We start from the raw sequence: 56882 nt of genomic DNA, 5'->3' as shown, positions 1-56882 counted from the left end.
CGCGATCTCCGCGTTCGCCGCGCCGCGGCCCAGCTCGACGGCGACGTCCCGCTCCCGGCCGGTGAGCGTGCCGAGCGCCGCCCGGGCGCGGTCGCGCTCGCCGCCCGCGTCCGCGACCGACGTCATGAGGCGCCGCGCGATCTCCGGAGACAGCACCGGCTCGCCCGCGGCCGCCGCGCGGACCGCCGCCACGATCCGCTCGGGCGGCATGTCCTTGAGCAGGTAGCCGGCCGCCCCGGCGTGCAGGGCCCCGACGACCTCCTCGTCGCTGTCGAACGTCGTGAGCACGACGACGGCGGGTGCTCCCGCCCGCGACCGGACCCGTCGCGTGGCCTCGATCCCGTCGACCCGCGGCATGCGCAGGTCCATGAGCACGACGTCGGTCGGGTGCGCGTCGAGAACGGTCGCGACCTCGGACCCGTCCGCGGCCTCGCCGACCACCTCGATGCCGTGGGCGCCGTCGAGCATGAGCCGCAGCCCCGCGCGGACGAGCGCGTCGTCGTCGACGATCACGAGCCGGGTCCGCGGCGCGTCCCGCGGGACTGCTCCGTCGTCGTGTCGATCGCTCGCACGCGGCCCGTCCCCGCGCCCACCCTGGTCGCTCACGCGTCCCACGGTAGCCGGACATCGAGGACGAACCCGTCGTCCCGCGCCCCGGCGTCGAGGGTCCCGCCGAGCAGGGCGACGCGCTCGCGCAGCCCGACGAGCCCGGTGCCCGTCCCCTCGGCGACGGCCCCGCCGACGGCGCCGCCGACCGCGACGAGGCGCGGACCGGCGTCGGACACCGTGACGCGCACCTCGCCCGCCTGTGCCGCGACGCGCAGGACGACGGGGCTGCCGGGCGCGTGCCGGCGGGCGTTCGTCAGCCCCTCCTGCGCGACGCGGAAGGCCGCGACCTCGACGGTCCGTGGCACGTCCGCCGAGCCCGACCGCTCGTAGGCGACGTCGCCGCCCGCCTCGCGCGCCTCGGCGACGAGGCGGTCGACGTCGTCGAGCGTGGGCTGGGGTGCGGGGGCGCCCTCGACGTCCTCGGGGTCGGCGCGCAGCACCCGGACGACGTCGCGCAGGTCGCCGAGCGCGGCGCTCACCCCGGCCCGGACCAGGCCCGCGGCGCGAGCGAGCTGCGCCGGGTCGGCGTCGGGGCGGTACTCGAGCGCGCCGGCCGTCGCGGCGAGGAGCGAGAGCCGATGGGCGAGGGTGTCGTGCATCTCGCGGGCGATCCGCGTGCGCTCCGCGACCCGTGCCTCGACGACGCGGCGCTCCTGCTCGCGCTCGGCGCGCCGGGCGCGGTCGCGCAGGGACCACATCAGCTGGGCCCGCGCCTGCCAGTACATGCCCCAGCCGAGCAGGGCGGCGTGCACCGCGAGGTCGCACAGGAGCCACCAGCCGAGCGGCAGCGCCTGCGGCCGCCACAGCGCCTGCACGGCGTGGCCGACGAACCCGGCGACTGCGACCGGGACCGCCGTGCGCGCCGGGTACCAGCGCGCGACCTGGAGGGTCGCGACGGTCGAGGCGGGGGTCGCCGCGCCGGAGTACGCCGAGAGCGACGCGAGCACCAGGGCGCCGAGCACGGGGGCGTTACGCGGGGACCGCGACCACAGGAGGGGGAGGGCCGCGAGGGCCAGCACCGCGACGGTGACGTCGATCGCGGGCTGCGCGCCGGCGTCGTCCTGGTCGACGATCCCGGCCGTCGCGAGCACGGTGAGCGCGGCGACGGCGAGCCACGCGACGGCGAACGTCCACCAGGGGACGAGCGGGCGGTTCCCGTCACGGCGGGCGGCGGCCGTCGCGAGGACGGGGCGTCCGGCGAGCGGAGGGCAGTCGGTCGGTGCGGTCATGCTCCGGACGCTAGGGGGCGGCGCGGCGGCCGACCACCGACCAAGGTCGGGGGTCGCCGTCCGCCGGGAGGGTCGGGGACCGACGGCGGTCGGGACGGGCGTCGACGTCCGGCCGGTGCGGCCGAGGCCGCGCCAGCGCGAGCGTGGGGGACGCCGGCACCCCGCCGGCCGCGGCCCCGGCCGCGTGAGCACGCGGCCCTCGTCGCGTGACGAAGGAGAAGTCCCATGCCCACGACGCCGACCACCTCGAACGGCACCTCCGACAGCACTTCGCACGGAACCTCGAACGTCCCCCGCCACCCCGCCTCGTCGGAGTCCGCCGCCCCGGGCGCGCGGCCCGGGACCGAGGTCGTCCCGGCCCGACGGCGCATCCCGCGCTGGTCCGTCCCGCTCGTCGCGGCGGTGGTCGCCGCCGTGGTGCTGCTCGTCGGGACGGCGCTCGGCGTCGACCCGGAGGTACGTACCGCGACCGGGACCCAGACCGTCGGCGTCGTGGCCGCGGTCGTCACGGCGCTCGTCGTCGGGTACGCCGCGTGGGGCGTGCGCGTCCTGCTCGGCCGGCTGTCAGCCCGTCGCCCCCGCCGGGGCGAGCGCGCCTGGCTCGTGACGTGCGCCGTCGTGCTGCTCGTCTCCCTCCTCGGCCCCCTCGGAGCGGTGACCCCCGGGGCGGTGGCGCTCCTCGCCGTCGAGCACCTCGCGGTCGGCGCGACCCTCGCACTGACCCTGCGCCGCTGACCCGCCGCCCGGCAACCCGCCGAACACGACATGGCGGTCGTTATCGCACGGATAACGACCGCCATGTCGTGCTCGACCGCGCGCCGTGCCGTGGTCGAGCGCGCGCGCATCGCGGGTCGGGTCAGAAGCCCGAGTTGCCGCTCCCCCGGTCGAGCGTGAAGCCCATGTCGTTGAGCAAGCCGCCGGAACCCGAACCCGACACCGTGGTGTTCGCGAACGACGCGCTGCCCGTCGCGTGGATCTCGATGCCGTACGTCCCCGACCCGGTGATGCTCACGCGGTCGAGGCTGACCTGCTGGATCGACTTCTGCCACGACACGAGGACGCCCGCGTAGGTGCTGTCGACGATCTCGACGTCCCGGACGACGATCGGGGCGTCGATCGCGTGCACGTCCGCGTAGATCCACAGCGCACCGAGCTCCGCGGGCCAGTTGGGCTCGCGGCTGCCGGTCCGGACGAGGGAGTTGCGCTGGACCGTCGTCGTGCCGCTGAACGGCACCCCGAAGCGCGTGCTGATCGCGATGCCCGCGGCGGCGTTCACCGTGTCCGCCACGACGTTGTCCTCGACCCGGTTGCCCGTCCCGCCGTACACCGCGAGGCCGTTGGCGAGCGCCGGGGCCTGCACGGTGTTGAACGCGAACACGCAGTTCGTCACCGGGCCGCCGTCGGACCACATGGCCAGGCTGTCGTCGCCGGTGTTGCGGAACGTCGACTGCACGACCCGCGAGTTCGACACGTTCGTGCGGAAGTTCACGCCGTCCGCGTAGGTGTCGCGCACGCGCAGCCCGACGGCGAGCACGTCCTTCGACCCCGGCCGCACCCACAGCGCGACCTTGGTGTGCTGGACCCAGACGTTCTGGATCAGCGTGTCGTTCGCGAAGTCGCCCTCGATCGCGGCCTGCGAGTTCGCGTCGTCCCGGACGGTCGCGTCCCCGAAGATCGCGAGGTCGGCGATGGTGACGCCGCCGCCCGTGCCGTAGAAGCCACCCTTCGAGCCGGTGCCCTGGAGCACCGAGTGCCACGGACCGGCGCCGAGCACGGTGACGCCCTGGACCTGGACGGCGTCGTTCACGTGGAACGTCCCCGCCGGGATCCACACGGGGACCCCGGCGCTCTTCGCCGCGACGACGGCGGCCCGGATCGCGGCGGTGTCGTCGCCACCGCCCGACGTCGCGCCGTGCGACGTGATCGACACCGCGCCCGCGGGCGCCGTGAGCGCCGCGGGGACGACCTCCGCCTCGACGAGGTCGACGTCGATGTACGGGACCGTCGCCGTGTCCTTGCGCAGCATGATCACCGTGCCGGCCGGGCGGTCGCCGATCGGGACGCGCAGCTCGTCGTAGTAGCGGTGCGGGCTGCCGAGCGAGAGGTCGTCGTGGAACGGGTACTCGCCGTAGACCCACGCGTGCTTCGAGGTGAGCGTCGCGTCGGTGACCTTGGTGCCGTTCGCGTAGACGCCGAGCGGCGACGTGAGCCCGCCGCCCGCGGGGGCGTCGGGGATCGAGTAGCGCAGCACGAGCCCGCTCGCGGGCTTCGTCAGGGTGATGCTGATGTGCTCGCCCGTCGCGTCGAGCCGCACCGCGCGGCGCCCGCTCGACTCCGCCTGGACGGTCCCGTAGGTGCGCGACGCCGCGAGCGCGGTGCCGTTCGACGAGCCTGCCTCGGCCTCGTACTGGGTGTACGGGGTCGTGGCGCCGCGTGCCGCGAGCGCGGTCTCGCCGGTCGCGACGAGGCTGTCGATCGCGACGTCGGCGCCGGACGTCGTCGCGCGGAGGGCGACGGTGTTGACGCCCGCGCGCAGCGGGACCTGGGCGTTCGCCGTGCGCCACCCGGAACCGGACGACAGGGTGATCGTCCCCTCGGACCGGCCGTTGACGACGAGCCCGAGCGTCCGCGCGGACCCCGAGGTGTTCGCGAAGCGGACGGTGAGCGTCTGCGCGCCGGCCGACGCCGCGGCGAGCGTCCGGACGACGCGCGCGCCGGTGGCCGTGAAACCGGTCGCGTACCCCGTGCCGGCGTAGCCCGCGATCGCGGTCGACGACGTCGCGCCGCCCGCGAGGTAGGCGGACTCCGCCTCTCCCGGTCCGTCGGCGGGCGGCTCCGGTTCCTCGGGGTCCGTCTCCGCCGCCGTCACGGTCAGGCTGTCGAGGTTGGCGTTGCCGTTGTCGGCGGTGCCGTAGGAGTACGAGATCGTGTGGTTCCCGGCGGCGAGGGTCACGCGCGTGGTGACCGTGCCCCACGTCGCCCAGCCCGACGTCGGAGCGAGCGTGACCTGCTGCGTCGCCCCGCCGTCGACCCGCACGGAGAACGTGCGCGGCGAGCCGGTGCCGTTCGCGTAGCCCAGGGCCAGGTCGTACGAACCGGCGGACGGCGTCGCGACGGCGAACGTCACCGTCGCCGAGCCCCGGTTCGCGTCGGTGAAGCCGCCGACGAACCCGCTCCCGGTGTACCCGGCGTGCTCGGTGGACACGACCGCGCCGCCCGCGAGCGCCGCCTGCTCCGCCTCGAACAGCGGCCCCGTCCCGGGCCCAGAGCCGGGCGAGGCCGGCGTCACGTCGAGGTGGTCGAGGTTGACGTTGCCCGAGTCGGACGAGGCGAACCGGTACGCGACGGAATGGCTCCCGGCGGTCAGCTCGACGCTCGTCGAGACCGTGCCCCAGGCGCCCCAGCCCGCCGTCGCGGGGAGCGTCACCTGCTGCGGGGCGCCCCCGTCGAGGACGAGGCTCAGGGTCTTCGGCGCGGTCGTGCCGTTGGCGTAGCGCAGCGTGAGCGTGTGGGTCCCCGCGGTGCTCGCCGTGACGGCGAACGCGGTCGCGGCGGCTCCCTTGTTGCCGTCGGTGTACCCGCCGACGAAGCCGTTGCCGGTGTACCCCGCGTGCTCGGTCGACACGACCGCTCCGCCGGACAGCGTCGCCGTCTCCGCCTCGTAGCGGGTGGTCGCGGCGCTCGCGGGCGCGACGACGGCGCCGACCAGCGTCGCGACGAGCGCGCTCGTCGTCAGCGCGGCGAGCGCACGGGCGAGGTGTCGGGGTGCTCGGCGTCGGCCGCCGTGCCCGGGAGGTGCGGTCGTGCGGGTGGTGCGCGCTCGCGGCGGATGGGGTGCAGCGTGCTCGAGGATGAGACGCACGGGTGTCTGCTTCCTGTCGGGAGCCCGCCCTCGTTGGCGGGCTCGGGGCGACGCAGGCCCTCGGGGAGCATCCGCACCGATGCCGACCGTTGAGGTTTATCGCTAAACCTGCGCCGTGGTCCTGAACCTACCACCGGATTCGACGCCGTGGCCAGTACCGAGCCGTCCGCTCTGGACCGATGAGTTCTGGCGAGCTCCACCGTCGATCCCGACATCGACCCACCATCCCGACCGGAAGGCCAACCATGACCGCGACGCTCGTGTCCACCCTGTTCCTCTCGCTCGACGGCATCGCCGAGATCGACCCGGCGTGGCACTTCCCGTACTTCGACGACAACATGGCGGCCGCCGTCGACGAGGACTACCAGGACGTCGACGCGCTGCTCCTCGGGCGGGTCACGTACGACAGCTTCGCCGGCGCATGGCCCGAGCGGGAGACGGCGGGGGGCGAGGACGCGTCGTTCGCGGCGCGCCTCGGCGACATGCGCAAGATCGTCGCGACGCGCGGCGACCAGGAGCTCGGCTGGCGGCACGTCGAGCGGGTCGACGGCGACCTCGTCGAGGCCGTGCGCGCGCTCAAGGAGGAACCGGGCCTGGGCAAGGTGCTCGTCGCGGGGTCGATCTCGGTCGTCCGCCAGCTCCTTGCCGCCGGGCTGCTCGACGAGCTGCGGCTGCTCGTCCACCCCGTCGCGGCGCGCACGGGCGAGCGGCTCTTCGACGAGGGCGAGCCGTACTACCCGCTCACGCTCCTGCGGTCGGAGACCTACCCGACCGGCGTCGTGCGCCTGGTCTACGCGCCGGCCGAGCCGCCGGCGGAGGTCACCTACGACGACGTCGCGGACAAGGTGCCGTCCGGCGACGCCTGACGCGCGACCGCCACCACGGCGACGTCGTCCTCGCGGCCGGCGTCGTCGAACGCGGCGACGAGGCGGTCGCACAGGACGGCGGGGGCGACGCCCGCGTTCTCGGAGGCGACCCGCGCCAACCGGTCGAGGGCGTCGACGAGCGACCCGCCGCGGCGCTCGACGAGCCCGTCGGTCACGAGCACCAGGAGGTCGCCCGGCCGCAGGACGTCGTGGTGGGCCGGGCGGTCGTCGGGGCTGGCCACCCCGAGGAGCCGCGAACCGGACTTCGCCCGGTCGACGGTGCCGTCGCCACGGACGAGGAACGCGGGCAGGTGCCCGGCGTCGGTGAGCTCCAGCGCACCGGAGGCCGGGTCGAGCACGCACACGCACACCGTGGCGAACTCGGGGTGGTCGTCGCGCAGCGCCGCGTTCAGCAGGTCGAGCGCCGTGGCGGCCTCGTGCCCCTCGCGCAGGTACGCGCGGAGCGTCATGCGCACCTCGGCCATCACGGTCGCGGCGCGCAGCGAGTGGCCCTGCACGTCGCCGATGACCACGGCGACGCGCCCGTCAGGGAGGTCGAAGGCGTCGTAGAAGTCGCCGCCGACGTCGAGGCGTGCGTCCGACGCCTCGTACCGCGCCGCCACCTCCACCCCGCCCCGCACGCGGAGGCCGGCCGGCAGGAACGCGCTCTGGAGCGCGAGGGCGATGCGGTGCTCCTCGGTGAACGTCCGCAGGTTCGCGAGGGCGACCGTCACCGCCTCGGCGAAGCGACCGGCGGCCTCGAGCTCCTCGTCGGCGAGCGGCTCGTCACCGACCTCGATACCGAGCCCGCCGACGAGCGCCCCGGTGCCGTCGACGAGCCAGAAGGTGAACCACGACGAGCGACCGACCCCCGCCTCGGCCAGGAGCGGCCGCCACGGAGAGGGCACCTCGTCCGGCCCGAACAGGGCGGACGTCGCGCCCGTCGGCGGCAGGACCGCCGTCGGCCCCCGACCACGGACGAGCGCGGCGCCCTCCGTCGTGCACACGGAGCGCAGCACGACGCCGGCCTCGGCGACGACCATCGAGACGACCGCACGGCCGAGGACCGCGCACGCGCCGCGCGCCGCGTGGTCGGCGACGGCCTCCGGCGACCGGGCCTCGTGGAGCGGGACGAGCGCGTCCGTGAGCGCCTCGAGCCGCCGCGCCGTGCGGCCCGCGCCGCGCTGCGCGTCCACGCGTCGGCACAGGGCGCTGATGGTCGCCAGGAACTCGTCGCGGTCGAGCGGCTCCGGCAGGTAGGCGTCCGCCCCGCCCTCGAGGCCGGCGGTGCGCGCCGCCGCGTCGACGTCGGTCGCGGACACGTGCAGGACCGGCACGTGGGCCGTCGCCGGGTCCGCCTTGAGCCGGCTGCACACCTCGCGGCCCGGGATGTCCGGGAGGTTGACGTCGAGGACGACCGCGTCGACGTGCGCCGCCGCCTGGGCCAGCGCCTCACTCCCCGTCGCGGCCTCGACGACGTCGAACCCGGCGCGGCGGAGCCAGCTCGCCATGACGTAGCGGTGCGCGTGCGTGTCGTCGACCACCAGCACGGTGCGTTCGGCGCTCATCGGGCGCTCACCTCCCGGCGCAGGGTCGCGACGAGGCGGTCACGGTCGATGCCCGACTTCGCGAGGAACGGTGCGTCACCGATTCCCGCGGGGGCAGGCGCGCTCGACATGAGCACCGTCGCCGTCGCGGGGTAGAGGCCCTGGATCGTCGACCGGAGGGTCAGCCCGTCCGTCCCCGGGAGGCACACGTCGAGGAGCGCGACGTCGGCCGCGCCGTCGTGCAGGAGCGCCAGGGCGTGCGACGCGTCGTGCGCGACGCTGACCCGCGCCGCGTCGTCGCGGAGCATCGAGGAGACGACCGAGGCGTAGGCCCGGTCGTCGTCGACGACGAGCACGTGCCCGAGGCCGCCGTCCGCCTCGTCGGGCTCGGGCCGCGCGTCCTGCGGGACCGCGTCGTCGACGGACAGCGACGGGAGCCGGAGCGTGAACACGCTCCCCTCCCCGGGGCGCGACGTCGCGACGAGCGTCCCCCCGAGCGCCTCGGAGGTCCGGCGCGCGTACGGCAGCCCGAGGCCCGTGCCCCGCACGGTCGGCTGGAGGCGGTTGGGGACCTGGACGAACTCCTCGAACACGGCGTCGAGCTGGTCCGCGGGGATGCCGAGACCGGTGTCGTGGACGTCGAACCGCACGACCTCCCCGTCGGCCTCGGCACGGAGCACGACCTCACCGTGGTCCGTGAACTTCACGGCGTTCGTGAGCAGGTTGCGCAGCACGCGGGACAGCAGCCGGCGGTCGGTGACGAGCACGAGGCCGGTTGCGGCGACGGTCCGCAGCGCGACGCCGGGGCGCACCACGGGAAGAGTCGTCCCGCGCAGCTCGTCGAGCAGCTCCGCCACGTCCACCCGGCTGGGCGCGACGTCCTCGTGCCCGGCCTCGGCGCGCGCGAGGTCGAGCAGCTCGTCGACGAGGGTGAGGAGCGTCGCCGCGCTCTCCCGGAGGAACCCCACCTGCTGGGTCTGCTCGCCGTCGAGGTGGGAGTCGACGAGCAGCGAGGTCAGCCCGAGGATCGAGTTCACGGGCGAGCGGAGCTCGTGGCTCACGTTGCGCAGGAAGCGCGTCTTCGCCTCGTTCGCGGCGGCGAGCTCGCGACCGCGCTCGTCGAGCTCGGCGTAGAGCGCGACGACGCCGGTGTTGGTCTCCTCGAGCTCCGAGGAGAGCTGGTCGTACATCGCGAGGACGCCCCGGTTCGTCTCCTCCAGCTCCACGTTGAGGCGCCGCTGCTCCTCCTGCTGGCGGGTGAGCTCGTCGAGGGTGCGGACCAGCTCCGCGTTCTGGACGCGCAGCTCGTCGACCGCGTCGGCCACGTGCGCGGCCGCGGTAGACCGCCGCACGGCCGCGAGCGTCGCCTCGTCGGTCCGCGCGGTCGCGGGGAGCGACTTGGTGAGCAGGACGCGCGTCCCGGTCGGGTCGACCTCGAGGCCACGGACGAGCCGGCGCGCCGCGGGGATGCCGCCGTCGCTCGAGTCGCCCTCGACGAGGAACGGCGTGCCGGCCACGATCTCGGCGCGCAGCGTCGCCTGGGGAAGACCGGGCAGGACCCCGACGACGACGTCCGCGGTGCCGGAGGCGACGGCGGACCGGCCGATCTCGGACAGCGCGGTCGCGACGCGCACCTGGTCCTGGGTGTCGAGCCCGAGCCGGTGGCAGATCTCCCGGCCTGCCCGGCGCAGCGCGATGACGTCGGAGTCGGAGCGGAGCTGGGTGACGAGCAGCGTCGTGCTCATGCCGCCTCCCGGCCGATCGGGAGCACCGCCACGCACGAGTCGTCCCGGCGCACCGCGTGGTCGCGCAGGACGACGCCCGCGACGACGAGCGGCGAGCGGGTCGCGAGCCCCGGGTAGTCGGCGAGCGACCACCGGGCGGTCAGCCCGTCGCTGTGCAGCACGACGACGTCCCCGGCCTCGACCGGGTAGGTGGTCTCGCGCAGCGGGCGTCCCCGGGTGCCGGCGATGCCGGGATAGCTCACGAGCCCGCGCGCCCGGTCGCCGTGGACGGCCCCGGCGATGTTGCCCAGGCCCGCGTACCGCAGCACACCGCCCCCGGCTGCCTGGGCGACGGCGACGGCGGCGCCGCGCGTGCCGCCGAGCGCCGCGTGCACGCGCTCGAGGAGGGCGACGGCCGACCCGGCCGGCGCGTCGAGGAACGCCCGCACGGCGGCGCCCGACGCCGCGGCGGCGAGCGGGCCGTGCCCCAGGCCGTCGGCGACGAGGAGGCTGGGGACGCCGTCGTCGTGGCGCACCGCGAGCGCGTCCCCGCACACCGACTGGCCCGTCATCGGCCGCGTGACGCCCGTGGGCTCGGCGAGCCCCACCACCGCCCCGTGCGCGGCGAACGTCGCCGCGATGACCGTCCCGCGGCCCGGTGACGTCCACGCGTCCCACGACGACGCGAGCCGCGGCAGCGTGCCCAGGCCGATGCCGAGCGTGCCGCGGCTCGAGACGCCGTCGCGCATGGCGGCGCCGATGTCCCGCATGCCCGGGCCGGAGTCGACCGCGAGCACCTCGAGCGCGGTGTCGTCGCCGGTGCGTCGCACGCGGACCAGCATCGAGCCGGACCCGGCGTGGCGGCACTGGTTGGTCGCGAGCTCTGAGACGACGAGCCCGATCTCGGCCGCGCGGTCGTCGTCGAGGCCGAGGCTCCGGGCCACGGTGCTCGCGCCGCGGCGCACGCTCCCGACCGCCGACGGGTGGTCGACGGTGTACCAGGTGCCGTCCTCGACGACGCTGCGGCGCTCGTCGGGACGGTCGGGGGCGGGGATCATCGGGACCAGGTCGCGATCTCGACGCGGGTGCCCGCGCCCGGTGCCGTGTCGATCGCGAAGTGCTGGACGAGCCGGCGCGAGCCCGACAGACCCAGGCCGAGCCCGCTCCCGCTGGTCCAGCCGTCCGTGAGCGCGAGGTCGAGGTCCGGGATGCCCGGGCCTTCGTCCGAGAAGACGGCGCGCACGCCGGTCCGCGCACCCTCGGTGACGAGCTGGACCTCGGCCTCGCCGCCCCCGCCGTAGACGAGCGTGTTGCGCGCGAGCTCGCTGGCCGCGGTGACGAGCTTGGTCTGGTCGACGAGCGACAGGCGTGCCTGCTGCGCGAGCGTGCGGACGAGCTGGCGGACCCGGACGACGTCGGAGTCGGTGCGCACGGGCACGCGCTCGGCCGTCGCGGCCGGCGGGGTCGTCGTCGTCATCTCTCCTCGCGCTCGGCGGCGGCGAGGAGCACGTCCTCGGCGGACCGCTCCTCGGGCGCGAGGAGCGCGAGGCCGCGCTCGACGTCGAGAGCCGTGCGGACGTCGCCGAGCGACAGCCCGAGCTCGACCATGGTGATCGCGACGGCGGGGCGCATCCCGACGACGACGGTCGTCGCGTCGAGCACGTGGGAGATGCCCGCGACGGACGCGAGCATGCGCCCGATGAAGGAGTCGACGATCTCCAGCCCGGAGATGTCGATGATCACGCCCCGCGCTCCGGTGTCCGTGATCCGCTGGGCGAGGTCCTCCTGGAGCCGCAGGGCGGTGTCGTCCTGGAGATCGACCTGGATCGAGACGAGGAGCGTGGAGCCGATCTTGAGGATGGGGACGGCGTCGGTCATGCCGGGAGCCCGGTCCGCCGGGTGTCGCGGCCGGCGCGCAGCGCGTCCACGAGCGCGTCCGCGAGGCTCGCGCGCGTGCGGATGTCGCCGAACTCGATGCCGAGCGCGACGATCGTCTGGGCGATCTGCGGGCGGATGCCGCTGATCGTGCACTCGGCGCCCATGAGGCGTGCGGCGACGACCGTCTTGAGCAGGTGCTGCGCGACCTGGGTGTCCACCGCGGGGACACCCGTGATGTCGATGATCGCGTGCTCGCTGCCCGTGTCGACGAGCGTGTTGAGCAGCTTCTCCATGACGACCTGCGTGCGCGCCGAGTCGAGCGTGCCGACGAGCGGCACCGCGACGATGCCCTCCCAGAGCTTCACGACGGGCGTCGAGAGCTCGAGGAGCTGCTCGGCCTGCTCGGCGATGATCGCCTCGCGCGCCGCGGCGAACGTCTCGAACGTGAAGAGGCCGAGCTGGTCGACCAGGCGCAGGAGCGGGGTGACGTCGGTGTCGGCGTCCGTCGCCGCGGCGAGCCGGTACAGGCCCTCCTTGAGCGCGAACACGCCGATCGCCGTCTCGCGCGGGGTGAACCCGAGGCGGGCGCGCGCGGAGGAGACGTCGGCGAGGATGCCGCGGAGCTGGTCGAACGCGGCGTCGGACAGGCTGACGCCGCCCGAGCGCAGGCCGTCGAGGAGCGCGTCGAGGATCTCGCCCTGCTCCCGCTCGAGCTCGCCGCGCGAGGTGCGGCCGTGCAGCTCGTGCGCGGCGGCCTCGAGCCAGGCGCTGCGCACGTCGTCGGCGTGCTCCGTCAGGAGGTGGGCAAGGGTCTCGGGTGTGGCGGCGTCGGCCATCGGTGTCCTTCCGGGTTGAACGACGCCGAACGGGCTCGCGGCTGTCGCGCCGTCAGTGTACGCAGGGCGCGCGCACACGCAGCACGGCCGGAGGTCCGTCGTCCCGTGGACGACGGACCTCCGGCCGTGCTCGACGGGAGGCGGGTCAGCTGCGCAGGTCGAGGTACCGGTCGATGAGGGCCGCGGTGGACGGGTCCTGCGCCGCGAGGGCGTCCTCGTCGCCCGCGACGGCCGGCGCGATCTCGAGCGCGAGCTTCTTGCCGAGCTCGACGCCCCACTGGTCGAAGCTGTCGATGCCCCACACGACGCCCTGGACGAACGTGATGTGCTCGTAGAGCGCGATGAGCTGGCCCAGGACCGACGGCGTGAGCGCGGGGGCGAGGATCGACGTCGTCGGGCGGTTGCCCGGGAAGGTGCGGGCGCTCACGAGCTCCTCCGCCGTCCCCTCCGCGCGGACCTCGTCCGCCGTCTTGCCGAAGGCGAGCGCCTTGGTCTGCGCGAAGAAGTTCGCGAGGAACAGCCCGTGGACGTCCGCGCCGGGCTGGACCGCGCCGCCGTCGCCGACGTCGTCCGTGAGCGGGTGCGCCGGGTTCGCGACCGCGATGAAGTCCGCCGGGATGAGGCGCGTGCCCTGGTGGATGAGCTGGTAGAACGCGTGCTGGCCGTTGGTGCCGGGCTCGCCCCAGAAGATCTCGCCCGTCTCGGTCGTCACGGGTGAGCCGTCCCAGCGCACGCGCTTGCCGTTGGACTCCATGGTGAGCTGCTGGAGGTAGGCCGGGAAGCGGTGCAGGTACTGCGCGTAGGGGAGCACCGCGTGCGTGTGGGCGTCGAGGAAGTTGACGTACCAGACGTTGAGCAGGCCCATGAGGACGGGCACGTTGCGCTCGAACGGCGTGCGGCGCACGTGCTCGTCGATCGCGTGGAAGCCCGCGAGCAGCTCGGCGAAGCGGTCCGGGCCGATCGCGATCGCGAGAGACGTGCCGATCGCGGAGTCGACCGAGTAGCGCCCGCCGACCCAGTCCCAGAACCCGAACGCGTTGGCCGGGTCGATGCCGAACGCGGCGACCTTGTCGAGCGCGGTCGAGACGGCCACGAAGTGCTGCGCGACGGCGGCCTGGCGAGCCTCGTCCGTGTCGTCGAGAGCGCCGACCGCGGCGAGCTCCGTCCACAGCCAGTCGCGCGCGAGGCGCGCGTTCGTCAGGGTCTCGAGCGTGCCGAAGGTCTTGGACGCGACGATGAAGAGGGTCGTGCGCGGGTCGAGGCCCGCGGTCTTCTCCGCGACGTCCGTCGGGTCGATGTTCGAGACGAACCGGACCTCGATGTCCTGGTGCTTGTACGGCAGCAGCGCCTCGTACGCCATGACGGGGCCCAGGTCGGAGCCGCCGATGCCGATGTTCACGACCGTGCGCACGCGCTCGCCCGTGACGCCCGTCCACTCGCCCGAGCGGACCTTGTCCGCGAACGCGTAGACCTTCGCGAGCTCGGCGTGCACGTCCGCGTCGACGTCCTGCCCGTCGACGACGAGGTGCTCGTCGTCACCCAGCGGGGTCGGCCGGCGCAGGGCCGTGTGCAGGACGGCGCGGTCCTCGGTGACGTTGATGTGCTCGCCCGTGAACATCGCCTCGAGGCGGTCGTCGAGGCGGACCTCCTCGGCGAGGCGCACGAGCAGCTCGAGCGTCTCCTCCGTGACGAGGTTCTTCGACAGGTCGACCGTGAGGTCGGCGGCCTGGTGCGTGAGGCGGCGCGCGCGGTCCGGGTCGGCCGCGAACCAGGTGCGCAGGTCCGGCTCCACGGTGTCGCGGTGCACGGTCAGCGCGGTCCAGGACGGCGTGGTGGTGGGGTCGATCGGCGGCGGCACGGGCTGCGAGGTCATGACCACCAAACTACTGACCGACGTCGGCGCACGCCCACCCCGACCGTCCCGCGGTCGATGGTCCGGTGGCCTGACGAACGGCCGCCGTCGGTCCCTGGACTCGGCTCCGGGCGAGCGTGGGCGCCCCGCGCGACGATGGTCGGTGTGCGCCGCGCGGCGCGCACCGGACGGCGACGGCGCCGCCGGGCCACCGACGGAACACCGGAGGAGGGGACCATGGCCGAGGTCGTGCTGTTCCACCACGTGCAGGGACTGACCGAGGGCGTGCGGACGATCGCGGAGTCGCTGCGGGGCGCGGGGAACGTCGTGCACACGCCGGACCTGTTCGAGGGGCGCACGTTCGCGACCCTCGACGAGGGGATGGCGCACGTGCAGGAGCTGGGCTTCGGCACCGTCCTGGAGCGCGGGCGCGCCGTCGCCGACGGCTACGACGCGGGCGTCGTCTACGCGGGGATCTCGCTCGGCGTGCTCCCCGCGCAGATGCTCGCCCAGACGCGCGCCGGGGCGAAGGGCGCGGTGCTGCTCGAGGCGTGCGTGCCGGTCTCGGAGTTCGGCGAGGCGTGGCCCGACGCCGTCCCCGTCCAGGTGCACGGCATGGACGCCGACCCGTCGTTCGCGGGGGAGGGCGACCTCGACGCCGCGCGCGAGCTCGTGGACTCCACGCCCGACGCCGAGCTGTTCGTCTACCCCGGCGACCGGCACCTGTTCACCGACCCGGGCCTGCCGTCGTACGAGCCGGAGGCCGCCGCGCTCGTCACCGAGCGGGTGATCCGCTTCCTCGACGGCATCCGCTGAGCGGCCGACGTCGCGGCGGCCTCCGGGGTCAGGAGGTCTCGCCGGGCTGCTGCCCGGGCGCTCCGGCGGGTGCCGCGTCGAGCACGAGCTGCCACTCGGCGTCGACGCTCGCCGGCGCGAAGCCGAGCGCGACGTTGATCGCGAGCATGTGCGCGTTCTCCTGCGCGTTCCACGTGTGCACCCGGCGCGACGACGGCCGCGCCCGCGCGAGCTCGTCGAGCACGGCGACCTTGACGAGCATGCCGAGGCTGCGGCCGCGGTGCTCCCGGAGCACGAGCGTGTCGTACTGGAGCACGACCTCCGGCCGGTCGCGCGGGTACGCCACCATCGAGAACGCCGCGAGCGTGCCCGACGCCGCGTGCTCCGCCGCGGCGATGACGTAGCCCTGGCCGCGGTCGAGGATCTCCTGGGACGTCGTCCGGACGCGCTCGGCGTCCCACGGGTCCTCCTCGAGGTCGAGCCCGCCGCTCGGGGCGTCGGTGCTCATGCGCGTCTCGAGCACCGCGAACTGGTCGATCCACTCCTCGGGGACCGCGTCCGTCCACACGTGCACGCGGTAGCCGTCGGACCGCTCCGTCGCCGCCGCGCGCAGCGGGTCGAGCACCTCGGAGGCGACCGGGAGGTCGAGCACCGAGTGGCGCATCACCTGCTCGAGCGTGAACCCACGCCGCAGCGCGAACGTCGTCCCGTCGTCGTGCGCCGGGACGCGGCCGCTGCCCGTCGGGGCCTCCAGCGCGCCCGGCCCTGGCGGCGGCTCCGGCGCGAACGACGAGTCGGACTGGACGACGCGCCGCCCCTCCGCGCGCGCGACGGCCAGCGCCGCGTCCCACAGCGCGGAGCCGACGCCGCGGCGCCGGTGCGCGGGATCGACCCCCACGTAGACGACCGCCACGTGCGTGTTGCCCTGCTGCGGGAGCGCCACCATCGACCGCCCGACGACGTCCTCGGGCCGGGGCGTCGTGCCGTCCGGGGCGTCGTCGAGCACCGCGACCCAGCGCAGCACGCGGCGGTAGCCGGGGCTCGCCACCGTGCCCGCGACGGTCGCCGCGTCCAGGGCGAGGTCCGTGTGGCCGTGGATCGCACGGTCGATCGCGTCGCCCACCCGGACCGTGCCGTGGACGGCCCAGGCGTCCGGCGCGTCGAGGCTCCCCGGGACGGGCTCGATGCGCACGCGCACGTCGCGCGGGGTGGTGGTGGTCGGTCCTGCCTGCGGTGCGGTCACACGCCGTCCTTCGGGGTCGTCCTGCGCTGCCATGCGGCCCACACGCCCGCGGGCCGGAACCCGAGCGCGACGTTGATCGCGAGCATGTGGTCGTTCTCCTGCGCGTTCCAGGTGTGGACGCGCCGGGTCGCGGGGCGCTCGCGGGCGAGCGCGTCGAGGTTGGCCACCTTGACGAGCATCCCGAGCCGGCGCCCGCGGTGCTCGCGGAGCACGAGGGTGTCCTCCTGGAACGCGAAGTCGTCGTGCTCGCGCGGGTACAGGAAGACGGTGAACGCGGCGAGCGTGCCGGTCGGCACGTGCTCCGCGGCGCTCAGGAGGAAGCCGTTCCGCTTCTCGACCTGCTCGCCCACCCAGGTGCGCACGCGCCGCGCGTCCCACGGGTCCTCGCCGTAGTCGACGCCTCCCGTCGGCGGGTCGGTGCTCATGCGGGTGAAGAGCACGGCCACCTGGTCGAGCCAGACGTCGGGGACCTCGTCGGTCCAGGTGTGCACCCGGTAGTCGGAGCCGGCGTGCTCCCGGGCGTCGGCGCGGTGCGCGTCGAGGGTCTCGGGGGCCACCGGGAGGTCGAGCACGGAGTGGCGTTCGACCTGCTCCAGGGCGTACCCGCGCGCGCTGAGGAAGCGCGGGCCGGGGGCGTCGGCGGGGACGCGGCCGGCGCCGGTCGTGGCGGCGAGCGCGCCCGGGCCCGGCGGAGGCTCCTCGCCGTGCGAGGTGTTCGAGAGGAGCACGGTGCGCCCGGCGTCCGCGCCGAGACGCTCGGCGAGCGCGAGCAGGGGAGTCCCGATGCCGCGCCGGCGCTCGGACGGCCGGACGAGCACGAAGGCCTCGCTCAGCCGCTCGTTGCTCGTGGTGGGGTGGAGCACGAACAGGTGCGCGACGACGTCGGGCACCGTGGGCGGGACGCCCTCGGCGATCAGGGCGCGGGCGGCCGCGGAGCGCACCACGACGAAGCGGCGCTTGGCCGCGTACTCCTGGTGGTCCATGCCCGAGAGCACGTCCCGGGACCGGAGCGCGAGGTCGTCGTAGCCGTGGACCTCGAGCTCGTGCTCGCGCTCGAGGTCCGCGACGGCGTGGTACGCCCACGCGGCGGGGTCGTCGAGCGACGCGGGGTGCGGGGCCTCGACGAGCGTGTACCCCTCGGGGAGGGACACCTCGGGGGCGGTGCGGGCGACGCTGCTCATGCCGTCCAGCGTCACCGCGCCGGCCGCCGATGTCCACGTCTTTTGGGACGACGACGGCCCGGGCTCCCGCAGGAACCCGGGCCGGGTGCGCCGCCGGTCGCGGCGGTCGTCGGTGCCCTACTTGTGCGCCGAGCGACGGGCGATCGCGCCCCAGATGAGCAGCACGAGCAGCGAGCCGACGAAGGCCCAGAACCAGGTGGTGAGCGAGAAGAACTCGTCGTTGGCGTCCGCGCCGAACAGCGCGCCACCGATCCATCCGCCGAGGAGGGCACCCAGCACACCCACGATCAGCGTGACGATCCAGCCCCCTGCTGCCTTGCCCGGCAGGATGGCGCGTGCGATCGCGCCCATGATGAGGCCGATGAGGATCCATCCGATGAAGCTCATCCCTGTCTCCGTTCTCTGGGGGACGAAACAGTCATAGCGGGCAACTACCCCGTATGCCTGACTTCACGGTGGCACGGCGCGAGGCGGTTCGCACGCCGGGCGCCCTCCCCGTGGTCGTTAGGCTCGGAGGATGGCGACGACCGAGGCGACGAGCGCGCGTGTCGACAGCTGGCTGTGGGCCGTCCGGGTGTTCAAGAGCCGCTCGCAGGCGACCGCGGCGGTCAAGGCCGGGCACGTGCGGGTCAACGGAGAGCGTGCGAAGCCGGCGACGGGCGTCAAGGTCGGCGACCGCGTCGTCGTGCGCGGCGGCCCCGCCGAACGGATCCTCGTCGTCGAGAAGGTGCTGGTGAAGCGCGTCTCCGCGCCGCTCGCCGCGCAGGCCGTGATCGACCAGAGCCCACCCCCGCCGCCCCGGGAGCTCGCCGTGCGCGTCGCCGTCCGCGAGCGCGGCGCCGGCCGCCCGACGAAGCGGGAGCGCCGCGACCTCGACCGCCTCCGCGGCCGCGGCTGACCCCGGTACACCGAGTGCTGCGTCTGCGCTCGAACGATGCGTTCACGGACGCAGCGCTCGAACGCAGACGCAGCACTCGACTGTCGCCCTCAGTGCAGACCGGGGCGCGCGACCTGGGGCACCGTCCTCAGGGCGGGGACCATCCGCCGGACGCGGTCGGCGACCTGCTGCTCGCTGCGCACGAGCGGAACGATGGCAGCGCCGCCGTGGCGATGCGGACGCCCTGTGGACAGAGCGGTCCTGTGGTCGGCGCAGACGACCGGAGGTGGGCCGAACCGAGCCGGGAGCGAGAGATGCGTCAGCGGCCGACGGATGCGTCCCCGGACGCATCCGTCGGCCGCTGACGCAGCGTTCGGTGGGTCAGGTCAGCAGGCGCCGAGGTCCTTCCAGACGCCCCACTGGCCGCTCTGGGCGGGGTTCTCGCCCGTCGTCCACCACTTGGCCTGGTAGTTGCGGCCGTCGTGCGAGACGTTCGCGCCGCCGAGGTACACCCCTCCTGCGGTCCACGCCGGCGCCGTGCAGTTGCCGGGCTCCGGGTCGGTGGGCTCGGGGTCCGGGTCGCCCGGGTCGGTGCCGCCGGCGCCGATCTTCAGGTCCACGCAGTTGTAGAACGCGTTCACCGTGTTCGAGACGTTCCAGCGCGCGAGGATCGTGTGGTTGCCCTCGGGCAGGCCGGTCAGCGTGTGGGAGATGTTGCTCGGAGGCTGGGCGCCGCCCTGGTTGAACGTCTTGAACAGCACGCCGTCGACGAAGTACTCCCACGTGCTCGTGTTGTGCGCCGCGGTGAGGTTCCACTGGAACGTCACCGACGTGCCGGTCTGCGTGCGCGGCCACGGCTTGCTCGTGTCGTCGAGGATGCTGAACCCGCTGCCGCCGGAACACTTCATCGAGCCCTTGGGGGCCTCGACGGACTGCGGCTCGTACTTGATGCCTCCGCAGTCGAAGGACGTGGTGCCCTTCGCGCAGTGGTCCTGCCGGCTCGGCGGGGACGTGATCCAGCCGTGCGCGCTCGCGCTGGGGGCGATCGCCACGGGGGCGATGATCGCGACCGCGCCGACGACGGCCGCCAGGAGTACCGCTCTCAGTCTTCGCATGAGTTGTCTCGCTCTCCATCCGGTGGTGCATGGGTCCTGCGGCGCGCTTCGTCGCGGGCCGCTCTCGGATCGGGCACTTTCGACGCTACGAAACGTGAGGAGTGCGGACAATTGGGCAAAGCCCGTACGTGCTTCCGCGTACCCGGCGCGCCTTCCACCCCCGGCACGCACGACGGCGGGTGCCCTCGCCCGTACGGACGAGGACACCCGCCGTCGCGGGGTTCAGCGGGTCAGCAGGCGCCGATCAGCTTCCACGGACCCCATGCCTCGGAGCCGGGGACGTTGTTCTGCGTCCACCACTTCGCCTCGTAGATGTTGCCGGCGTGCGAGATCTTCGCGCCGCCCGTGTAGACGGAGGTCGACGACCACGCCGGGTCGGTGCAGGTGCCCGGCTGGCCACCACCGGGGTTCTCACCCTCGCCGCCGCCGGGGTTCTCCCCGCCGCCGGGGTTGGTGCCGTCGGCCGTGACGGTCAGGTCGACGCAGTTGTAGAACGCGTTCACCGTGTTCGACACGTTCCAGCGAGCGAGGATCGTGTGGTTGCCGAGCGGCAGGCCCTTCAGGGTGTGCGAGATGTCCTTGGGCGGCTGGACGCCGCCGCCGTCGAACGTCGCGAAGAGCTGGCCGTCCACGAAGTACTCCCACACGCTCGTCGCGTGGTTCGCGGTGAGGTTCCACTGGAACGTCACGTCGCGGCCGGTGGTCGTGCGCGGCCACGGCTTGCTCGCGTCGTCGAGGATCGCGTAGCCGCTGCCGCCGGAGCACTTCATCGAGCCCTTGGGGGCCTCGACGGACTGCGGCTCGTACTTGATGGACCCGCAGTCGAAGGACGTGGTGCCCTTCGCGCAGTGGTCCTGCCGGGAGGCCGGAGAGGTGATCCAGCCGTGCGCCGAGGCGCTGGGGGCGATCGCGATCGGGGCGATGATCGCGGTCGCGCCCACGACGGCGGCGAGGAGCGCCGCGCGAAGTCGCTTCATGGGGGACTCGCTTCCTGTGTCGAGGAGGGCCGACACCGTGCGGAGCCCGCACCGTCGGCCGTGACGGGGTGGACCGTAGGCAGCCGGACGACGTCCGCTCAACGACTACGCACGACCGCTGCCGGGTACGGGAAGTCCCGTACCCGGCGGGTCGATTCGCCGGGATCGTGCGCCTGCGCGGTCGAGCGTGCTCCCGCCGACGTGCCCGGTCGGGCGCCTGGGCGGGTGAAACCATGTGGGGACCACGTAGCCCCGGGGACGCTCCGACGCCGAGCCCGGGTCGAGAGATGCGTCTGCGGTCGACCGATGCGTTCGGGGACGCATCCGTCGACCGCGGACGCAGCGTTCGGTGGGTCAGGCGGCGGCCGCGTCCTCCTCGCGCAGGCGCGGCTCGGTGCGCAGGGCTGGGCGGAGGCCGGACTTGTCGGCGTAGAAGGCGCGCACGACGTCCATGTCGGCGCGCACGTCGCCCGAGAGCTCGATCGTCGGGCCGAGGCCGGTCGTCATGGTGGTGCGGTCGACGTACCCGAGGGTCACCGGCAGGTGCGCCTCGCGCGCGATCCGGTAGAAGCCCGACTTCCAGTACGACCCCGCGCCGCGCGTGCCCTCGGGCGTCACGACGAGCGAGAACACCTCGCCGGCCTGGAGGCGCGCGACGACGTCGGCCACGACCCGGCTCGGGTCGCGCCGGTCGACGGGGATGCCGCCGAGCGCGCGCATGAGCGGCCCGGCCGGGCCGGCGAACAGCGTGTGCTTGCCGAGCCAGCGCACGTGGATCCCCGTGCTCCAGGCGATGGCGAGCATGAGGACGAAGTCCCAGTTCGACGTGTGGGGGGCGCCGACGAGGAGCGTCGGGCGGCCGGTGTCGTACGGCTCGGAACGCAGGGACCACCGGCTGGTCGCCCAGTAGGCGCGGGCGAGGGCTCGGCGGATCACGACGCCACGGTACAGGGCCGTCCACGGGGAGACCGGTTGCCGTCGACAACCACAGGGAGCCCGGCTAGTCTCCGGGCGGGTAGGGAACTTCCCGCCCTACCTGCACGGCCCGGACATGTCGGCTCGACCCACCCACTGCTCGACGGAGACCAGATGGACACCACTCCCGCCGGTACACCCGCCCTCCTGCGCACCCTCAACGCGCGCGCCGTGCTCGACGTGCTCGGCACGGGCGCGCAGGTCGCCCGCCCCGACGTCGTCTCGGCGACCGGGCTGTCCAAGACGACCGTCGCGCAGACGCTGCGCGCGCTCGAGGCGACGGGCGTCGTCACGGAGGCCGGGCTCGACCGCGACCGGCGGGGGCCGGCCGCGACGCTGTACCGCGTGGACCCCGACTACGCGTTCGGCCTGGGGATCGACGTCGCGCGCGACCGGGTGCGGGTCGCGCTCGTCGACGTCACGGGCGCGATCCGCGCCCGCGCGGAGCGTCGGGACGTCAAGCCGACGACGACGGCCCGCGCGCGTGCGGCCGCGGAGCTCGCCCGTGCGTGCGTGAACGACGTCGCCGCCCGCCTTCCCGAGGGCACCGCGGTCGAGGTGACGCGCGCCGTCGCGGCGGTCCCGCTGATCGTCGGGGCGGACCAGCGGACCATCCGCCGCGTGCCCGGCTACGAGAAGGGCGGGACCGACCTGGTCGAGGCGCTCGAGGACTCGCTGGGCTGCCCGGTGTCGCTCGAGAACGACCTCAACCTCGCGGCGCTCGCCGAGCAGCGCGACGGGGTCGCCGCGGGCGTGCGCTCGTTCGCGGTGCTCGGACTCGGCGACGGGTTCGGCGCGGGGCTGGTGCTCGACGGGAAGCTCCACCGCGGGTTCGCGGGCGGTGCGGGCGAGGTCTCGTTCCTGCCGCACCCCGCCCGGGCGCTGGGTTCCGAGGCGCTGGGTGCGTCGTCGCTCGCCGTGCTCGCGAAGGAGCACGGCCTGCCCGACGACGTGACGGTCAAGGAGGTCGTCGACCGCGCCGAGCACGGTGACGGCGCCTCGAACGACGCGCTCGACGAGGTCGCCGAGCGCATCGGGGTCGTCGCGGCGTCGGTCGCGCTCGTCGTCGAGCCGGAGCTGTTCGTCCTCACGAACCAGGCGGCGCGCGCGCCGATCGCGGACCGGGTGAAGCGGTTCCTCGCGGAGAAGATCGCCGTGCTCCCCATCCAGGTCGTGCCGTCGGAGCTCACGTGCGACGCCGTCGTGGTGGGTGCCGCACGCTCGGCCAGCGACGCGCTGCGCGACGAGGTGTTCCGTTCTGCCGCCGCCCACCCCGCGTCGGGCGAGGGTGACGCCGCCGACGAGCGCGAGGAGGCGGCGTCGTGACCGCCGCCGCACCGGGTGGGGGAGCGCCGCCGTCGGACCTGGTCTCTCGGCTCGGCCTCGCCGCCGACGCGCGCGCCATCATCCTCAACGCCGACGACTACGGCATGTGCCGCGCCGCCAACCGCGCGGTCTCCGAGCTCCTCCGCGCCGGGCACATCGACTCCGCGACGGTCATGGTCCCGTGCGGGTGGGCCCCGGACGCGCTCGCCTTCGCGGCCGCGCACCCCGTCGACGTCGGTGTGCACCTCGTGCTGACGAGCGAGTGGACGCGGTACCGCTGGCGGCCGCTCACCGGGACGGGCACGTCCCTGGTCGACGACGCGGGCTACTTCCCGCGCGACGTCCTGTCCGTCGAGCGCCGGGCGCGTGTCGAGGACGTCGTCGCCGAGCTCACGGCGCAGCTCGACGCGGCGCTCGCGGCCGGCGTCGACGTCTCGCACCTCGACAACCACATGGGCTCCGTCTACGGGCTCGAGACAGGGCGGTCGTTCCTGCCGCAGGTCTTCGAGCTCGCCGCCCGGTACCGTCTGCCGTTCCGGCTGCCCCGGACGACCGACGGGATGGTGCTGCCCCCCGGCGACTTCCAGCCGCTGCTCGACGAGGCGACGGCCGCCGCGGACGCGCTCGGCGTCGTCGTGGTCGACCGGCTCTGGACCCACCCGTTCGAGCTCGACGGCGCCGGGACGGTCGAGGAGGAGGACTACGAGGACGTCCGGGCCGACTTCCTCGACCTGCTGCGCCGCGTCCCGTCCGGCGTGACCGAGATCTTCCTCCACCCGATGCTCGACGACGACGAGCTCGGCGACGTCGCCGACTACGGCGTCGCGAAGCGCGGCTTCGAGCGTCGGCTGCTCGCCGACCCGGCCGTGGCGGCCGTGATCGCCGAGGAAGGGATCGTCCGCGTCGGCTGGCGGGACCTGCGCGCGGTGCAGCGGGGCGAGCGGTGAGCGCCCCGCACGGGACGCCGGGCGCGACGACCACGGGCGGGGGGCTGCTCGCTCGTGTCCGGGACCGCCGGCTCGTCGGCACGCCCTCGCGCGCGCAGACGGTCGCCTACGGCGCGTCCGCGTTCCCGTCGAACCTGCTCATGCAGACGTTCTCCGCGTTCGTCGTCTACTTCTACGTCGACCACCTCGGCGTGCGCGCCGGCTGGGTCGCGGGGGCGATGATCGCGCACGGCATCCTCAACGCCCTGCTCAACCCGCTCGTCGGCGCGGTCTCCGACCGCCGTCGCACGCGCTGGGGCCGGCGCGTCCCGTGGATCGTGCTGGGCATCGTCCCGCTCGTCGTCGCGTTCGCGCTCGTGTGGACCCCTCCCGCCGTGGGGCCGACCGGTCTCGTCGTGTGGTTCCTCGTCGTCGTGGCCCTGTTCGACGTCGCGTACGTCGTCGTCGCGCTCAACATCTCGGCGCTCTTCCCCGAGATCTTCCGGACGACGGCGGAGCGAGCCCGCGGCAACACGCCGCGCCAGATCTTCGGGCTCGTCGGGATGATCCTCGGCACCGCCGGCGCGCCGCTCCTGTACGGCACGCTCGGGTGGACCTGGATGGCGTTGCTGCTCGCCGTCGTGAGCCTCGCGTTCTTCGTGTGGTCCCTCGCCGGCATGGTCGAGCGCCCCGTCGACGTCGCGACGGTGCGCGAGCGCGAGGCCGCCGTCGGGCTGGGGGACCAGCTCCGGTACACGTTCGCCAACCGCGCGTTCGTCACCTACGTGCTCGGGTCGCTCCTGCTCCAGAGCACGACCGCCATCGTGCTCGCCGCGATCCCGTTCTACGTGCGCTACACGCTCGGCGGCGCCGAGGCCGACGCGACGTTCCTCCTCGCACCGATCTTCGTCGCCGCGATCCCGTCGATCGTCGGATGGTCGTGGGTCGTGCGGAAGATCGGCCCGCGCTCGGCCATGCTGTGGGTCGTCGCGGTGTACGGCCTCGCGACGTGCCTCTACCTCGTCCCGTCCACCGTCCTGGGCGCCGCGCTCGCGGGGCTCGCCGTGGGCGTGGGCGTCGCGGGCCTCATGCAGGTGCTCGAGGTCGCGCTCGCGCAGGTCATCGACGACGACGAGCGCCGCACCGGCCTGCGCCGCGAGGGCATGTACTTCGGCGCCAACGGGTTCGTCGTGCGCGGGTCGGTCATCGTGCAGGCCGTGCTCGTCGCCGGTGTGCTCTCGGCGAGCGGGTACGTCGAGGGTGCGGGCGACGTCGTGCAGCCGGACAGCGTCGCGACGGGCGTGCGCCTCCTCCTCGGCGGCGTCCCCGTGGTCCTCGCCGCGCTCGCGTTCGTCTGCTTCTGGCTCTACCCCCTCCGCGGCCGCGACCCCGGCGACACCGACGCCGCCCTCACGGAGGCCGACGCCTCACCGACCGCGGCGGACCCCCTGCCGAGGTAGACCTCTGGTCCCGCGAGGTAGAGCTCTGGTATCGCGGAGAACCACGGTTCTACCTCGGCGGACCGGGGTTCTCCTCCGGTCGAACGGGGTTCTTCCGGGGCGACGTCGCGCCCGCGAGGGTGTGCTCGGCGACGGTGCAGGGGTCGGTGGTGGCGTCGACGTCGCGCAGGTCGCACGCGACGCGGCGCATGAGCGTGCGGAAGGCGCTGCGCTCGTCGGGTGACAGCATGCCCAGGAGCTGCTCCTCGGCGTCGTGCACGGCGGTGGCCCATCCGGCGAGGCGACGGCGGCCCTCGGGCGTCGCGACGACGCGGCGCGCGCGACGGTCGGCGGGGTTCTGCTGTCGCTCGACGAGCCCCGCGGCGACGAGGTCGTCGACGAGGTAGGTCATGACGGTCCGGTCGATGCCGTGGTGCTCGGCGAGCGCGAGCTGGGTGGGGTGGTCGCCCTGTGCCACCGTGACGAGGACCTGGTAGCCGCGCGTGCCGTGGGGGACGTCGTCGAGCGCCTGCTCGACCGTCGCGCGGTAGGCGCGCAGCAGCACGCCGAGGTGCCAGCCGAGGTCCTCGAGGCGGCCGGGGAGCTCGGCCGGGCCGGTGGGAGCGGCGGTCGTCGTGGTCGTGCTCATCCGTCCAGCCTACCGCCGGGAATGCGGTTGCACCACCTATCTGTTACGGATATGTTCTGCGTAGCAACGTATCTTCAGATCGCGAGGAGCCATGCCCGACTACGGCCACGACCTGCGCTTCGGGTCCTTCGTCACGCCCGCCGCCGCGGCGCCGCACCAGGCGGTCGCGCTCGCGCAGCTCTCCGAGGAGGTGGGGCTGGACCTCGTCACGTTCCAGGACCACCCCTACCAGGCGGCCTTCCTCGACACGTGGACCCTGATGTCCTGGGTCGCGGCGCGCACCGAGCGCATCCGGATCGCGGGCAACGTGCTCAACCTGCCGCTGCGCCCGCCGGCCGTGCTCGCGCGGGCCGTCGCGAGCCTCGACCGGCTCTCGGGCGGGCGCGTCGAGCTCGGTCTCGGCGCGGGCGGGTTCTGGGACCCCATCGTCGCGATGGGCGGCGAGCGCCTGACCCCGGGGGAGTCGGTCGACGCGCTCTCCGAGGGCATCGACGTCGTCCGCGGCCTGTGGGACACGTCCACGCGCGACCGCCTCGTCGCGGGCGGCGCACGCCACCACGTCGACGGCGCCAAGCGCGGGCCCGCACCCGCGCACGACGTCGAGATCTGGGTCGGCGCGCTCAAGCCTCGGATGCTGCGCCTCGTCGGGGCGAAGGCCGACGGCTGGCTCCCGTCGCTCGCGTACCTCCAGAGCTTCGAGGCGCTGGCGACGGGCAACGCGACGATCGACGCCGCCGCCCAGGACGCTGGTCGGGACCCGCGGGCGGTGCGGCGTCTGCTCAACGTCGGCGGCCGGTTCACCGCCGACGGTGGCGCAGGGTTCCTCCAGGGCTCGCCGCGCCAGTGGGCCGAGCAGGTTGCCGAGGTGACGCTCGAGCACGGCGTGTCGACGTGGATCGTCGCGGGCGACGACCCGACGACGCTCGCCGTCGTCGGTCAGGAGGTCGCCCCCGCGGCGCGCGAGCTCGTCGCGGCCGCGCGCGGCACCGCGCCGGGCGGCCCGGCGTCGGGCGGTCCGGCCTCGGGCACCACGACGGACGGCGAGGCCCGCGCATGACCGACTACGGCCACCCGCTCCGGTTCGGCACGTTCGTCACGCCGTCGGCGCAGGACCCGGAGGCGACGGTCGGGCTCGCGCGCCTCGCCGAGGACCTCGGCTACGACCTCGTGACGTTCCAGGACCACCCGTACCAGCCGCGCTTCCTCGACACGTGGACGCTGCTGTCGTACGTCGCGTCCGCGACGGAGCGCATCCACGTCGCGCCCGACGTCGTCAACGTCCCGATGCGCCGGCCCGCCGTGCTCGCGCGCGCCGCGGCGAGCCTCGACCTGCTGTCCGACGGACGCGTCGACCTCGCGCTGGGCGCGGGCGCGTTCTGGGACGCCATGGTCTCGATGGGCGTCGACCGCCTGACGCCGGGCGAGTCCGTCGACGCGCTCGCCGAGGCGATCGAGGTGATCCGGGCGATCTGGGGCGAGGACGGCGACGGTGCGCTCTTCGTCCCCGGCCGTCACCACCGGCTCGACGGCGCGACGCCCGGGCCGGGGACCACGCGGCGCATCCCGCTCTGGCTGGGCGCGCTCGGCCCTCGCATGCTGCGCCTCGTCGGCGAGAAGGCCGACGGATGGCTTCCGTCGCTGGGCCGCGTCGGCCTGGACGGGCTGCGCGCGGGCAACGCGCGCATCGACGAGGCCGCGACCGCCGTCGGGCGCGACCCGCGCGAGATCACCCGGCTGCTCAACGTGTCCGGCGCCTTCGGGACGGGCGACGGCGGTGGCGGGCTGGGCGGCGCGCCCGACCTCGCCGGACCGCCCGAGGCCTGGATCGAGCGGCTCCTGCCGCTCCTCCTGGAGGAGGGCGTCTCGACGCTGGTCCTCGCGACCGACGACGAGCGCACGACCCGCCGGTTCGCCGAGGAGGTCGTGCCCGCGCTGCGCGACGCCGTCGCCGCCGGACGCGCGGCGCGCGGCACCGACACGTCGTGCGTCGTGCCGCTCGCGGTCCGCGCCGCGCGCCGACCAGGCATCGCGTACGACGACGTCCCCGCCTCGCTCGCGGAGCGCGCGGTCGAGCCGGGCGACGCCGCGTACGCGGGCGTGCGCTCGAACTACCTGCGCGGAGGTTCGCCGGGGCTCGTGCTCCGCCCCCGCGACACGGCGGAGGTCGTCGAGGCGCTCGCGTTCGCGCGCGGCCAGCAGGTGACGCGCACGGTGCCGCTCTCCGTCCGCTCCGGAGGCCACGGGATCAGCGGACGCTCGACGAACGACGGCGGGATCGTCCTCGACCTCGGCGCGCTCGACGCCGTCGAGGTGCTCGACGACGCCGCGCGCCTCGTGCGCGTCGGGCCTGGCGCGCGCTGGGGCGAGGTCGCGGCGGCGCTCGCGCCGCGCGGGTGGGCGATCACGTCGGGCGACTACGGCGGCGTGGGCGTGGGCGGGCTCGCGACCGCGGGCGGCATCGGGTTCCTCGGCCGCGCCCACGGCCTGACGATCGACCACGTGCGCGCCGTCGAGGTCGTGCTCGCGGACGGCTCGGTCGTGCGCGCGAGCGCGGAGGAGAACCCGGACCTGTTCTGGGCCGTGCGGGGTGCGGGGTCGCAGGTCGGGATCGTGACGTCGTTCGAGCTCGTCGCGGACGAGGTGTCCGCGGTCGGGTTCGCGCAGATGGTGCACGACGCGTCCGACCTCGCCGGGTTCCTCGGACGCTGGGGCGCGACGGTCGAGGCCTCGCCGCGGGACACGACGAGCTTCCTGATCGTCGGTCGCCCGCGCCCCGGCCAGCCGGTCGTCGCGCAGTCCATGACCATGGTCGACTCCGACGACCCCGAAACCGTCCTCGCCCGGCTCCAGCCGTTCGCGGCGATCTCGCCGCTGCTCGCCCAGGCGACGGCGCAGATCGTGCCGTACGACGCCGTCGTCTCCGCGCCCGCGCCCGGGCCGCACGGCGGCCAGGGGGAGCCCGTGTCGCGGTCCGGACTGCTGGAGCACCTCACGCCCGAGGCGTCGGCCCGGCTCGCCGGCCTCGTCGCGAGCGGCGACACGTACTTCTTCCAGATCCGCTCGACGGGCGGCGCGGCGTCCGACGTCCCCGCGGACGCGACGGCGTACGGGCACCGCTCGGCGAACTTCTCCGTGGTGGCGATGGGAGCGAGCCGCTCGCGGCTCGACGCCCGGTGGGACGCGCTCGCCGACGTGTTCGAGGGCATGTACCTGAGCTTCGACACCGACCTGCGCCCCGAGCGCGTGGCCGACGCGTTCCCGCCCGCGACGTTGTCCCGGCTGCGGGAGGTCAAGCGCCGCGTCGACCCGACGAACGTCTTCCGCGACAACCTCCCGGTCCTCGGGCCGGACCCGCTCGACCGGGAGCCCCGCGAGGCGGCACCGGCTCCCGCGAGGTAGGAACCCTGCCGAGGTAGAGCCCAGGTAGCGCGAGGTAGAGCCCTGGTCATGACCACGTCTCTACCTCGCTATCGGGCCTCTACCTCGTGCGGCGGGGTGTCGACCGGTGTCTCGGTCTCGGTCTTGGCTGCGGTCTCGGTCTCGGTCTCGGTCTCGGTCTCGGTCTCGCTCGTGGGGCCCGGTGCCCGACGGCGCACGGAGAGGACCGCGTGGACCGCCAGGCCCGCGAGGATCGCCCAGAACGCGGCGGCGATGCCCGCCACGACGACGCCGCTCGCGGCGACGAGGAACGTCACGACGGCCGCCTCGCGCCCGCGCGGCTCGGCGACGGCCCCCGCGACGGCGGCGCCGAGCGTGCCGACGAGCGCGAGCCCCGCCGCCGCCTCGACGAGCCCCGCGGGCGCGGCGGCGACGAGCGCGGCGAGGCCCGCGGACCCCACGGCGAGCACGAGGTACGCCCACCCGGCGGTGTGGGCGGCGAGCCAGCGGCGTCGGGGGTCGGGGTGCGCCTCCGGCCCCGCGGCCAGCGCGGCGGAGATCGCCGCGAGGTTGATCGTGTGGCCGCCCGCGGTCGCTCCGGCGAGGGTCGCGAGCCCGGTGACGGTCATCGCCTCGCGCCACGGCACGCGATAGCCGAACGACGCCATGACGGCGACACCCGGCACGTTCTGCGACGCCATCGTCACGACGTAGAGCGGGACGGCGAGCCCGACGACGGCCTGCCACGAGAGCGTGGGCGCCGTGAGGTCGAGGCGCGGGACGGCGTCGGACCAGGCGAGCGTGCCGCCGTGCACGGCCTCGTACCCGACGATCGCGAGCGTCACCGCGAGCGCGGCGGGCGCCGCCCAGCGCGGCGCGACCCGCAGGAGCACGAGCCAGGTGAGGATCACCGGCGCGACGAGCAGCGGTGTCGCGACGACCGCGCGCACGGGCGCGAGACACAGCGTGAGGAGCACGCCGGCGAGCATCGCCTGCGCGATCGGGGCGGGGATGGCGGCGACGAGGTCGCCGAGGCGCGGCCAGAGCGCGGTGAGCAGCACGAGCCCGCCGACGACGCAGAACGCCCCGACCGCGGCGGGCCACCCGCCCGCGACGGCGCCCGTGCTCACGAGCAGCGCGGCGCCGGGCGTGGACCACGCGAGCGTGAGCGGGGTGCGGTGCCGGGTCGTGAGCCAGAGGATGCCGACGGCCTGCGTGACGCAGAGCGCCAGGAGCCCGGATGCGGCCTGGTCGGGCGTCGCGCCGACGGCGCGCAGCCCCGCGAGCACGACGGCGAACGAGCTCGTGAAGCCGACGAGGGCGGTCACGACCCCGGCGAGGACGGGGCGCAGGCGGTCCGAGGCGGGGTCCATGCTGCTCCTGGCGGGCGGCGAAGGGAGAGCGTTCTGTTCACAGAACGCTACCAGAGGCCCCGCGATACTCGCGCCGGTAGGCTGCGGCCCGTGAGCGACGGGGCAGGGCGCGCGGAAGATCGGCCGGACGGGAATGCCCGGGGAGTGCCCGGGCGCGCGCCGGAACGGCCCGGGGACGGGACGCTCGCGGCGGTCGCCGCGCAGCTCCGTGCGCTGCGTGCCGAGCGCGGACTCTCGTTGTCGGCGCTCGCCGCCGCGGCGGGCATCGGCAAGGGCTCGCTGTCCGAGATCGAGCACGGTGCGCGCAACCCGACGCTCGCGACCCTCTACGCGCTGGCCGGGGCGCTCGGCGTCCCGCTCGCGACGCTGCTCGCCGAGCGGGCGGGCACCGAGGTGTCGTCCGAGGGCGTCACCGCGCGGCTGCTCGACGCCCACCACCTGCCCGGCGGCACGGCCGTCGAGGTCTACCACCTGCACCTGGAGCCCCACGCGGATCGGACGTCCCCGCCCCACGGGCCGGGAGTCGTCGAGCACCTCCTCATCACGCGCGGCCGCCTGCGGGCCGGTCGTCACGGCGCGGAGGCGGTCGTCGAGGAGGGCGACGAGCTGCGCTGGGTCTCCGACGCGGACCACTCCTACCGGGCGCTCGACGGCGCCCCGGTCGACGCGGTGCTCGTCATCCGGACGCCGCCCCGGGCCGGGTAGGCGTCGCCGGGGGCCACCGGGCTAGTGCGCGCCCTGCCCGGGAACCCAGGCGTCGGACGTGAAACCGGACGGCGTGCCCGGCGACCACGGCGCGGGCGGCGGCTGCGGCGTCCGGACGAGGAACGCCTGGCGCGCCGTGAGCATGAGCTGGAGCAGCGCGCGGCGCTGCCCCTCGACGCGCCACGTCTCGACCGCGCCGCGCGCGACGCGGTCGTGGAGCAGCGCGAGCTCCGTCGCCGCCTGCTGGTAGTCGCGCATGGCGTGGGCGGCGCCGGCGCCGCCCGTGCGGCGAGCCCAGTCCCGCGCCTGGCGTCGGGACGCGAGCGTCGAGAGCATCGTGAGGTCCGCGGGCGTGACCAGGCCCGTCGGGACGTACGGGACGAGCTGTCGCTGGATCGTCGCGACCGTGCGCCGCCGGTCCCGGACGAGCAGCACGATCAGCGTGACCAGGACGCCGAGCCCCGCGAGATAGGCGACCCCGAGCGCGAGCGTCCCGAAGCCGGTCGAGGCGTTCCACAGCATGTGGAGCGCGATCGCCGCCGCGAGGCCGCCGATCGGCGCGAGGACGCGGCGCGGGCCCGGCGGGCTCGTGGCCGCGCTCGCGACGCCGAGCCCCGTGAGCGCGGTGCACAGCGGGTGCAGCAGGGGAGTGACGAGCGCGCGGAGCACGAACGTCGGGCCGAGCGTGCCGTCCTGCGCGGCCATGATGAAGTAGGTGACGTTCTCGACCGCCGCGAACCCGAGCGCGACCATCGCCGCGTAGATGACGCCGTCGGTCCAGCCGTCGATCTCGTGCCGACGGAACCACAGCATCCCGAACAGCACCGCGCCCTTGAGGATCTCCTCGACGAACGGGGCCCCGAACGACGCGACGACGTACCAGCCCACCTCCTCGCCGAACAGCGGCGCGGTGAGCAGCTCGAGCCCGAGCGTGTTGAGGATCCCCGCGACGAGGGTCGCGATGCCCGCGCCCCACAGGAACGCCACGACGAGCGCGCTCGGCGGCTCCGGCTCGAGACGGTCGAGCGCGAGCACGACCGGCACCCAGATGCCGAGCGGCACGAGCGCCAGCAGGAGGCCGACCGTGAACGTCCCGACCCCGGACAGCGCCGCGAGCACGAGACCGACGAGCAGGCACAGGCTCGCGACCGCGATCGTCACGATGACGCCGACGCGCGCCCGGCCCGGCGGGCGACCCTCCAGGACCGCGCGCGGGTCGAGCGGCACCGCGGCGCCCGCCGGGCCCTGCGGGTGCGGGGGCACCGGCGTCTGCTGCGGGTGCGGCGGAGGGACGGCGGGGCCGTGCGGCGGGTAGGTCACGGGCGGTAAGGCTACGCACCCGACCGCCGCGGGGAAAAGGCGTCCACCGCCCGCGCCGCCGATCCGGGGTCACGGGGACGGCGCGCCGAACCCGGGGATGCTCGGCACAAGATGCGCCGACAACCCCGGGTTCGACGTGCGGGACGAAGCGTTCGGCGCGTTGGGGGCGAGGCGAGAGGGGTGGGCGTCTGCGCGTCGTCAGGCGGCGACGTCGTACCCCGACCGGACGCCGCCCCGACGGCGCACGGTGGCGTCGTCGGGCACGATCTCGTCCGGCGGGACGACGGCGCCCGGCTCGACGAGCACGCGCCGCCCGACGCGCGCGCCGCTGCCCACGCGGGCACGGTCGCCGACTCGGGTCTCGGGGGCGAGGCGCACGTTGTCGCCGATGCGGACGTCACGGCCGAGGACGACGTCCCGGTCGATCCAGCTCCCGTCGCCGAGCTGACAGCCGTGCCCGACGACGGCCCCCTTCTCGACGTACGTGCCCGACCCGACGGGGACGGACTCGGGGACACGGGCGTGCGGCGACACGAGGCCGCCGCCGGTGTGGCGCTCGTAGTGCAGGATCTCGCCGTAGTCGTTCTCGACCTGGACGCGGCGTGCGAGGCGGGCCATGCGACCTCCTCAAGGTCTGTCGGCAGTGGTACTGCTGACATAACGTCGGGGAGGTGCCCAGGATTCCAGCCTCGCCGGCGCCCCGCCCGGCGTCGACCCACCCCGGTCAGAGGGGGCGGGTGGTGCCGCGGACGACGAGGGTCGTGGGGAGGCGGACGTGGGGTTCGCGGGTGTTGCCCTCGACGAGGTCGACGATGAGGCGCAGGGCCTCGGCGCCCATGCGGTGGATCGGCTGGTCGACGGTCGTCAGCGGCGGGTTGGTGAGCGCGGACTCGGGGACGTTGTCGAACCCGACGACGGAGACGTCGTCGGGCACGCGCAGGCCGAGCTCCGCGGCGACCTCCATGGTGCGGATGGCCGACAGGTCGTTCGCGGCGAAGATCGCGGTGGGGCGCTCGGGGAGCGAGAGCAGCTCGTGCGCGGGGGAGTCGGCGAGGTCGGGGCGGTAGCCGCCGACGCGGACGAGGTCGGGGTCGAACGGGACGCCGGCGTCGGCGAGCGCCTCGCGGTAGCCCTGCTCGCGCAGGCGCGCGGACTCGAGGTCGGGCCGCCCGGCGAGGAACCCGATGCGGCGGTGGCCGAGGGAGAGCAGGTGCTCGGTCGCGGCGCGCGCGCCGGCGAGGTTGTCGGAGTCCACGGTGGGCGGGCCGGAGGGGCCGCGGTGCGGGTCGACGGCGACGACGGGGATCGAGTTGCCCGGCGCGACGACGGTCGGCGTGACGAGGATGGCGCCGTCGATGAGGGTGCCGCCGAGCCGGGAGAGGTAGCGCTGCTCCCAGCCGACGCGGTCGTCGCGGCGCAGCCCTCCGGAGTAGGCGAGCAGCTCGTAGCCCGTCCCGTCGACGGCCTCGGAGATGCCCTTGAGCAGCTCGGTCGAGAACGGCTCGAACTCGGCGACGAGGATGCCGATGACGTTCGTGCGGCTGCTGCGCAGGCTGCGCGCGACGATCGACGACTCGTACCCGAGCTGGTCGATGACCTCCTGGACGTGCCGGGAGGTCTCGAGGGCGACGCCGTAGCGGCCGTTGATCACCTTGGAGACCGTCGCGACCGAGACGCCGGCGGTGCGCGCGACGTCGCCGATCGTGACTCTTCCCGTGGAGCGCATGGGGAGACAGTAGCCCGTGCCGCGGTGCCTCGGCGGCGCACCGCCGAGCGCTCGTCCTGGTCCGCGGCCACGTCGCGAGACCGTGTCCGCACGGTGGCGCCCGCGCCGCCAGGCAGCTTGCGACGCATCGTATGTAAAACGGTATCGATAACGATTGACACGCAGCCCCTCCGTTTGCGAGAGTCGCCGTGGCGGCCCCGACGCGGCGGCAGCCCGGCGCGCTCGAGGCAGCGTGCGCCCTGTGCGACTCGACGAAGAGGACGGAACGATGAAGTCTCGGAAGCTCCTGGCGGCGACCGCCGTCGCGATGGCGGGCACGCTCGTGCTCTCGGCCTGCGGAGGCGGAGGCGACTCCGGCTCGGACGACGGCTCGGTCTCGATGACCTTCTGGCACAACTCCACGACCGGCCCCGGCATGGACTACTGGAAGGAGACGGCCGCGGCGTTCGAGGACGAGAACCCCGGCGTGAAGATCACGATCCAGTCCATCCAGAACGAGGACATGGACGGCAAGCTCCAGACCGCCCTGAACTCGGGTGACGCGCCCGACATCTTCATGGCGCGCGGCGGCGGCAAGCTCGCGGACGTCGTCGAGGCGGGCCAGGTCAAGGACCTGACCGACCTCATCGACCCGGCGGTCGAGGAGGCGGTCGGCGGGTCGCTGAGCGCGCTCTCGGTCGACGGGAAGGTCTACGGCATGCCGGTGTCGATCCTGCCCGGCGGCATGTTCTACAGCACCGACCTGTTCGACCAGGCCGGCATCACCGAGACCCCGGGGACGATCTCGGACCTCGAGGCGGCGACCGAGAAGCTCAAGGCCGCGGGCATCGCGCCCATCGCGCTCGGTGCCAAGGACGCGTGGCCCGCCGCGCACTGGTACTACTTCTTCGCGCTCCGGTACTGCTCCCAGGACGCGATGAACGAGGCCGCCCAGACGCGCACCTTCGACGACCCGTGCTGGCTCGACGCCGGCAACGCGCTCGAGGAGTTCGCGGCGACCGAGCCGTTCAACGAGGGCTTCCTCACCACGTCCGCGCAGCAGGGCGCCGGCTCGTCGGCCGGACTGCTCGCGAACCACCAGGCGTCGATGGAGCTCATGGGTGCGTGGGACCCGGGCGTCATCGCGTCCCTCACGCCGGACGAGCAGCCCCTGCCCGACCTCCAGTGGTTCCCGTTCCCCGAGGTCGAGGGCGGTGACGGCGAGCCCGGCGCGATGATGGGCGGCGTCGACGGCTACTCGTGCTACGTGGACGCCCCGGACGCGTGCGCCGACTTCCTCAACTTCGCCATGTCGAAGGAGTCGCAGGAGGCCTACGCCACCGCGTTCCAGACGCTGCCCGCGAGCAAGGAGGCGCAGGGCGCGGTCGTCGACCCGGCCCTCGTCTCGATCCTCGAGGCGTACAACGAGGCGCCGTACGTCTCCGTCTGGCTCGACACGCTCTACGGCCAGAACATCGGCAACGCCCTGAACACGGCCGTCGTCAACCTGCTCGCCGGCCAGGGCACGCCCGAGGACATCGTCACCGCGGTCAACGACGCGGCCGCCAAGGAGTAACCACTTCCATGAACGTGTCCCAGGGCGAGATCTCGCCGAGCACGACGACGCCCGAGGACAGGGCCGGGGGCGGCGTCACGCCGCCCCCGGTCGCCCCGGTCGCCGCGCGGCGCCCCCCGCGCGGCGGCCGTTGGGCGCAGCGAGCCGAGATCGCGGTGCTCGCCGGGCCCGCGCTCGTCGTCTTCCTGACCTTCGTCATCGTCCCCGTGGTGATGGCGGCGTACTACGGGTTCTTCAAGTGGAAGGGCTTCGGGCCGCCGACGGAGTTCGTCGGGTTCGACAACTACCTCATCATCTTCCGCGACCCCGAGTTCCTCGCGGCGCTGGGGCACAACGCGTTCATCGTCATCATGTCGCTCGTGCTCCAGGGCCCGGTCGCCGTGGTCGTGGCGCTCATGCTCAACCGGCGCATCCGCGGCCGCTCGGTGATCCGCGTGCTCGTGTTCGTGCCGTACGTGGTGTCCGAGGTGATCGTCGGGACGGGCTTCAGCCTCATGCTCGCGACGACGGGCGCCGTGAACGACCTGCTGGAACGCATCGGCCTCGGGTTCCTCACGGTCGACTGGCTCGCCGACCCGGACGTCGCGATCTGGACCCTGCTGCTCATCATCACGTGGAAGTACATCGGCTTCGCCGTGATCCTCTTCCTCGCGGGCCTCCAGGGCATCCCCGACGAGCTGGGCGAGGCGGCCGCGATCGACGGCGCGTCGTACTGGAAGACGCAGCGCTACGTGACGCTCCCGCTGCTCGGCCCGACCGTCCGCATCTGGGCGTTCCTGTCGATCATCGGCTCGCTCCAGCTCTTCGACCTCGTCTACATCATCTGGGGCCAGTACGTGGCCTCGACGGCGGGGACGTCGACCATGGCGACCTACATGGTGGCGAACGGCCGCAACGCGGGGAACTACGGGTACGGCAGCGCGGTCGCCGTGGTGCTGTTCCTCATCTCGCTCGCGGTGGCGCTCGTCTACCAGCGGTACGTCCTGCGCCGTGACACCGAGGGCGCGATCACGGAAGGGAAGAAGTGATGGCCACCGTCACCGCCGCACCCGCGCCCGAGCGTGCCGCCGGCGTCCAGACCCCGAAGGAGCCGCGCGGCTCCGGCATCGGCCGGGGCGGTCCGCTGACGTACGTCGTCGCGTGGCTGCTCGTGGGCGTGTGCCTCGCCCCGATCGCGTACATCGTGATCGGCGGGTTCCGCACGAACGCGCAGATCACGGCCGACCCGTCGGGCCTGCCCGACCCGTGGCAGGTCGAGAACTACGTCAGCGTCCTGACGAGCTCGCTGTTCTGGCAGCAGCTCGGGAACTCGCTCGTGGCCGGGCTCCTCACGACCCTCGGGGTCGTCGTCCTCGGCCTCATGGCGAGCTACGTCATCGCGCGCTACTCGTTCGCCGGGCGCGGGGCGCTGTACGCGCTGTTCGCCGCGGGCCTCATGTTCCCCATGACCGTCGCGATCACCCCGCTGTACATCATGATCCGCTCGCTCGGGCTGATGAACTCGGTGGGCGGCCTGGTGCTGCCGCAGATCGCGTTCGCCCTCCCGACGACCGTCATCATCCTCGTCCCGTTCCTGCGCGCCATCCCGCGCGAGATCGAGGAGGCGGCGTCGATCGACGGGGCGAGCCGGCTCGGGTTCTTCTTCCGCATGGTCGTGCCGCTGTCCCTGCCGGGCGTCATCACCGTGGGGATCCTCGCGTTCGTCGCGAGCTGGAACAGCTACATGCTCCCGCTCTTCATCCTCAACGACGAGACGTCGTACACGCTCCCGCTGGGCGTGCAGGCGTTCGCGTCGCAGTACTCCGTGGACACCGCCCGCGTGCTCGCCTTCACCTCCCTGTCGATGATCCCCGCGCTCGTCTTCTTCTCGCTGTTCGAGCGGCGCATCGTCGGCGGTCTCTCCGGAGCCGTGAAGGGCTGACCGCCCGCCCGTCCGCGCACCCCGTCCCTGCCCCGCGCCGCGCGCGGGGCAGGGCCACCCATCGAAGGAGAACGGTCCCGTGACCGACGTCGTCCCTGCCGTCCCGACGGCACCCACCGGCTCCCCGGAGCCGGCAGCCCAGGCGCCGCGCAGCCCGCGCCCGGCACCCCCGCAGCCGCCCACGGTCTCGGAGCGCGTGCGCGCGCTGCACGCCCGCATGACGCTCGACGAGAAGCTCGCGCAGCTCGTGGGCTACTGGCTCGACCAGAACGGCACCGTCGCCCCGATGCAGTCGGAGATGACGGCGGGCCAGCAGGACGGCGGCCGCCTCGCCGAGATCACGCGGCACGGCATGGGGCACTACACGCGCGTCTACGGCACGCGGCCCGTCGAGCCCGCGGAGCGCGCCGCGTGGCTGTGGGCGGAGCAGCGCCGCCTGAAGGCCGAGACGCGTCTCGGGATCCCCGCGATCGTGCACGAGGAGTGCCTCACGGGACTCGCCGCGTGGCAGGCCGCGACGTACCCGACGCCGCTCGCGTGGGGCGCGTCGTTCGACCCGGCGCTGGTCGAGGAGATGGCGCGCGAGGTCGGCGAGTCGATGCGCGCGCTCGGCGTGCACCAGGGCCTCGCGCCCGTGCTCGACGTCGTGCGCGACCCCCGCTGGGGGCGGGTCGACGAGTGCGTGGGCGAGGACCCGTACCTCGTGGGCACGGTCGGCACGGCGTACGTGCGCGGCCTCCAGGACGCGGGCGTGCACGCGACGCTCAAGCACTTCGTCGGGTACTCGGGCTCGCGCGCGGGCCGCAACCATGCGCCCGTGAGCGCGGGGCCGCGCGAGCTCGCGGACGTCTACCTCCCGCCGTTCGAGATGGCCGTGCGCGACGGCGGCGCCCGGTCGGTCATGGCGTCGTACGTCGACGTCGACGGCGTGCCGCTGCACGGCAGCACGGAGTACCTCACCGAGATCCTGCGCGAGCGCTGGGGGTTCGACGGCGTCGTGGTCGCCGACTACTTCGGCGTCGCGTTCCTCGAGGTCATGCACCGTGTCGCGGCCGACCGCGGGGAGGCCGCGGCGCAGGCGCTCGAGGCCGGCCTCGACGTCGAGCTGCCCACGGGAGACGCCTACCTCGCGCCGCTCGCGGAACGCGTGCGCTCCGGCGCGCTCGACGAGGCGTGGGTCGACCGCGCCGTCCTGCGCCTCCTCAACCAGAAGGAGGAGCTCGGCCTGCTCGACCCGGCCGCGTACGCCGACGAGCCGCCGACGGCCGTCGACCTCGACACCCCGCGGCAGCGGGCGACCGCGCGCCGCCTCGCGCAGGAGTCGCTCGTGCTCCTCGCGAACGACGGCGTGCTGCCGCTCGTGCGCGGGCACCGCGACAGCGCTGACGGCACGGCGACCGCCCCGCGCCGGGTCGCCGTCGTCGGGCCCAACGCGGACTCGTCCGAGGCGCTCATGGGCTGCTACTCGTTCGTCAACCACGTGCTCGCGCACCACCCCGGCACCCCGGCGGGCATCGCGCTGCCGACCGTCCTGGAGTCGCTGCGCGACGCGCTCGCCCCGGCCGGCGCCGAGGTGACGCACGCCGTCGGCTGCGCGGTCGAGGGCGACGACGTGTCGGGGATCGCCGGGGCTGTGGACGCCGCGCGCGCCGCGGACGTCGCCGTGGTCGTCGTCGGCGACGAGGCGGGCCTGTTCGGGCGCGGCACGGTCGGCGAGGGCAACGACGTCGAGTCGCTCGAGCTCCCGGGCGTGCAGCGGCGGCTCGTCGAGGAGGTCGTCGCCACCGGGACGCCCGTGGTGCTCGTGCTGCTCACCGGCCGCCCGTACGCGATCGGCTGGGCGCTGGGGGACGACGCGGGGACGGGCGGTGCGACGGCCGGTCGCCCGGCCGCCGTCGTGCAGGGCTTCTTCCCCGGCGAGGAGGGCGGACGCGCCGTCGCGGACGTGCTCGTGGGCGCGGTGAACCCGTCGGGCCGCCTGCCCGTGTCGCTGCCCCGCGCGGGCGGCGCGCAGCCCTACTCGTACCTCCACCCGGTGCTCGGTGGGCCGTCCGACGTGACGTCCACCGACCCGACGCCGGTGCGGCCGTTCGGGTTCGGGCTGTCGTACACGCAGTTCGCGTACGCGGACCTCGAGGTCGACACGAGCGTCGCGGCGGGCGGGACGTTCCGCGCCGCGGTCACCGTGACCAACACGGGTGCGGTGGCCGGGACGGACGTCGTGCAGCTCTACGCGCGCGACGTCGTGGGCTCCGTGCCGCGACCCGTCGCGCAGCTCCTCGGGTACGCGCGCGTCGACCTGGGCGCAGGCGAGTCGCGCCGCGTGACCTTCCGCGTCCCGACGACGCGCCTCGCGTTCTCCGACCGTCGCCTCGTGCGCGTGGTCGAGCCGGGCGACGTCGAGGTGTGGGTCGGGGCGCACGCGGGCGCGGTCGACGCCGCGCCCGGCACCGGCGACCTCGGGTCGACGACCGGCGGCGCGATCGTCAACGAGTCCGCGCCGGCCGAGCGCCGAGTCGTCCCCGGCGCGGCGACCGCGCGCGCGACGCTCGCCGTCACAGGGCCGGTGCACGAGGTCACGGCCGCGGACGAGCGGCTCGTCGCGGTCGAGGTCTCCGAGCGGGTCGAGGCGGGGGAGCGCGCATGACCCTCGTCCCGAACCCGATCCTGCCCGGCTGCTTCCCCGACCCGTCGGTCTGCCGCGTCGGCGACGACTTCTACCTCGTCACCTCGACGTTCGAGTACCTGCCCGGCCTGCCCGTGCTGCGCAGCCGTGACCTCGCGACGTGGGAGCACGTCGGGGACGTCGTCGACCGGTCCGGCCAGCTCGACTACGACGGCGTCCGCTCGTCGGGCGGCCTGTACGCGCCGACGCTGCGCCACCACGACGGCACGTTCTGGCTCGTGTGCACGCTCGTGGACCCGGAGGACGACTCCCGCGGCGGCAACTTCGTCATGACCGCGACCGACCCTGCCGGGCCGTGGTCCGACCCGGTGTGGCTGCGCGACGAGGACGGCGAGCGGGTCGCCGGCATCGACCCGTCGATCTTCTTCGACGACGACGGCCGCGCGTGGCTGCACGGGACCCGGCTCGCGGCCGAGCCGGAGTGGTTCCACCAGACCGAGGTCTGGGTGCGCGAGCTCGACCTCGCGACGCTCACGCTCGTCGGCCCGGAGCACGTCGTGTGGACGGGCGCCGTGCGCGGTGCGGTGTGGGCCGAGGGGCCGCACCTGTACAAGGTCGACGGCACGTACTACCTGCTCGCCGCCGAGGGCGGCACGGACTTCCACCACGCGGTGTCCGTCGCGCGGGCCTCCTCGGTCACCGGACCGTACGAGGGCAACAAGGCCAACCCGGTCCTCACGCACCGCCACCTCGGGCGGGGTGTCGACGTCGTCGGCGTGGGCCACGCCGACCTCGTCGAGGCGCCCGACGGCTCGTGGTGGGCCGTGCTGCTCGCCATGCGCGTCTACGGCGGCTACCACTACCCGCTCGGGCGCGAGACGTTCCTCGTCCCCGTCGTGTGGGAGGACGGCTGGCCCGTCCTCGCCCCCGGCGAGGGGCGCGTGCCCGACGCCGTGGAGGTCCCGTTCGCGAGCACGGCGGCCCGGCCGGCGATCCAGGGCGGGGCGAGCGGCGTCGTCGGCCCCGACGACCCGCGCTGGTGCGCGGTGCGGGCCCTGCCCCGGGACGTGGCGACCCCGGCGGGCGAGGGCTGGGACCTGCCCGTGCGCCCGGCGACGCTCGCCGAACGCACCGTGCCGGCCTTCCTCGGGGTGCGCCAGCAGCACCGCGACGTCGACGTGACGGTCACGCTCCGCGTGCCGGAGGTCGCGGGAGAGCAGGCGGGCGTCGTCGTGCGCCAGTCGGAGCGGGACCACGTGCGCCTGCTCGTCGACGGCGGGCCCGGGGACTCGCGGCGCGTCGTGGCCGTGCACCGGCGTGGCGGCACGGACGAGGTGGTCGGGGAGACCACGGCGAGCGCCGCGCCCGGGGAGCCGGTCGTCGTCGGGCTGCGCGTGCGCGGGCAGGACTACGGGCTCGTCGCCGGTCCGGCGAGGGACGAGCCCGGTGGCTCGCTCGAGCTCGTCGCGACGGTGGACGGCCGCACGCTCGACAGCGCCGCGGCGGGCGGTTTCCTCGGGCTCTGGCTCGGGGTGCACGCGACGAGCGAGGGCCGGCCGACGGCGTCCGTCGTGCGCGTGGAGCGGTTCGCCTACGAGCCCGTGGGCTGAGGCGGCCGTCCCGCGTGCGGGACGGTCCGGCGGGGCTACGGTCGGGGCATGTCGAGCGAACGGACGCGCACCGAGGTGGACCTGCTGGGGCCGAAGGAGGTCCCGGCGGACGCCTACTACGGCGTCCACACGGTGCGGGCGATGGAGAACTTCCGGATCTCGGGGACGACGGTGAGCGACGTCCCCGAGATGGTCCGGGGCATGGTCCTGGTCAAGAAGGCGTCGGCGCTCGCGAACCGCGAGCTGCGGACGATCCAGCGCGACGTCGCCGACGCGATCGTCGCCGCGTGCGACCAGATCCTCGACCACGGGCGGTGCCTGGACCAGTTCCCCGTGGACGTGTTCCAGGGCGGCGCGGGCACGAGCGTCAACATGAACACCAACGAGGTCGTGGCCAACCTGGCGCTCGAGCTCGCCGGGTTCGAGAAGGGCCGCTACGACGTCATCAACCCCAACGACCACGTCAACCGCTCGCAGTCGACCAACGACGCCTACCCCACGGGCTTCCGGCTCGCGGTGCACGAGCTCGTCGGTGCTCTCCAGGGCGAGGTCCGGCGGCTCGAGCGCGCGTTCGACGAGAAGGCGTCGGAGTTCGCCGACGTCCTGAAGATGGGCCGCACGCAGCTCCAGGACGCGGTCCCCATGAGCCTCGGCCAGGAGTTCGCGGGGTTCGCGGTGAACGTCGGCGAGGAGATCCGGCGCCTCGAGGTCGCGGGCGAGCTGCTGCTCGAGGTCAACCTCGGCGCGACGGCGATCGGCACCGGGCTCAACACGCCGCCCGGGTACCCGAAGGTCGCGACGCGACGCCTCGCCGAGGTGAGCGGTCTCCCGACGGTCCCGGCCGAGAACCTCGTGGAGGCGACGTACGACAACGGCGCCTACCTCGCGGTGCACTCCGCCCTCAAGCGGCTCGCGGCGAAGCTCTCGAAGATCTGCAACGACCTGCGTCTGCTCTCGTCCGGGCCGCGCGCGGGGCTCGGCGAGATCAACCTGCCCGAGCTCCAGGCCGGGTCGTCGATCATGCCCGCCAAGGTGAACCCGGTGATCCCCGAGGTCGTCAACCAGGTGTGCTTCAAGGTCATGGGCAACGACGTGACGATCACCCACGCGGCCGAGGCGGGCCAGCTCCAGCTCAACGTCATGGAGCCGGGGCTCGCGCAGGCCATGTTCGAGTCGCTGCGCCTGCTCACCAACGCGTGCGTCGCGCTGCGCACCAAGTGCGTCACGGGCATCACGGCGAACGTCGAGGTGTGCCGCCGCCACGTGCTCGACTCGATCGGCATCGTCACGTACCTCAACGAGATCATCGGGCACCGCAACGGCGACCTCGTGGGCGCCGAGGCCGCGCGGACCGGCGCCTCCGTGCGCGACGTCGTCGTGGCGCGCGGCCTGCTGACGCCGGAGGAGGTGGACGCGGTGCTCACGACCGAGAACTTCCTGCGCCCGCGCTACACCGGCCGCTACTACGACCCGGACGAGCGCGGCCTGCCCGAGCGCGGGGACGAGGGCGAGTCGTCGCGCGTCGTCGAGTCCGACGACGCCACGGGCGCACCCCCGGAGCCCGAGGCCTGACGCCGAGATCGACCTGCCCGTCGCCAGATCGACCTCCTGAGGGTCGATCTCGGCCGCTCGGGTCGATCTCGCGGCGGGGAAGCGCGACGACGCCGGGTCACGACCCCGCGAGGGCGCGCACCGCGCGCTCGATGGCGGGGCGCAGGTCGAGGCCGGGGTCGACGGTGAGCCGGTGCAGGAGCAGCCCGTCGCCGAGGGCCATGAGGGCCCGGGTGGCCGGGACGGGGTCGGCGATGCCGACGGCGGCCACGATCCGCTCCGTCCACTGCTCGAACGCGCGGCGCTGCTCCCGCAGAGGCTCGCCGAGCTCGGGGTCGCCGGAGAGCTCGAGGAAGAGGGCGTACCGCGCCCGGGTCCGCGCGGCGAACGGCCCGGACTGCGCCTCGGTCATGGCGCACAGGCCGTCGACGAGCGCGTCGACGCCCGTGATCGCGGGCAGCGCGCCCGGGTCGAAGTCGGCGCGCTCCTGCTCGGCGATCCGGTCGACGACGCCGGCGAGGAGGGCGCGGCGGGTCCGGAACCAGTTCGACGTCGACCCGGGAGGGAGGCCGGCCCGCCGGTCGACCCGCGCGTGGCTCAGGGCGCGCACGCCGTCCGCTCCGAGCACCTCCACGGCCGCGTCCAGCGCTCGTTCTCGGGTACCTGCGGCCATGGACTCCCTCTCTCGGCGGGTCTACTATGAACATAGTAGTCCGGCCGCACGAAGGAGTCGCCATGACTACGCACCAGCCCCGCACCACCCGCCCCGCCGACGCCCGGGCCTGGTCGCCCCCGCTCCCGGACGCACCGGGATTCGACCACCTCGTGGTCGAGACACCCGGCCTGCGCACCCACGTCGCGACCGTCGGCACCGGCGACCCGGTCGTGCTGCTGCACGGCTTCCCCGAGCACTGGTGGCAGTGGCACGAGGTCGCCCCGGTGCTCGCCGCCGCGGGCCACCGCGTCCTGTGCCCGGACCTGCGTGGCGCCGGGTGGACCACCGCGGACGACCCGCGGATCGAGCGCGAGACCCGGCTCCACGACCTGGTCGCCCTGCTCGACGCCCTCGGCGTCGAGCGCGCCGACCTCGTCGCGCACGACATGGGCGTCATCACGGCGATGCAGCTCTGCTACGACCACCCTGAGAGCGTCCGCACCGCCGTGCAGCTCTCCGTCCCGCCGGGCTTCTTCACCTTCAGCCCGCGGCTGCTGCCGGCCTTCCAGCACCTGCCGCCGTTCATCTGGCACCGGCCGGGAGCCTCGCTGCGCGGGACGTTCTCCGCGCGGTACGCCGCCCGGCCGATGTCCGCGGCGACCGTCGACGCGCACCTCGCCCCGTTGCGCCGGCCGGAGGTCGACGCCGCGGTGCGACCGCTCACCCGCCGGATGATCCTGCCCGAGGCGCTGCGGATCATGCGGGGGGCCTACCGGCGTCGGCGGCTCACGGTGCCGACCCTCGTCGTCTACGGCCGGCTCGACCGTCCCACCACCGAGGAGCTCATGGGGCGCATCTGTCGCCGTCCGGAGCGCTACGCCGACCGCATCGAGTTCGCGTGGGTGGAGGGCGCCGCGCACTTCATCACCGACGACGCGCCCGAGGCCGTCGCAGCGCTCGCGCTCGACTGGTTCGACCGGGCCGCGTGACGAGAACTGGCCCTCCGCGCCACCAGATCGACCCGTGCGTCCGAGATCGACCCTCGGGAGGTCGATCTGGCGACGGGCGGGTCGATCTCGCGGTCAGGATCGGACGCGAACCGCTCGGAGGGCGACGCCTGCCGCCAGCACCGCCGCTCCCGCCGCGACGCTCGCGAGCGGGAGCGTGGCGACGAGCGTGACGCACCCCAGCGCGCCCAGCACCTGCAGCGCGCGCGGGTACAGGCGGTGCGGGGCGGTCTGGCGCAGCGCCGACAGGTTCGCCACGAGGTAGTACACGAGCACGCCGAACGACGAGAACCCGATCGCGCCCCGCAGGTCCGTCGTGAGCACGAGCACCACGACGACCGCCCCGACGGCGAGCTCGGCCCGGTGCGGCACCCGGTGCACGGGGTGCACGGCCGCGAACCACCCGGGCAGGTCGCCCGTACGCGCCATCGCGAGCCCCGTGCGGCTCACGCCCGCGAGCAGGGCGAGGAGGGCGCCGGCGCTCGCGGCCACGGCACCGACGCTCACCACCGGGCCGGCCCACGCCCACGACCCGGCCGCGACCGCGTCGGCGAGCGGCGCCGTGGACGCCGCGAGCCCGTCCGGCCCCAGCACCGCGAGCAGGACCACCGCGACGACCGCGTACAGCACGACGACGACCCCGAGCGACACGAGGATCGCGCGCGGGATCGTGCGGCGCGGGTCGCGCACCTCCTCGCCCAGCGTCGCGACGCGCGCGTACCCCGCGAACGCGAAGAACAGCAGCCCGGCGGACTGGAGGACGCCGTACCAGCCGCCGTGCGCCCCGTCGGGGTCGAGCACCGCCGACCAGCGCGGTGCCGTCCCGGCGAGGCTGGCGACGACGGCCGTCGTGATCGCGAGGAGCGCCACCGCGACGATCACCCGGGCGAGGCGTGCCGTCCGCGTCACGCCCCGGTAGCCCACGGCCGTGAGCAGCACGACCGCCGCGGCGGCGACGGGCCGCTCCCACCCGGGTGGCGCGGCGTAGGCCGCGAGCACGAGTGCCATGGCCGCGCAGCTCGCCGTCTTCCCGACGACGAACCCCCACCCGGCGACGTACCCCCACCACGGGCCGAGGTGCTCGCGCCCGTACACGTACGTGCCGCCCGACGTGGGGTGCTGCGCCGCGAGCTGGGCCGACGACGTCGCGTTCGCGTACGCGACGACCGCCGCCAGACCCAGCCCGACGAGCAGCCCCGTGCCCGCGGCGGCGGCCGCCGGGGCGAACGCGGAGAACACGCCCGCGCCGATCATCGACGCGAGCCCGACGACGACGGCGTCCGCCGTGCCGAGGCGTCGCACGAGCGAGGGCTGGCCCGGGGTGGTGGTCACCCGGACAGCGTGCCAGGACAAGGTGTCCGGAAGGTGTCGGTGCGCGTCCCAGGGAGTGGTCGGCGCGCCGTCCGCGAACGGGTACAGTTCCCGCCGGTGTCCCGTTCCCGGTCGTCGTCGACCGGACCCGTCGCACGGGGAGACGGGCTGTCCGCTACGGCGAGGACGGCGGTGCAGGGGTGGTCGGAGGACGGGTGCGTCGCGCAGGGCGGACGTTGCGTGCCGGGTCGGGGGTCGCGCTCGTGTGCGCCGTCGTCCTCGGCGCGCCGACGGCCGCGTTCGCGGCCACGGACGACGGGTTGTCGGAGACCTCACGTACACGGTACGAGGTCGACGGCTCGGGCCCCGTCCGCGTGATGGTCACGACGACGATCCGCAACGAGCAGCCGGCCAGCGCACAGTACGTCTACTACTGGGACGCGTACGGGATCCCTGTCCCGGCGGGCGCGACCGACGTCACCGCCACGAGCGGCGGGGTCACGCTCCCGGTCACCCTCGAGCCCACCGAGGACCCGTCGACCCGCATCGCCGGGGTGTCGTTCTCCCCGCTGAACTACGGTCGCGAGCGGACCGTCGAGTGGTCCTACACGATCCCGGGCGAGCCGATCCGCTCGGAGGGGTACACGCGCGTCGGGCCCGGCTACGCGACGTTCGCCGTGAACGCGGCGGGCGACCCGGGGCAGGTCACCGTCGAGATCGCCACCCCGACGTCGATGGACTTCGACAGCACGTGGGACGGATTCGAGCCGATCCTCGAGGGGGAGACCCGCACCCACCGCGCGACCGAGAGCACGGACGACTACGGCACCTGGGCCTTCGTCTCGCTGCGCGACCCCGCGCAGGCCGACGAGACGAGCGTCGACGTCGGCGGCAACGAGCTCGTGCTGGAGAGCTTCCCGGGCGACACCGAGTGGAGCGGCTTCGTCGAGGAGCAGGTGGTGGCCGGCATGCCCGCCCTGGAACGCGCGGTGGGGATGCCGTGGCCGGGCAGCCTGGAGCGGATCCGCGAGGACGTGTCGCCCGGGGTGCTTGGGTACGCATGGTTCGACTCGGCCTCCTGGGAGGTCGTCATCCCGGAGGACCTCGACGCCGGGCTCCTGTTCCACGAGCTCTCGCACGCGTGGCTCGCCGGCGACCGGTTCGCGGACCGGTGGGTGTACGAGGGGCTGGCCGAGGTGGTGGGGCAGCGCGTGGCCGCCGAGACCGGGGGCCCGGCGGAGCAGCGGCCCGCGCCCGCGCGCGACGCGGCGGACGCCGTCCCGCTCGTCGCCTGGGACGAGGTCGACCTCGACGACGGCGCGGGCGCCGCCGAGGAGTACGCCTACGCCGCGGCCTGGACCGCGATGTCGGAGCTCGTCGGGGGTCTGGACGACGACGCCCTCGGACCGTTGGTCGCGGCGGCGTACGAGGGCGAGAGCGCCTACGACGCGCCCGGCACCCTCGACCACCCGGGCCTGACGGACGGCCGTCGTCTCCTCGACCTCGTGGAGGTCCGCGGCGGCGTGGCCGGTGCCGAGGCGACGTACCGGACCTGGGTCGCCGACGCGGACGAGACCGCCCTGCTCGACGCGCGGGCCCCGGCCCGCGAGGCGTACGCCGCGCTCGACGCGGCGGACGGCGCGTGGTTGCCGCCCGCCGGCCTGCGCGCCGCGATGACGGACTGGGCGTTCGAGGACGCCGAGGCGGCCCGCACCGCGATCGGTCCCGACGCCGCCGCGGCCGCCGGGCAGGTGCAGGAGGCCGCCCGGGCCGCGGGGCTGCCGGACCCGGCCGCCGTGCGCGAGCAGTACGAGGGCGCCCGGAGCGCCGAGGAGTACGCGGCGCTCGCGACCACGCTGCCGCGCGCGGTCGAGGTCGTCGGGTCCGTCGGCGACGCGGTCGCCGCCGCCGCGGCCGGCGGCCCGCTCGCGGACCTCGGGCAGCTGCTCCTGGACGTCGACGGCTCCGCGGCGGACGCCCGCGCCGCGCTCGACGACGGCCGGCTGGACGACGCTGCGGCCGCGGCCGGCGACGCGTCGTCCCGGGCCGCTGCCGCGCCCTGGCTCGGGACCGGCAGCGTCCTCCTCGTCGTCGTGGCGCTCGCCGGCGTGGTGGTGCTGCTCGTCCGGCGCCGCGCACGACGTCGCGCGCGGCCCGAAGGCGAGCCCGCCGTCGACGGAGACCGGCCGGACGGCTCGACGCCCACCGACGACGCGACGCCCGCTGAGGGCGTCGCGCCCGCTGAGGACGGAGCGCCCGGGGACGACGAGCGGGCGCCGGGCGCGGAGCCGTCCGCGGAGGACGGGTCGAACCCCGGCGAGGAGCCATCCGTCGACGAGGAGCCGGAGCCGGTGAAGGCGTAGCCCTCAGGGCCGCGAGACGGGAGAAGTGGCCCCCCGGGACACGCACCGAGGGGCCACTTCTCACGTCTCGTCCGAGGACGGTGCGGCTACGGCATGCCGGCCAGGTGGGTGTCCACCGAGCGCGCGAACGCGTACCCGTTGCTCGCGTCCCAGTTGATGGACCAGGTCATCGCCCCGCGGATGTCGGGCCAGCGCGCGGGCGGCACGAAGCTCCCGCAGCGGGTGCCCGCGGCGAGGCAGCTCAGGGCGTCGTTCACGACCGACGGGTTCACGTACCCGCCGCCCGCCGCCTGGGTGGTCGCCGGCAGGCCGAGCGCGACCTGGTCCGGCCGCAGCTCGCTCTGGAGCTGGATGCATGACAGCGCGGTGAGGAAGTTCACCGTGCCCTGCCCGTACGCCTGCATCTGGTCGCAGCCGAGCATCGTGCCGGAGTTGTAGTACTGCGTGTGGACGATCGTGAGGATGTCCTTGATGTCGAGCGCGAGCCGGAAGTACGAGCTGCCCGTCGACTGCATGTCGATGGTCTGCGGCGCCATCGTGATGATGAGGTCCGGCCCGACGGCCGCCCGGACCTGGCGCAGCGCCTGCGCCATGTACGTCGGGTTGACCCCGTTCTCCAGGTCGATGTCGACGCCGTCGAACCCGTACGAGTCGATGAGCCCGATCACGCTGGTCGCGAAGGCCGACGCCGCGGCGGGGCTGCCGACCGACACCGTGCCCTTCTCGCCGCCCACGGACAGGATCACGTGCTGGCCCCGCGAGTGCAGCGTCGCGACGTCGGCCCGGAGCTGGTCGTTCGTGTAGCCGCCCAGCGCGGTGGACAGGCCGGGGTCGACGCCGAACGTGACGGCACCGGGCGTGCTCGGGACGGCGTCCGCGAACGCGACCGCGACCAGGTCGTACGACGTCGGGACGGCCGACAGTCGCAGCGGCGTGGCCCCGTTGACGAAGTTCTGCCAGTACCCCGTGAGCAGGTGCTTCGGCAGCGCGCCGGTCTGGCAGCCGCTCGTGGAGCCCGTGACGGTGGCCGGCGGGGACTCGCCCGTCGCGTTGTAGGCACGCACCGTGTAGGTGTGGCTCGAGCAGGCCGCGAGCCCGGTCAGCGTCGCGCTCGTCCCGGTGACGGTCGCCCGCAGGGCTGTGCCCTCGTAGACGCGGTAGCCGGTGACGGTCCCCGTCGAGGCGGTCCAGGCGAGGCCGAGCGAGGTGTCGGCGGTCGTCGCGACGCGCAGGGCGGTGGGCGCGCCGGGGACGCCCGTCCCGCACCCGGCCGTCGTGAGCGAGACGCTCCCGGAGCGAGGTGACTCGCCCGCGGTGTTGTACGCCGCCACGGAGTAGGTGTGCGGGGTGCACGCGGCGAGCCCGGAGACGGTGGCCGACGTGCCCGTGGACGTCGCCACGACCGTGCTGCCCTCGTAGACGCGGTAGCCCGTCACCGTCCCGGACGACGCGCCCCACGAGAGGGCCGCCGACGTCGAGGTCACCGCCCCGGCGACGGGAGTGCCCGGCGCGCCCGGGACGACGGGCGGCGGGCCGCCCGCGCCCTGGAGCGAGACGTCGTCCGCCTGGTAGACGCCGGTGCCGTACCAGCCGTGGAGGTAGACCTGCGTGGTGCTGCTCGCGGCGGTGAACGTCACCGTGAGGCGGGTCCAGTCCGTCGCGCTCGGGGTCCAGGTCGAGGTGCCGCCGTCGACCCCCAGGTAGACGTAGCTGCCGCGCACCCAGGCGGAGAGGGTGTACGGGGTGCCGGCGACGGTCGGGACGGACTGCGTGCAGCGCGCGTTGTCGAGACCCGCGGGGGTCCCCTGCAGCGCCTTGGTCCCCGTCCGCACGGGGGTGGAGACGACGGCTCCGGACGATCCCGAGCAGGTCCAGGGGCTGAGCGTGCCCGACTCGAAGCCTCCGTCGACCAGCACCTCCTCGGCGGAGGCGGGGGCGGCGGTCAGGGTGAGGCTGGAGACGAGGGCTACGGCCAGTGCCGCGGCGGCGGTGCGAAGTCTGTTCATGTCTGCTCCGTTGCAGGTCGAATCAAACTCTCAGGGAACTTAACGATGCACTCCTCATGAACCCGTACCGGCGGCGGTTCGTCAAGGGCGGCGCGCGGTGGGGCGTCGAGACCTGGGGGACAATGGGTGGCAGCACTGCCTGCCAAGACGAGGAGTACTCCGTGCCCCAGGGAACTGTCCGATGGTTCGACGCCGACCGAGGGTTCGGCTTCATCGACCTCGGGAACGACGCGGAGGACCTGTTCGTCCACGCGTCCGAGATCGTCGGCGACGACGGGCCGAAGCAGCTCCGCGAGGGGCAGGTCGTCGAGTTCGAGGTGGGCGAGGGCGACCGCGGCCCGCAGGCGCGCAGCGTCCGTGTCACGGGCGACCGGGCTGCCGACGCGCCCTTGGGCAGGCTCGGCACCGTCGCCTGGTACGAGCCGACCAAGGGGTACGGCTTCGTCACGCCCGACGGCGACAGCGCCCAGATCTTCCTGCACAGCTCGGCCATCGTCGGGGGCGGCGTGGTCTCCGAGGGCCAGCGGGTCGCGTTCCTCGTCGTCGAGGGGGAGAAGGGTCCGCAGGCGGACCACCTGCTGCCGCTCGGGGCGGAGGCCGCGCGTCCGGCGTCCGACGGCGCGGACGGCACGGTGTCCTGGTACGACGACGTCAAGGGCTTCGGCTTCGTCGTCCCCGACGGCGGCGGCGACGACGTCTTCGTCCACGTCAGCGCGCTCGGCCGCGGGCTGTCCGAGCTCGCCGAGGGGGCGCGCGTGACCTACGACGTCGTCGCGGGCGACAAGGGGCCGAACGCTCGCAACGTGCAGCTCGTCCGCGGCTCGGGGGGTGCGCGGCCGGGAGCGGACCGCGGTCGTCCGGGCCGTCCGGCGGGCGCGGGCCGTCCCGCGTCGGGAAAGCCCGCGCGCGCAGGGGAGGGCACCGTCGCGCGCTACGACGAGGACCGTGGCTTCGGCTTCATCACGCCCGACGCCGGGGGCGAGGACCTGTTCGTGCACGTCTCCGTCCTGCGGGACGAGTCGTTCCTCGAGGAGGGCGACCGGGTCCGGTTCAGGATCCGCCAGAGCGACCGCGGGCCGCAGGCAGACGACGTCGAGCTGATCTGAGCCGGAGGCGGGGCAGACACCGTCAGGGTCGCGTCGCGGAGCTGTCCGTGGCCCGGCACGCGAGGGAGAAGCCCTCGATGGTGGTCACGCGGGCGCCGCAGACCGGCCTTGTGGTGCCGTCAGCCGGGTCGTCGATGCTCGACGCTCTCGTGATGTGGGCCGACGACGGACCGACGCCTTGCGGCCCACGCCGCTACTGCCGCCAGGATCGCCGTCGCCAGCTGAGCGAGAGCGAGCACCGGCGCGTCCCATGCCCAGGAGAGCAGTGCGTTCGCACCGAAGATCGCGGCGACGGTCAGCCAGAATGCTGGCGACGTACTCATGTCGAGCACCGGCCCGCGAACGACCAGTCTCCGAAGAGGTAACCGCACGTGGCACCGAGGTCTTCGAGCTCCGACCCCTCCGGCTCGACGAAGTAGAGGATGTCGCACGCGGCGTAGACGGTGTCCGTGCAGTCCTGCGCGAGCACCTGCTCCAGCACCGCGCACGAGTCCAGGTCGCCGTTGCCGCACGCGTCCGCGACAGCTTGACGCTCGAGGTCGGCGGACACGTACCACGCGGTGAACGGGTCGTCGACGGAGGTCGTGTCGGTGCTCGCCGCACCGTTCAGATCCCCCAGCGCGATGATGATCGGGACGCTCGTCGGCTCGGTCGGCGTCGGCGTCGGCTCGGTCGGCGTCGGAGCTGTCGGTTCGTCGGTCGATTCCTCTGCGATCGACGTGCTCGGGCCGGGCGGCGACGGTTCGTCGCTCGTCTTCTGCGTGGCGTAGACGCCGTACACCCCGCCGACGGCCGTGATGATGGCCGCGACGGCGGTGAGCACGCCGGGCATCGTCGTGAAGAACCCGTTCCTCGGGGGTTGCCGTCCCTCCATGGTCATGGCTGACCACCGCCTCGTCTGGTCTCGTTCGCGCCGCTGGACGACACGGCTCACAGGGACGGAGCGTCCGGCGGCACCCGTGATACGACGACAGCCCGGCGGAGATGGAGGTTTGTCGGTTCGCGCCGGATGTGGCGGACTGCTGGGCCCCGCGACCTGGGCTTTCGCGACGAGGTGGCAGAGGCGCGTTCTCACTCAGGTGGCGGGTTCTCCGCGCGCGCGTCCCACGCGGCGCGCGCTGCCCTCGTGACGCTCTCCGACACGTCCGGGATCCACCGTGTCCGGTCCCTCGCTCGCGTCTCTGCGCGTCCACGAGGACACCAATGCTCTTGCGGCGGCTCTCTGAGATGGGGGAGGAGCGTTGGGTCCAGCACGCAGGTCAGAGTGCGTTCGAGAAGTGCGATCACCGCGGCTCTGGTCTCGCCGGCGAAGCGAGGATGGGCAGCGAGGGAGGCGACGACGGAGTCCCGCATGCGCTCCAGCGTGGGGGTGGACCGGCAGGCGTGTGCAAGGCGAGCAGGGAGGGCGCGAGCCTGTGGATCCGACCAGCGCGGCGTCGCGGTCGGTGGGTCGTGACGTGGGGTCAGGCGGCATTGCCAGCCACCGTGTCGGCGACGGTGCCGGAGAACCGCCAAGGTCGTCGTGGCATCGGATCAGAGTCCGAGCGCGGGAATAGGCCACCTTCGGTGAAGGTTGAGCGAGAAGGACTCAAGTTTGAGCGCCAGGACTTGCACGAGCGGGGACCGGGTGCCTACCTTGAGTGAAGCAGACTCAACCCGGTGTGTCCGGGCGCGCGTGCGCCGTCGGGCACCCCATCCACAACGGAGGCAGCACACATGGCACGAGCAGTCGGGATCGACCTCGGCACCACCAACTCGGTGGTCGCCGTCCTCGAGGGCGGAGAGCCCACCGTCATCGCGAACGCCGAGGGGTCGCGCACGACGCCGTCGGTGGTCGCCTTCTCCAAGACCGGCGAGGTCCTCGTCGGCGAGGTCGCCAAGCGTCAGGCGGTCACGAACGTCGACCGCACCATCAGCTCGGTGAAGCGCCACATGGGCACCGACTGGTCGGTGGAGATCGACGACAAGAAGTACACCGCGCAGGAGATCTCCGCGCGCATCCTGGGCAAGCTCAAGCGCGACGCCGAGGAGTACCTGGGCGAGCCCGTCACCGACGCGGTCGTCACCGTCCCGGCGTACTTCAACGACGCCGAGCGCCAGGCGACCAAGGACGCCGGGCAGATCGCGGGCCTCAACGTGACGCGCATCGTCAACGAGCCCACCGCGGCCGCGCTCGCGTACGGCCTGGAGAAGGGCAAGGAGGACGAGCTCATCCTCGTCTTCGACCTGGGCGGCGGCACGTTCGACGTCTCGCTCCTCGAGGTCGGCAAGGACGAGGACGACTTCTCCACGATCCAGGTCCGCGCGACCTCGGGCGACAACCGCCTGGGTGGCGACGACTGGGACCAGCGGATCGTCGAGCACCTCATCAAGCAGGTGAAGAACAGCTCGGGCGTCGACCTGTCGAAGGACAAGATCGCGCTCCAGCGCCTGCGCGAGGCCGCCGAGCAGGCGAAGAAGGAGCTCTCGTCCGCGACGAGCACCACCATCTCGATGCAGTACCTCTCGATGAGCGAGAACGGCCCCATCCACCTGGACGAGAAGCTCACGCGCGCCCAGTTCCAGCAGATGACGCAGGACCTGCTCGACCGGACGAAGGCTCCGTTCCACAAGGTCATCTCCGACGCGGGCGTCTCCGTCTCCGACATCGACCACGTCGTGCTCGTGGGTGGCTCCACCCGCATGCCGGCCGTGACCGACGTCGTCAAGGAGCTCACGGGCGGCAAGGAGCCCAACAAGGGCGTCAACCCGGACGAGGTCGTCGCCGTCGGCGCGGCCCTCCAGGCCGGCGTCATCTCCGGTGACCGCAAGGACGTCCTGCTCATCGACGTGACCCCGCTGTCCCTCGGCATCGAGACCAAGGGCGGCGTGATGACCAAGCTCATCGAGCGCAACACGGCCATCCCGACCAAGCGCAGCGAGATCTTCTCGACGGCCGAGGACAACCAGCCGTCGGTGCTCATCCAGGTGTTCCAGGGCGAGCGCGAGTTCGCGCGCGACAACAAGCCGCTCGGCACGTTCGAGCTCACCGGCATCGCGCCGGCCCCGCGCGGCGTGCCGCAGATCGAGGTCACCTTCGACATCGACGCGAACGGCATCGTCCACGTCGGTGCCAAGGACCGCGGCACCGGCAAGGAGCAGAAGATGACCATCACGGGCGGCTCGGCGCTGCCCAAGGAGGACATCGACCGCATGGTCAAGGAGGCCGAGGAGCACGCGGCCGAGGACAAGAAGCGTCGCGAGGAGGCGGAGACCCGCAACCAGGCCGAGGCGTTCGTGTACTCGACCGAGAAGCTCGTCTCCGAGAACAAGGAGAAGCTCCCGGCCGATGTCGTCACCGAGGTCGAGGCCGACATCGCGTCGGTCAAGTCCGCGCTCGAGGGCGAGGACGCCGACGCCGTGAAGACCGCGCACGAGAAGCTCGTCGCGTCCTCGCAGAAGATCGGCCAGGCGCTCTACGCCTCCGCCGAGCAGGAGCAGGCCGCCGGCAACCCCGGCGCCGCGCAGGACGACGCCACCGCCGCTGCGGGTGCGACGTCGGCTCCGGACGAGGACGTCGTCGACGCCGAGATCGTGGACGACGAGGACGACAAGAAGTGACGTCCCCCGAGGACCGGGGCCCCGAGGAGCAGGCCGGGCGCGAGCCCGGCCAGGGCCCCGAGGACAAGCCGTTCCAGTTCACCGACAAGCGCAAGGTCGACCCGGAGACCGCCCAGCCCCGCCCCTCGGGCGAGGCCGCGGCCGGGTCGGCCGGTGACGACGCGGAGACGGACCCGCTCGCGGGCCTCGACTTCGAGCCGTCGGACGAGGCCGAGGTCGACGCGGCCGTCCTGGCCGCGAAGGCCGAGGCGGCCGAGCACCTCGACGCGCTCCAGCGCGAGCGGGCCAGCTTCACGAACTACCGCAACCGGTCGCTGCGCGACCAGGAGGCCGCGCGCACGAAGGGGATCGAGGACGTGCTCACCGCGCTCCTCCCGGTCCTCGACGACATCGACCGCGCGCGGCAGCACGGCGAGCTGACGGGGCCGTTCGCGGCGATCTCCGACAAGCTCGACGCGTCGCTCGAGAAGTTCGGGATCGAGCGCTACGGCGCGGTCGGGGACGAGTTCGACCCCACCGTCCACGAGGCGCTCATGCACCAGCCCGACCCCGAGGCCACCGTCACCACGGTGAACCTCGTCATCGAGCCGGGTTACCGGATCGGGGACCGGGTCGTGCGCGCCGCGCGCGTCTCGGTCGTCGGCCCCCAGTAGGGCGGACCACCGAGCCCTCACGTGCCCCGACGGCGCGGGCGCACCTCCTGCGCGGAGGTGCGCTCCGCCGTCGGGCACGCGAGGATCACCAGCAGCAGACCGACAGACAGCAGCGACGACACGAAGGACCAGGACCACGACCACCGACAGGAGGGAGGCGCCGTGACCGGACAGGACTGGATGGAGAAGGACTTCTACGCCGCGCTCGGCGTCCCCAAGGACGCTGACGACGCCGCGATCAAGAAGGCCTACCGCAAGCTCGCGCGCAAGTACCACCCCGACCAGAACCAGGGTGACGCGAGCGCCGAGGCGAAGTTCAAGGAGATCGGCGAGGCGTACGCCGTGCTGTCGGACCCCAAGGAGCGCGAGCAGTACGACGCGATCCGGGCGATGGCGGGCGGGGGCGCGCGCTTCTCCGCGGGCCCCGGCGGTGCCGGGGGGGCGGGCTTCGAGGACGTGTTCGGCGGCATGTTCGGCGGCGGGGGTCCAGGGGCGGCGGGGGTCCAGGGG

The 56882-nt window shown here is 74.2% G+C and carries 47 protein-coding genes (1 of these 47 running past the window's edge); 22 read left to right on the top strand and 25 right to left on the bottom strand.

Annotated elements, in window-relative coordinates; all coding sequences use genetic code 11:
• Both A0J59_RS07385 and A0J59_RS07380 read right to left on the bottom strand, forming a co-directional pair.
• Positions 1–513: the 5' portion of a response regulator transcription factor gene (locus A0J59_RS07385; protein WP_047233683.1), read on the bottom strand. Its footprint begins 120 nt before the window's first position; 513 of the gene's 633 nt are visible here — the first part of the coding sequence; its start codon is at positions 511–513; the stop codon falls past the left edge of the window.
• An 89-nt stretch (positions 514–602) separates the two neighbouring features.
• Complete coding sequence (locus A0J59_RS07380; protein WP_082918823.1) at positions 603–1838, bottom strand: sensor histidine kinase; 1236 nt, start codon at positions 1836–1838, stop codon at positions 603–605.
• Positions 1839–2063: 225 nt separating this feature from the next.
• Here A0J59_RS07380 and A0J59_RS07375 point away from each other — a divergent pair, with 225 nt between their 5' ends.
• On the top strand, positions 2064–2573 hold the full coding sequence (locus tag A0J59_RS07375) for a DUF6069 family protein (RefSeq protein WP_082918822.1): 510 nt from the start codon (positions 2064–2066) through the stop codon (positions 2571–2573).
• A gap of 121 nt (positions 2574–2694) precedes the next feature.
• Here A0J59_RS07375 and A0J59_RS07370 read toward each other — a convergent pair whose 3' ends face one another.
• Entirely contained in the window at positions 2695–5700 is a 3006-nt protein-coding gene (locus A0J59_RS07370) for a CBM35 domain-containing protein (protein ID WP_082918821.1), read from the bottom strand.
• A 245-nt stretch (positions 5701–5945) separates the two neighbouring features.
• Here A0J59_RS07370 and A0J59_RS07365 point away from each other — a divergent pair, with 245 nt between their 5' ends.
• Positions 5946–6566: a dihydrofolate reductase family protein gene (locus A0J59_RS07365; protein WP_047233653.1), complete on the top strand. Its 621-nt coding sequence runs from the start codon at positions 5946–5948 to the stop codon at positions 6564–6566.
• On the opposite strand, the gene A0J59_RS07360 is transcribed toward A0J59_RS07365, so the two are convergent.
• The 7 genes from A0J59_RS07360 to pgi all read right to left on the bottom strand — a co-directional run bounded on the left by A0J59_RS07360 (position 6524) and on the right by pgi (position 14424).
• Entirely contained in the window at positions 6524–8134 is a 1611-nt protein-coding gene (locus tag A0J59_RS07360; RefSeq protein WP_064315701.1) for a fused response regulator/phosphatase, read from the bottom strand. The two genes, A0J59_RS07365 and A0J59_RS07360, sit on opposite strands and share 43 nt — an antisense overlap.
• A complete protein-coding gene (locus tag A0J59_RS07355; protein WP_064315700.1) occupies positions 8131–9858 on the bottom strand; it encodes an ATP-binding protein in 1728 nt (575 codons plus the stop codon). The genes A0J59_RS07360 and A0J59_RS07355 overlap by 4 nt, the downstream gene beginning before the upstream one ends.
• Complete coding sequence (locus A0J59_RS22620) at positions 9855–10895, bottom strand: anti-sigma regulatory factor (protein WP_047233650.1); 1041 nt, start codon at positions 10893–10895, stop codon at positions 9855–9857. The genes A0J59_RS07355 and A0J59_RS22620 overlap by 4 nt, the downstream gene beginning before the upstream one ends.
• Positions 10892–11314 carry an ATP-binding protein gene (locus A0J59_RS07345; protein WP_047233649.1) on the bottom strand — a complete coding sequence of 141 codons (423 nt, stop codon included), beginning with the start codon at positions 11312–11314 and terminating at the stop codon, positions 10892–10894. The genes A0J59_RS22620 and A0J59_RS07345 overlap by 4 nt, the downstream gene beginning before the upstream one ends.
• Positions 11311–11715, bottom strand: coding sequence for an STAS domain-containing protein (locus A0J59_RS07340; protein WP_047233648.1), 405 nt, complete (start codon positions 11713–11715; stop codon positions 11311–11313). Before A0J59_RS07340 ends, A0J59_RS07345 begins: the two co-directional genes overlap by 4 nt.
• Positions 11712–12551: an STAS domain-containing protein gene (locus A0J59_RS07335; protein WP_064315699.1), complete on the bottom strand. Its 840-nt coding sequence runs from the start codon at positions 12549–12551 to the stop codon at positions 11712–11714. The genes A0J59_RS07340 and A0J59_RS07335 overlap by 4 nt, the downstream gene beginning before the upstream one ends.
• Positions 12552–12696: 145 nt before the next feature.
• The gene (gene pgi / locus A0J59_RS07330; RefSeq protein ID WP_047233646.1) at positions 12697–14424 is read right to left on the bottom strand and encodes a glucose-6-phosphate isomerase; all 1728 of its coding nucleotides are present in this window, start codon (positions 14422–14424) and stop codon (positions 12697–12699) included.
• A gap of 57 nt (positions 14425–14481) precedes the next feature.
• Between pgi and A0J59_RS07325 the strand changes: the two genes are divergently transcribed.
• A complete protein-coding gene (locus A0J59_RS07325; RefSeq protein ID WP_331386747.1) occupies positions 14482–15219 on the top strand; it encodes a dienelactone hydrolase family protein in 738 nt (245 codons plus the stop codon).
• A gap of 28 nt (positions 15220–15247) precedes the next feature.
• Here the strand turns inward: A0J59_RS07325 and A0J59_RS07320 are convergent, their stop codons facing one another.
• The 3 genes from A0J59_RS07320 to A0J59_RS07310 all read right to left on the bottom strand — a co-directional run bounded on the left by A0J59_RS07320 (position 15248) and on the right by A0J59_RS07310 (position 18009).
• Positions 15248–16441 carry a GNAT family N-acetyltransferase gene (locus tag A0J59_RS07320; protein ID WP_052877699.1) on the bottom strand — a complete coding sequence of 398 codons (1194 nt, stop codon included), beginning with the start codon at positions 16439–16441 and terminating at the stop codon, positions 15248–15250.
• On the bottom strand, positions 16438–17622 hold the full coding sequence (locus A0J59_RS07315; RefSeq protein WP_047233678.1) for a hypothetical protein: 1185 nt from the start codon (positions 17620–17622) through the stop codon (positions 16438–16440). Before A0J59_RS07315 ends, A0J59_RS07320 begins: the two co-directional genes overlap by 4 nt.
• Before the next feature lie 117 nt (positions 17623–17739).
• Positions 17740–18009: a GlsB/YeaQ/YmgE family stress response membrane protein gene (locus A0J59_RS07310; protein ID WP_053370624.1), complete on the bottom strand. Its 270-nt coding sequence runs from the start codon at positions 18007–18009 to the stop codon at positions 17740–17742.
• Between the two features lie 130 nt (positions 18010–18139).
• On the opposite strand from A0J59_RS07310, the gene A0J59_RS07305 reads away from it, so the two are divergent.
• Positions 18140–18520, top strand: a complete 381-nt coding sequence (locus tag A0J59_RS07305; protein ID WP_047233644.1) for an RNA-binding S4 domain-containing protein — start codon at positions 18140–18142, stop codon at positions 18518–18520.
• Between the two features lie 365 nt (positions 18521–18885).
• On the opposite strand, the gene A0J59_RS07300 is transcribed toward A0J59_RS07305, so the two are convergent.
• The 3 genes from A0J59_RS07300 to A0J59_RS07290 form a co-directional block, all read right to left on the bottom strand.
• Entirely contained in the window at positions 18886–19614 is a 729-nt protein-coding gene (locus A0J59_RS07300) for a lytic polysaccharide monooxygenase (protein WP_047233643.1), read from the bottom strand.
• Positions 19615–19844: 230 nt separating this feature from the next.
• Positions 19845–20591 (bottom strand): lytic polysaccharide monooxygenase, encoded by a 747-nt coding sequence (locus A0J59_RS07295; protein ID WP_053370625.1) that lies wholly within the window; start codon positions 20589–20591, stop codon positions 19845–19847.
• Between the two features lie 354 nt (positions 20592–20945).
• Positions 20946–21527, bottom strand: a complete 582-nt coding sequence (locus tag A0J59_RS07290; protein WP_047233641.1) for a 1-acyl-sn-glycerol-3-phosphate acyltransferase — start codon at positions 21525–21527, stop codon at positions 20946–20948.
• A 153-nt stretch (positions 21528–21680) separates the two neighbouring features.
• On the opposite strand from A0J59_RS07290, the gene A0J59_RS07285 reads away from it, so the two are divergent.
• The 3 genes from A0J59_RS07285 to A0J59_RS07275 are packed head-to-tail and all read left to right on the top strand — an operon-like array spanning position 21681 to position 25278.
• On the top strand, positions 21681–22892 hold the full coding sequence (locus A0J59_RS07285; protein ID WP_064315698.1) for an ROK family transcriptional regulator: 1212 nt from the start codon (positions 21681–21683) through the stop codon (positions 22890–22892).
• Complete coding sequence (locus A0J59_RS07280; protein ID WP_255365062.1) at positions 22889–23839, top strand: polysaccharide deacetylase family protein; 951 nt, start codon at positions 22889–22891, stop codon at positions 23837–23839. Before A0J59_RS07285 ends, A0J59_RS07280 begins: the two co-directional genes overlap by 4 nt.
• A complete protein-coding gene (locus tag A0J59_RS07275; protein WP_255365060.1) occupies positions 23836–25278 on the top strand; it encodes an MFS transporter in 1443 nt (480 codons plus the stop codon). Before A0J59_RS07280 ends, A0J59_RS07275 begins: the two co-directional genes overlap by 4 nt.
• Positions 25279–25327: 49 nt before the next feature.
• Here A0J59_RS07275 and A0J59_RS07270 read toward each other — a convergent pair whose 3' ends face one another.
• Positions 25328–25906, bottom strand: a complete 579-nt coding sequence (locus tag A0J59_RS07270) for a MarR family winged helix-turn-helix transcriptional regulator (protein ID WP_082918820.1) — start codon at positions 25904–25906, stop codon at positions 25328–25330.
• Between the two features lie 91 nt (positions 25907–25997).
• Here A0J59_RS07270 and A0J59_RS07265 point away from each other — a divergent pair, with 91 nt between their 5' ends.
• Complete coding sequence (locus A0J59_RS07265) at positions 25998–26963, top strand: LLM class flavin-dependent oxidoreductase (RefSeq protein WP_064315697.1); 966 nt, start codon at positions 25998–26000, stop codon at positions 26961–26963.
• Positions 26960–29305: an LLM class flavin-dependent oxidoreductase gene (locus tag A0J59_RS07260; protein WP_064315696.1), complete on the top strand. Its 2346-nt coding sequence runs from the start codon at positions 26960–26962 to the stop codon at positions 29303–29305. The genes A0J59_RS07265 and A0J59_RS07260 overlap by 4 nt, the downstream gene beginning before the upstream one ends.
• 68 nt (positions 29306–29373) lie before the next feature.
• Here the strand turns inward: A0J59_RS07260 and A0J59_RS07255 are convergent, their stop codons facing one another.
• Positions 29374–30657 carry a benzoate/H(+) symporter BenE family transporter gene (locus tag A0J59_RS07255; protein ID WP_047233638.1) on the bottom strand — a complete coding sequence of 428 codons (1284 nt, stop codon included), beginning with the start codon at positions 30655–30657 and terminating at the stop codon, positions 29374–29376.
• Positions 30658–30747: 90 nt separating this feature from the next.
• On the opposite strand from A0J59_RS07255, the gene A0J59_RS07250 reads away from it, so the two are divergent.
• On the top strand, positions 30748–31362 hold the full coding sequence (locus A0J59_RS07250) for a helix-turn-helix domain-containing protein (RefSeq protein WP_231581866.1): 615 nt from the start codon (positions 30748–30750) through the stop codon (positions 31360–31362).
• A gap of 21 nt (positions 31363–31383) precedes the next feature.
• Here A0J59_RS07250 and A0J59_RS07245 read toward each other — a convergent pair whose 3' ends face one another.
• The 3 genes from A0J59_RS07245 to A0J59_RS07235 form a co-directional block, all read right to left on the bottom strand.
• Positions 31384–32682 (bottom strand): PrsW family intramembrane metalloprotease, encoded by a 1299-nt coding sequence (locus tag A0J59_RS07245; protein ID WP_255365058.1) that lies wholly within the window; start codon positions 32680–32682, stop codon positions 31384–31386.
• A gap of 198 nt (positions 32683–32880) precedes the next feature.
• Positions 32881–33300: a hypothetical protein gene (locus A0J59_RS07240; protein ID WP_047234427.1), complete on the bottom strand. Its 420-nt coding sequence runs from the start codon at positions 33298–33300 to the stop codon at positions 32881–32883.
• A gap of 106 nt (positions 33301–33406) precedes the next feature.
• Complete coding sequence (locus A0J59_RS07235; protein WP_047234428.1) at positions 33407–34408, bottom strand: LacI family DNA-binding transcriptional regulator; 1002 nt, start codon at positions 34406–34408, stop codon at positions 33407–33409.
• A 268-nt stretch (positions 34409–34676) separates the two neighbouring features.
• On the opposite strand from A0J59_RS07235, the gene A0J59_RS07230 reads away from it, so the two are divergent.
• The 6 genes from A0J59_RS07230 (at position 34677) to aspA (ending at position 43692) form a co-directional block, all read left to right on the top strand.
• Positions 34677–35963 carry an ABC transporter substrate-binding protein gene (locus A0J59_RS07230; protein WP_053370632.1) on the top strand — a complete coding sequence of 429 codons (1287 nt, stop codon included), beginning with the start codon at positions 34677–34679 and terminating at the stop codon, positions 35961–35963.
• A gap of 8 nt (positions 35964–35971) precedes the next feature.
• Complete coding sequence (locus tag A0J59_RS07225) at positions 35972–36991, top strand: carbohydrate ABC transporter permease (RefSeq protein WP_047234430.1); 1020 nt, start codon at positions 35972–35974, stop codon at positions 36989–36991.
• Complete coding sequence (locus A0J59_RS07220; protein ID WP_047234431.1) at positions 36991–37884, top strand: carbohydrate ABC transporter permease; 894 nt, start codon at positions 36991–36993, stop codon at positions 37882–37884. Before A0J59_RS07225 ends, A0J59_RS07220 begins: the two co-directional genes overlap by 1 nt.
• Before the next feature lie 79 nt (positions 37885–37963).
• Positions 37964–40531: a beta-glucosidase gene (locus A0J59_RS07215; RefSeq protein ID WP_369799757.1), complete on the top strand. Its 2568-nt coding sequence runs from the start codon at positions 37964–37966 to the stop codon at positions 40529–40531.
• Positions 40528–42120 (top strand): glycoside hydrolase family 43 protein, encoded by a 1593-nt coding sequence (locus tag A0J59_RS07210; RefSeq protein WP_064315695.1) that lies wholly within the window; start codon positions 40528–40530, stop codon positions 42118–42120. The genes A0J59_RS07215 and A0J59_RS07210 overlap by 4 nt, the downstream gene beginning before the upstream one ends.
• A gap of 48 nt (positions 42121–42168) precedes the next feature.
• On the top strand, positions 42169–43692 hold the full coding sequence (gene aspA / locus A0J59_RS07205; protein ID WP_082918819.1) for an aspartate ammonia-lyase: 1524 nt from the start codon (positions 42169–42171) through the stop codon (positions 43690–43692).
• A gap of 97 nt (positions 43693–43789) precedes the next feature.
• On the opposite strand, the gene A0J59_RS07200 is transcribed toward aspA, so the two are convergent.
• Positions 43790–44344, bottom strand: a complete 555-nt coding sequence (locus A0J59_RS07200; protein ID WP_064315694.1) for a TetR/AcrR family transcriptional regulator — start codon at positions 44342–44344, stop codon at positions 43790–43792.
• 62 nt (positions 44345–44406) lie between these two features.
• Between A0J59_RS07200 and A0J59_RS07195 the strand changes: the two genes are divergently transcribed.
• Entirely contained in the window at positions 44407–45315 is a 909-nt protein-coding gene (locus A0J59_RS07195; protein WP_064315693.1) for an alpha/beta fold hydrolase, read from the top strand.
• A gap of 93 nt (positions 45316–45408) precedes the next feature.
• Here A0J59_RS07195 and A0J59_RS07190 read toward each other — a convergent pair whose 3' ends face one another.
• Positions 45409–46587: an APC family permease gene (locus A0J59_RS07190; protein ID WP_156532880.1), complete on the bottom strand. Its 1179-nt coding sequence runs from the start codon at positions 46585–46587 to the stop codon at positions 45409–45411.
• Between the two features lie 272 nt (positions 46588–46859).
• Between A0J59_RS07190 and A0J59_RS07185 the strand changes: the two genes are divergently transcribed.
• On the top strand, positions 46860–49007 hold the full coding sequence (locus tag A0J59_RS07185) for a hypothetical protein (protein WP_156532873.1): 2148 nt from the start codon (positions 46860–46862) through the stop codon (positions 49005–49007).
• 86 nt (positions 49008–49093) lie between these two features.
• Here A0J59_RS07185 and A0J59_RS07180 read toward each other — a convergent pair whose 3' ends face one another.
• Complete coding sequence (locus A0J59_RS07180; RefSeq protein WP_064315690.1) at positions 49094–51013, bottom strand: glycoside hydrolase family 18 protein; 1920 nt, start codon at positions 51011–51013, stop codon at positions 49094–49096.
• A gap of 161 nt (positions 51014–51174) precedes the next feature.
• Between A0J59_RS07180 and A0J59_RS07175 the strand changes: the two genes are divergently transcribed.
• Complete coding sequence (locus tag A0J59_RS07175) at positions 51175–52119, top strand: cold-shock protein (RefSeq protein ID WP_064315689.1); 945 nt, start codon at positions 51175–51177, stop codon at positions 52117–52119.
• Positions 52120–52438: 319 nt separating this feature from the next.
• Here the strand turns inward: A0J59_RS07175 and A0J59_RS07170 are convergent, their stop codons facing one another.
• On the bottom strand, positions 52439–52999 hold the full coding sequence (locus A0J59_RS07170; RefSeq protein ID WP_064315688.1) for a hypothetical protein: 561 nt from the start codon (positions 52997–52999) through the stop codon (positions 52439–52441).
• Between the two features lie 836 nt (positions 53000–53835).
• On the opposite strand from A0J59_RS07170, the gene dnaK reads away from it, so the two are divergent.
• The 3 genes from dnaK to A0J59_RS07155 all read left to right on the top strand — a co-directional run.
• The gene (dnaK, locus tag A0J59_RS07165) at positions 53836–55719 is read left to right on the top strand and encodes a molecular chaperone DnaK (RefSeq protein WP_047234439.1); all 1884 of its coding nucleotides are present in this window, start codon (positions 53836–53838) and stop codon (positions 55717–55719) included.
• Positions 55716–56372, top strand: a complete 657-nt coding sequence (grpE, locus tag A0J59_RS07160; protein WP_047234440.1) for a nucleotide exchange factor GrpE — start codon at positions 55716–55718, stop codon at positions 56370–56372. Before dnaK ends, grpE begins: the two co-directional genes overlap by 4 nt.
• Before the next feature lie 162 nt (positions 56373–56534).
• A partial coding sequence (locus A0J59_RS07155; protein ID WP_156532871.1) for a DnaJ domain-containing protein occupies positions 56535–56882 on the top strand: 348 nt, incomplete at its 3' end.

It is taken from the genome of Cellulosimicrobium sp. I38E (genome assembly GCF_001647255.1).
In the GTDB taxonomy this organism is placed as follows: domain Bacteria; phylum Actinomycetota; class Actinomycetes; order Actinomycetales; family Cellulomonadaceae; genus Cellulosimicrobium; species Cellulosimicrobium cellulans_E.
This window is presented reverse-complemented; position numbering and strand designations above follow the sequence as displayed.

What these genes read in the sequence shown, in the direction of transcription:
- A0J59_RS07380 (WP_082918823.1), bottom strand. Translation starts at nt 1,838, where the DNA reads ATGACCGCACCGACCGACTGCCCTCCGCTCGCCGGACGCCCCGTCCTC.
- A0J59_RS07375 (WP_082918822.1), top strand. Translation starts at nt 2,064, where the DNA reads ATGCCCACGACGCCGACCACCTCGAACGGCACCTCCGACAGCACTTCG.
- A0J59_RS07365 (WP_047233653.1), top strand. Translation starts at nt 5,946, where the DNA reads ATGACCGCGACGCTCGTGTCCACCCTGTTCCTCTCGCTCGACGGCATC.
- A0J59_RS07360 (WP_064315701.1), bottom strand. Translation starts at nt 8,134, where the DNA reads ATGAGCGCCGAACGCACCGTGCTGGTGGTCGACGACACGCACGCGCAC.
- A0J59_RS07355 (WP_064315700.1), bottom strand. Translation starts at nt 9,858, where the DNA reads ATGAGCACGACGCTGCTCGTCACCCAGCTCCGCTCCGACTCCGACGTC.
- A0J59_RS22620 (WP_047233650.1), bottom strand. Translation starts at nt 10,895, where the DNA reads ATGATCCCCGCCCCCGACCGTCCCGACGAGCGCCGCAGCGTCGTCGAG.
- A0J59_RS07345 (WP_047233649.1), bottom strand. Translation starts at nt 11,314, where the DNA reads ATGACGACGACGACCCCGCCGGCCGCGACGGCCGAGCGCGTGCCCGTG.
- A0J59_RS07340 (WP_047233648.1), bottom strand. Translation starts at nt 11,715, where the DNA reads ATGACCGACGCCGTCCCCATCCTCAAGATCGGCTCCACGCTCCTCGTC.
- A0J59_RS07335 (WP_064315699.1), bottom strand. Translation starts at nt 12,551, where the DNA reads ATGGCCGACGCCGCCACACCCGAGACCCTTGCCCACCTCCTGACGGAG.
- pgi (WP_047233646.1), bottom strand. Translation starts at nt 14,424, where the DNA reads ATGACCTCGCAGCCCGTGCCGCCGCCGATCGACCCCACCACCACGCCG.
- A0J59_RS07325 (WP_331386747.1), top strand. Translation starts at nt 14,482, where the DNA reads ATGGTCCGGTGGCCTGACGAACGGCCGCCGTCGGTCCCTGGACTCGGC.
- A0J59_RS07315 (WP_047233678.1), bottom strand. Translation starts at nt 17,622, where the DNA reads ATGAGCAGCGTCGCCCGCACCGCCCCCGAGGTGTCCCTCCCCGAGGGG.
- A0J59_RS07310 (WP_053370624.1), bottom strand. Translation starts at nt 18,009, where the DNA reads ATGAGCTTCATCGGATGGATCCTCATCGGCCTCATCATGGGCGCGATC.
- A0J59_RS07305 (WP_047233644.1), top strand. Translation starts at nt 18,140, where the DNA reads ATGGCGACGACCGAGGCGACGAGCGCGCGTGTCGACAGCTGGCTGTGG.
- A0J59_RS07300 (WP_047233643.1), bottom strand. Translation starts at nt 19,614, where the DNA reads ATGCGAAGACTGAGAGCGGTACTCCTGGCGGCCGTCGTCGGCGCGGTC.
- A0J59_RS07295 (WP_053370625.1), bottom strand. Translation starts at nt 20,591, where the DNA reads ATGAAGCGACTTCGCGCGGCGCTCCTCGCCGCCGTCGTGGGCGCGACC.
- A0J59_RS07285 (WP_064315698.1), top strand. Translation starts at nt 21,681, where the DNA reads ATGGACACCACTCCCGCCGGTACACCCGCCCTCCTGCGCACCCTCAAC.
- A0J59_RS07270 (WP_082918820.1), bottom strand. Translation starts at nt 25,906, where the DNA reads ATGAGCACGACCACGACGACCGCCGCTCCCACCGGCCCGGCCGAGCTC.
- A0J59_RS07265 (WP_064315697.1), top strand. Translation starts at nt 25,998, where the DNA reads ATGCCCGACTACGGCCACGACCTGCGCTTCGGGTCCTTCGTCACGCCC.
- A0J59_RS07260 (WP_064315696.1), top strand. Translation starts at nt 26,960, where the DNA reads ATGACCGACTACGGCCACCCGCTCCGGTTCGGCACGTTCGTCACGCCG.
- A0J59_RS07255 (WP_047233638.1), bottom strand. Translation starts at nt 30,657, where the DNA reads ATGGACCCCGCCTCGGACCGCCTGCGCCCCGTCCTCGCCGGGGTCGTG.
- A0J59_RS07240 (WP_047234427.1), bottom strand. Translation starts at nt 33,300, where the DNA reads ATGGCCCGCCTCGCACGCCGCGTCCAGGTCGAGAACGACTACGGCGAG.
- A0J59_RS07235 (WP_047234428.1), bottom strand. Translation starts at nt 34,408, where the DNA reads ATGCGCTCCACGGGAAGAGTCACGATCGGCGACGTCGCGCGCACCGCC.
- A0J59_RS07230 (WP_053370632.1), top strand. Translation starts at nt 34,677, where the DNA reads ATGAAGTCTCGGAAGCTCCTGGCGGCGACCGCCGTCGCGATGGCGGGC.
- A0J59_RS07225 (WP_047234430.1), top strand. Translation starts at nt 35,972, where the DNA reads ATGAACGTGTCCCAGGGCGAGATCTCGCCGAGCACGACGACGCCCGAG.
- A0J59_RS07220 (WP_047234431.1), top strand. Translation starts at nt 36,991, where the DNA reads ATGGCCACCGTCACCGCCGCACCCGCGCCCGAGCGTGCCGCCGGCGTC.
- A0J59_RS07210 (WP_064315695.1), top strand. Translation starts at nt 40,528, where the DNA reads ATGACCCTCGTCCCGAACCCGATCCTGCCCGGCTGCTTCCCCGACCCG.
- aspA (WP_082918819.1), top strand. Translation starts at nt 42,169, where the DNA reads ATGTCGAGCGAACGGACGCGCACCGAGGTGGACCTGCTGGGGCCGAAG.
- A0J59_RS07200 (WP_064315694.1), bottom strand. Translation starts at nt 44,344, where the DNA reads ATGGCCGCAGGTACCCGAGAACGAGCGCTGGACGCGGCCGTGGAGGTG.
- A0J59_RS07195 (WP_064315693.1), top strand. Translation starts at nt 44,407, where the DNA reads ATGACTACGCACCAGCCCCGCACCACCCGCCCCGCCGACGCCCGGGCC.
- A0J59_RS07190 (WP_156532880.1), bottom strand. Translation starts at nt 46,587, where the DNA reads ATGATCGGCGCGGGCGTGTTCTCCGCGTTCGCCCCGGCGGCCGCCGCC.
- A0J59_RS07180 (WP_064315690.1), bottom strand. Translation starts at nt 51,013, where the DNA reads ATGAACAGACTTCGCACCGCCGCCGCGGCACTGGCCGTAGCCCTCGTC.
- A0J59_RS07170 (WP_064315688.1), bottom strand. Translation starts at nt 52,999, where the DNA reads ATGACCATGGAGGGACGGCAACCCCCGAGGAACGGGTTCTTCACGACG.
- dnaK (WP_047234439.1), top strand. Translation starts at nt 53,836, where the DNA reads ATGGCACGAGCAGTCGGGATCGACCTCGGCACCACCAACTCGGTGGTC.